Here is a 57,671-nt window from a genome sequence, read left to right on the forward strand (position 1 = left end):
AATTTTAAATGACAACTTCTCGTTTTGTGAAGATCAGCAGCCCGTTTTAATTGAAACATTTCCCGAAGGCGGAATCCTTTCCGGTGCTGGCGTTTCAGGTCTATATTTTGATCCGTCAGTTGCAGGACAGGGAACGCACACTTTAACTTACACCGTAACAGAAAACGCATGTACTGGAGAAACAGAATTCCAGGTAATTGTAGATTCTGTAATTCATCCTCAAATTTTAAATGACAACTTCTCGTTTTGTGAAGATCAGCAGCCCGTTTTAATTGAAACATTTCCCGAAGGCGGAATCCTTTCCGGAGCTGGCGTTTCAGGACTTTATTTTGATCCGTCAATTGCCGGCCCCGGAACGCACACTTTAACTTACGCGGTAACAGAAAACGAATGTACTGGAGAAACAGAATTCCAGGTAATTGTAGATTCTGTAATTCATCCTCAAATTTTGAATGACAACCTTTCGTTTTGTGAAGACCAGCAGCCCGTTTTAATCGAGGCTGTTCCCGAAGGCGGAATACTTTCAGGTGCGGGCGTTTCAGGTCTTTACTTTGATCCGTCAGTTGCAGGACAGGGAACGCACACTTTAACTTACACAGTAACAGAAAACGAATGTACTGGAGAAACAGAATTCCAGGTAATTGTAGATTCTGTAATTCATCCTCAAATTTTAAATGACAACCTTTCGTTCTGTGAAGATCAGCAAGCTGTTTTAATTGAAGCTATTCCCGAAGGTGGAATACTTTCAGGAGCAGGCATTTCTGGACTTTATTTTGATCCGTCAGTTGCAGGACAGGGAACGCACACTTTAACTTACACAGTAACAGAAAACGCCTGTACTGGAGAAACCGAATTCCAGGTAATTGTGGATTCTGTAATTCATCCTCAAATTTTAAATGATAATCTCTCGTTCTGTGAAGACCAGCAAGCTGTTTTAATTGAAGCATTTCCGGATGGTGGAATACTTTCAGGCGCTGGTGTTTCAGGGCTTTATTTTGATCCCTTGGTCGCAGGGCCGGGAACGTATTCTCTAATTTATACTCTTACAGAAAACGGCTGTATTGGAGACATTGAAATTCAGGTTGTAGTTTACGAAATAACAGAAGTTGATCTTGGTCCTGATCGGATTTTGGGAATAGAAGATTCAATATCATTTCAAATTCCGAACCTTGATTGTTCAATTCTTTGGTGCGATGGTACAACAGAGACTAATCTTACACTTCTTGCCAGCGAACTGGGTTTGGGCATTCATCCGATTTGGGTAAAAGTTTTCAATGAAAGCTCTTGTTATTCATCAGATACGATGCTGGTTACCGTAGAAAATTTAAATGCAGTTCCGGAACATGAGGATGCCGACGAAATTCTGATCTATCCAAACCCCACAAATAAAGGATTTACAGTACAATTAAATCAAAACGAATTTATTGAGGAGCTATTACTCTTTGGGGCTACCGGTGAGATGCTAATGAATAAGCAGGCTGCAACAAGCTCCTATTTCGATATTTCATTTCTATCAACAGGTGTGTATTTTATAAAACTAAAAACAAACCTGCGAACGGCACGAATATGCCTACTAAAATTATAACGAGCTATGAATTGGATTAATATTTAAACGAATAAAAAAGATTACCGGCAGCCGTCAAATCGATAATGGCTGCAGACGATAAAATCGATAATAACAAAAAATACATGTCATGAAAACACAACAATTGTTATTTAAAATTGCCATCCTGGCTATCGTTCTCATGCTTTCAACTTGTACTGATAGTCAAAAAGATGAAGATCTTACGGTTTCCGATAATACTGAAGAAGAGTCGTTAAAAAACAGTTCGCTGTTACAGATTGCTCCTTTAACTGAAACAGACAGTCTTGGACTAATTTTTATGCGGGAAGAAGAAAAGCTTGCGCGCGATGCTTACCTCGAATTATACTCGAAGTATGAGCACCAGGTTTTCAATAATATCTCGCAAAGCGAACAGACTCATACCAATGCTATTTTGAATTTATTAGAATACTACGATCTGGACGATCCGTTTATCGACGAAATCGGAGAATTTGAAGATCAATCACTGGCTACCCTTTTCGAAGAGCTGATGATATTAGGAGCTATTAACCTGGATTCAGCGCTGGTTGTAGGAGCGCTTATTGAAGAAACGGACATTGAAGACATTGCTATTCTTGTTAAGGCAAGCAGTGTTGAAAACATTATACAGGTTTATGAGAACCTGCTTAGCGGATCGGAGAATCACCTTCGGGCTTTTGTTCACGATCTGAATAAAAGAGGAATTGATTATCAACCACGAATATTACCGATCGATCAGTTTAACGATATTATAAATAACTAATCTCTGACTTTCAACGAATGAAAATCTCCTTTCTTTAAAAGCTAATTCGGAGCGTTATTCCGGATGTGTAGTTTTGAGGATGCGAACAATAGAATCCTCCCGGAATTAACTCCAACTGAAAGGAATCGGCGAACTGGACTTTTCGTATTCTGTCGATACGTGATATTCCGGTCATGTACATCGTAAATCCGATTATGGTGGCTGCTACTCCCACTGTCATCAAAGTAGCCACTGTTACGCACAATACACTTGTTCCGCCCGACGAACAATCGTCGTTTAGTGCTGCTCCGCCCAAAATCCCTATTAATCCTGCCGCGCCCCCTGTTATAGCCAAAAATTCCCCTCTTCGTTCCAGGTTAATCGCTTTTTGATAATACAGATTAAGTTCCTCTTCCGAAACCTGTTGCAGATTTTTTACAGAGTAAGTTCGTTGAGCATTGCCGGCAAATACCAGCAACATAAAAAATAATCCGGTGATTAATAACTTTTTTATAGTTGTTCATTTTTGATTTAATCAACAAGTTACAAAATAACATGCTGATATTCAACAGCAAATAAAAATACCCACCGTTAAGCAATCTTCATTCCGTTATTATTTTATTGATTGCTAACAATCAATGTATGAACTTCTTAAAAGAACCTGAATGTTAAATAAGTTTAGTGCTTCAGATAAACCCCTGTAGACTTTCGGCTAAATAAGTCCCGGCCTATACCAATGCACTCTAATTCCGGAACTTCATCCATGTAACTCAAATCACGGTTCCTACTCAATACCAATACATCTTCGTGTTTGGCCAGGTAGTTTCTTAAATCCTGCTCATTTTGAAAAACAGGAATTCTATTTGGTGAATAAAAAGCAAACGCATGGTGGAAATCTTTGTAGGCAACCACTTCCTTATGAGCACTTACAATTTTCCCATATTTTTGAACCGGTGACTGATCATCCAGAACCTGAAAAGGCTTCCAAAAAACAATAAATGTCGTTACCATAAAAGCAGCGGCAATAGCAAGCAATCCATACTCTGAAGATTTTTTTCTTAAAGCCAAGGCCGCAACTGCTCCGATAGGTAGCATTATCATAAACCAGGCAATCCAACGGACATTTTGCAACTCAGAATATTTCATGAAAAAGAATACTGCAATTGGTATTATTATGGCCAAAAACACCATTATATAAGTTTCAATCCTCGTTTTGCGATGCGATTCCGGATGATTACTGAGTACTGCAATAGTATTCCCAATCATCAAACTCAAAAAAGGATAAGCCGGCGAAGTATAATTTATCAACTTGGTTTGCGATACAGCATAAAAACCAACAACAACTAGTGTTGATAAAGCGGCCATCACCATCAACGGATTGTTTTTTCGTTGCTGCCAGGTTTCTTTAAACGCACGAATCGCAAATACAGTAAATGGGAGCAAACCTGCCAGTACGAAAATAAAAGGCATTATAAACGGTCCGTGATGCCCACTTATGCCGGAATCAAACCGATTTAAATTATGCTCGAAAAAGAATATTCGTGTCCATTCTCCACCAGTTTTTACATGCACTGCATAGTACCAGGGCAAGGCCACGGCCGCAACCAACAGAATACCCCACCATGGTTTTAGTTCCAGGATGCGTTTCCAGGTAAATGTTTTTGTAACCAGCATAAAAAGCAAAACTGTTAGTCCCGGCAACATTAAGCCAACCGGTCCTTTTGCAAAAATCCCTAATCCCAGGAAAATATACATCAAAGCAAACCACTTCCATTTACGCGAATGCCAGCCTTCATAAAAAAAGTATATGGAAAGCGTATGACAAAGAATGAGATATGGATCGGGTGTGGCCAGCCGGAACTGGATTATGAGATGCAGTGAAGCCAGCATGGTTAAAGCCGACCACCATGCAGCTTTCTCGCTCCAGTGGCGTCGTGCAATCCAGAAAGTTGCCAGTACAACCAATAAACCGCACAAAGCCGAGAAAAACCGGGCACCAGCTTCGTTTATACCTAATAAATAATACCCGGCAATCATTCCGTAATATTCCATTGCAGGTTTATCCGTCCGAAGTTCTCCGTTGAAAGTTGGAACAATCCATTCCTTATTTTGCATCATTTCGCGCGCACATTCGGCATTTCGTGCTTCTGCCCGCTGAAAAACACTTGTTCCTCCCAAAAACGAGAAAAACAACAAACCACTAAACAACAGAATCAATAAAAAATATCTCATTACTTAATTTTATACACAAAACTATGATTTCACGACTTTAAACAAGCGAATTCTTCTATTGTTTTAATAAAAATTGTATGCTTTTTTTTCACTTCAGTCAACTTTTTTAACACCAATTTTAAATTAGATCCTTTCACAAATTTATCTAATTACTTCCCGTTTTGTACAGCCCATTCTACACATCGCAAAAGGTAATTTTCGTACATTTTATTTCCTTGTGATTCCTCATTTCTGTTCGTGTAAAAATCCGTAATCCATTTATCAATGGCCGGACTCTCAAAATCAACAGCTTCAACACTGTTCAACACCCAGGTACGCTCCATCATCGTACTATTTTCATCGTTAAGAATTCGCAAGTAGATCTTTTCTGCCAGTTCTTTTTCTCCCATGTGATACAATGATTCACCGATTAAAACTGCTGTAGCAGCTGCATCTTCACCGGCCGCAGCTTTTAATGCCGGCAATGCCGGTTCCGCATTATCAATATGAATCAATAAGCCGGTAGCCCCCCAGTAACGTATTGCTGAATCCTCATGTTTAAGCAATTCAATGTAGTCTGGAATCGATTCGTTACCCGGCTGAGTTGCCAGTTCTGCAGCTGCCAATAATTCATCAAACGGACAAGCTGAAGACCGCATGTAATCATACATCGATCCATCTCCTGCCCTTTTCGTGTATTCTGTTTCTGGTATCAACGCCACATCCCTGATCTCCTTCATCCAACGAACATTCTCTTTTCGCATACGTTCCAGTACGACTTTGTAAACCGGATCATTGGCCAGATTATACAATTCGTTCGGATCGTTCTCCGTATCGTAAAGCTCTTCAACAGGTTTGGTTTGAAATGCCATACTTTGCAAATCGTTACACTTTCCGGCCAGGTAATAATCTTTCCACGATTGGGCAGAACGGGCATTAAACAAATAAGCCAGATGCTGCAGGTAAATCCTGAAAGGCATATAATTACGAATGTAACGGTACTTTTTGTCTCGCACAGCCCGGCTCATATCAATACGTTCATCCATCCGGCTGCGGGTCATATGAACATATTCAGGCTCGGGTTCAACTGCATTGCCCAGAAAAGCGTTGCCTTGCATGTAACCCGGTTTTTCGGCACCAATTATACTTAGCAAAGTTGGAGCAAGATCCACAAAACTGATATTGCGATCAACTGCATCGCCTGGTTTTTCAGCAGGAAAATAGTTTTTATACTTTTCAGGAATACGAATAATAAACGGCACCCATGTTCCGGTTTCGAAAATATAACGTTTGCTGCGCGCCAGCACTCCGCCATGATCGGAATAATAGAATACGATGGTATTATCGGCCAGTCCGCTTTCTTCCAGCTCTTTTAACAGGTCGCCAACCTGCGCGTCCATATCCTCCACTTTGTCGTAATACTGCGCCCAGTCATGTCGCATCTCTTTCGTGTCGGGATGATGCGGTGGCAAAACCACATCTTTCGGTTTGTGCCTTAATTCATCATCAGGAATAAAAGGAAAGATCTGGCTTTCGTGCGTTGTTGTTAAATTGAATATGGCAAAGAATGGTTTGCCTTCAGGACAGTTTTTCCAATGTGCCTTTCGGCTGCACTCGTCCCATATGCTGTTGTAATCGCCTGCAAAATTATAATCGGTTTTTACATTGTTGGTGCAGTAATAACCGGCTTTTCGTAACAGCTCGGGATAAGGAATAACCGACTCCGATTTCGGATAGGTGCTTCTCATTGGCTCGTTTCCGTTCGATGCGGCATAAACACCAGTAATGATAGTATTTCGTGCAGGTGCACAAACCGGACAGTTGGCATAAGCATGGGTATAACGGAATCCTTCCGATGCCAGTTTATCGAGGGTTGGCGTAGTTGCAAAGGCATCGCCGTAACACCCTAAATACGGACTGTTATCTTCGCTGGTGATCCACAAAATGTTTGGCCGGTTTTGCTGAGCACGAACTTGCATACTCAACAATAACGTAAATAATAAAACGATCCGGCTGATTCTTGACTGATTCAATTTTAGCATTTTGGTTTAGTTTTTTAGCTGATTTAGAAAGTTTAATAAACAGTATAAAATTAACGGAAATAGTAACAATAACAATCCAGACGCAGATTATAAATCGTTGCTATTGAAGGGAGGGCACTATTTCATTATGTCTGGTAATCGGTTTTATCGCGATCTTCCTCCCAATTTTCAGGATTTGAAATGATATAATTGCAAATGCGTTCAAACGATTCGTTGTTTCGGATAATCTGATCGTGATACCGCGATTGCCAGGTAAATTCAGGATTTGTTTTTCGGGCACGTGTTGTTACCCCAATTTTAAAACCACGTATTATTGATGCCAAATTTTTACGTTGCGGGCCAAATTGGTTGGCCGGCGGTGGCGTTGTTGGTAGAGACGCAATGCATTGCGTCTCTACGGTGCCATCCGCGCCGTTTCCATTGCCGCCGTCATCATCATCGGTATTATATTGATTTTTACCAATTATAATAATGGCATGAAAATGATTCGGCATAATAATGTATTCCCCCATGGTTAAATTCATATCGCGGCGCAAATCAAATGTTTTTAACCATTCGGTTTCAGCAATTTCCCCAATTGCCGATAATTGCATTTCCCCATCCATAATATCCCCAAAATAATGTTCCCGGTTTTTGGTGCAAATGGTAACAAAATAGGCCGCATTACGACCATAATCCCAATTTTGTAAACGGGCCGACGAAATGCGGTATTTATTTCTGAATTTGTCGGGCATAATTTATGAATATTGGAAAGGAACGCGATGGAATCGTGCACCCTCCGCTGGCGAGGATTTGCAATCCGCACCTCAGCCAACGGCTGAAAGTTGTTAATTTCAATTCTACCGAATTGCACACCGTCCGTAGGCTGACGGATCGGCGCGAGCGGGGGTAGTTTTTATTTAATATTTTAGTGTCCATAAATTTCCCAGTTAAAATCTAAGTTTGTTTTGCTTTTGTAAGTTTCAATTTTATCTATAATAGATTGTCTGTGAGCAACGCCACACATAAATACGGCATTACTAAATTTAGTATTCATGCAAAACGAATAAATATTACTTAGCATCGAGTTTTCATATTTATCTATATCATTATTAAATGTTTGAATTAATTCGTTATCCATTAAAATACTATTTTCGTATATACGCATTTCTTCATTTAATTTTATACTCACTTCGCTATTTAGAAAATCAAATCCTTGCATACGAGCCTGGGAATTAAAATTGTCTATCATTTTTTGAAAATGAATATTTTGACAAACAAGGTTGGACTTTTCCTCAAACGAATTGGGAAGTCCTTTTCCAAGCACAGGAACATATTCAAACTGGTGTATTCTACTGTATTTCTGAAGAGCTCTTATTTCCAGTTTTTCATGAAATACTCCATAATTCGAAAATGTATGTTGCTGATATTTCGAATAAGTATCTTCAAGAGCTTCAAGAAAAACGACTTCTGGAGTTATTTTTTCTAAGATTTCGCACAATTCATCGGCACTGCATTTCCCAATTTGCTTATGGACTGTACTTATGAATGTGATACTTTGCATTGAATGATTTTTTGAATTATCTCTTGGTTTAAATTGTGCCCAACGGTGATGCTATGAGGTCATGGGGATAAGACGAGAGTCTGACAAGTCCGACCGAAACTGAGGTTGGGACGAGATTCGACTTGTCGCCCCGAAGCTTCGGGGCGCACAAACCCAGCCATGCCTTATTCCACGTGTTGTGTGTTGGCTTTTAAATTTTGTTTCTTTAGATATCATAATATCCAACCATTATTTCAGCAACTTCTGTTCTGTCATCATAAATTTTACTAATATTCTTTGAAATAGCAGTTCCACTTTCAGTAATTGTCCATTGATTATTTTCTTTAGTCATGATGTAACTTTTGTCAATATTATATTTTCCCATAAATAACTTTGCAGACACAGTTACATCTCCAGACTTATTTTCGATTGGCTCACTAATAACCAGATAATTCTTAGTTTGGTGAGTTGCAATCCAAAACATTATTTCATCTGTATTCTTATCTGCTTGTTCTAATTGAGGATTTTCAATATCGATATCCATTTGAATGTGTGAAGTATCCCAATTTGTCGCGGGTAAATGCTGAATTTGGTTAAAAATATACTCTTCAGAATCTTTATAAAACGGATGATTTAAAGGTACTGTAAGATAAGTAAACACCCCAAATCTATTATTCAGAGTATCAAATTCTAAATTATTGTAAGAATTTGCAATCAGGATAATTTTGCCAATTGATATTGTATCATTCGTTTCTTTTATAATAAATGTTTTGGATTCAAGTGTTAATCTGTCCTTCAGTATAATATTCAATAATTCATGATTGCGTTCAATTCTGTCAGAGTCAGTTGAGCAACCTTGTAAAAGAAGAATTATAAATATTGATTTGATTATATATTTCATATCGCTTTTAAGCTTACACACAACGGGTGGTACATGTTGTCGGGGCGGATTTCGGAGAGCGTCTCAGTCCGCCAGCTGGCGGACACGTATCTGCGAAACGAGAATTGAAGCGAAGCGGAAATCGGCCTAAAGCCAATCCGCAGTTGGCGTACCACCGAACCCCGCCCTGCAATATGTACTGCGTTATGCAACGAATTTTTTAACTTGTCACTAAATAGGAAACAACAAATATTCCTATTGTAACAACAACCATAAAGATCATTGCAAACGTTTTATTTTTCTTGTCTGCGTTATTTCTTATTTCAAATTTTATTGCAATTTCATTGAACTGCCTGTCTGTTAGTCCTCTAATTATTTCCGAATTCCTTAGTTTTAATTCTGTCCTTTTATAGTAAAGAAAAAGAATTATTAAAATTGTTGTCCACCCGATGGCAAATGAAAATGGGAACGGGTAACTAGCCTGAAGGTAAATTGCCAAAGCTATTCCACCAAAAAAGATTAATACTCCTACCCAAAGAACTTTTCTTTTATGTTTTTTGAATAAGTCAATGACCATTTCCAAGTTCTTTTTATCATTAACAAGGTCATCAATACTATTGAAAAATTTAGTTTCTCTTCCTTTAATTTTTCCATTACTGAAAAAAACAATAGCTTTTTTAATTTTATGCGATGTGGTATCAAAGTGTGAAAGGTCTATCTGGAAGTCAGAGTTTTTTGTTTTTATTTTAAAATAAATTTTCTCTCCATTTATATCTTCGACTTCCACATCATCAATGGATTTCCATGGAAAAGATTTATTCTCGAATTTTAGATGAATTCCATATTTGTCAATGATAATGCCTGGTTGTCTGTTTTGTAATCTTTTAATTATTGAATAGCCAACATAACAAATTACAGCAAATGGAATTACGATAAAAAAATCAGGTTTTTTAAGTTTAAAAAAGAGCATAGTAATTGCAGCAATGGAAGAATATATTTCCAATTCTGTAATTATGGTCTTTTTGATTTCAAGTTTTTTCATTCCATTTCGGTCTTGTGACGGTCTGTTTTAATTTGTTGCCCTAACTTACTTATCTGTTCATATTTTTCAACTCTACCCACCATAAATTGCTGGATATGTTCATATTTTATGATTTTACAGATCAGAGTCATTAAGAGGGTTTTTATGATTTTTTAAAACTTTTCATACTAGTTAATAAGAACACGAAAACCGTACAATACTTCCATCTGCAGGAAATTATACCAGGTTTAGGCATACAATATTGAATCTTGTAAGTGTTATCTTCTTTTGTTATTTCAGGGCGCGTATTCAACGGGATGATTTTTTGTTTTAAAGTTAGCATTCTGTTTAACAAAAACAATACAGGAGTGACAAATTGAAAGCAAACAAAATATCCATTAAGGCCAAAGCCTTATTCCACGTTGGTTTCCGTAAGCAGATTATCGGGAAAACGCCTAACCAACTGATTACAAGAGCTCCCCGGAGCTCTATTTGAAACTTTCGTAGGACTGCGAAAGTTTCACCGACTACTAATTACTGCTTTCGTGCCGCTACAAGAGCTCCACCGAGTTCTCAAAAGTCCTTTCGTAGGGCTACGAAAGCTTCCCAGAGTCCTATTTAGTGCTTTCGCAGGCGTACGCTGCCATTAAATAGTTCTATTTACTGCTTTCGTAGAGCTGCGAAAGCCTCTCCGTGTTCTCAAAACTACTTTCGTACGGCTACAATGATACTTTTGAGGGCTATTTGGTGCTTTCGTATGGCTACAAAAGGGCCTTAGCCTACACGCCGGACGCGTTAAAACCTTACAACAGGGATATAAACCCTACAGGCAAGCCATTGTTATGCAACGCTAATCGATTAGTCATCAATTTACTGCTTATGCAAAATAACGCAAACCCTGCTGTTGTCATTTATTATCAAATCCAACTTCTCATCTACTATTTCTTAAAAAAGGACAGAAAAACTGATGTATTTTTAAACCTAATTAAGATATTAGCGTCTTATATTGTTATTAAGAACATAATTCAACATGAAACTATTAGAAAACAGATTTTTTGAAGGAGAACGCCCCTTATTTGCAGCAAAAGGTTTACACATTAAAAAAGTTGAAATCGGTATAGGAGAATCGGCCCTTAAAGAAGCAAGCAACATAATAGCTACCGCTTGTACTTTTAGCGGAAAATACCCGTTTTGGCACAATACAAACAGTATTATTGAGGACTGTTTGTTTACCCCCGGAGGCCGGGCAGCTATTTGGTACTGCAAAGACCTGCGAATGGTAAATACCCGCGTAGAAGCCCCAAAAATGTTTCGCGAAATTGACGGATTGTACCTGAAAAACGTAGAACTTACCGATGCACAGGAATGTACCTGGTGGTGCCGTAACATTGAATTTGAAGACGTAAAAGTGACCAATGGCGATTACATCTTTAAAAACAGCGAGAATATAAAAGTTGATAACCTTACACTTCAGGGAAACTATGGTTTTCAGTACGCCAAAAATGTTGAAATCCGAAACTCGCACCTTAACTCGAAAGACGCTTTCTGGAATACCGAGAATGTAACGGTTTACGATTCGGTAATTGACGGTGAATACCTGGGCTGGCATTCGAAAAACCTGCGATTGGTTAACTGTGTAATTGGTGGTACGCAGCCTTTGTGTTATGCCCAGAATCTGGTGCTTGAAAACTGTAAGATGAAAGCGGATGCCGATCTGGCATTTGAATACAGCACCTTAAAAGCCGAAATTTCAAGTCCGGTTGTCAGTGTAAAAAATCCTTCCACCGGCGAAATTATAGCACACAGCATTGGCGAAATCATCTTCGACGAACACTGTAAATGTCCCGGGGGCTGCGAAATCAAAGTTCAAAGCGAAGTAAACGTTAAAGGACTATGCTAAACAAAATCGACAAGAAATCAATACAAATCATTTTTGCCTATTTTCTTATTTATGTGGTTTGGGGTTCAACTTACTACTTCATCGGTTATGCATTAAACGACTTCCCTCCTTTCCTGCTTGGTGCAGTACGCTTTTCGATTGCCGGAGTTCTTCTGCTGGCATGGCGCTATTACAAGGGGGTGAATATATTTGAGAAAAGCCTGGTAAAAAAATCGGCAGTTAGCGGACTTGTTCTGCTGTTTATCGATATGGCGGTGATTATGCTGGCGCAAAGTTATGTAACCAGCAGCCTGGTTGCCATTATCGCGTCCTCCACTACTATCTGGATACTGCTGCTCGATTTCCCCATGTGGAAAAAGAACTTTAAAAATCCGTTTACCATCGGTGGTATCGTACTTGGTTTTCTTGGCGTTTTACTTTTATACCTGGAACAATATCTGAACGAAAATATCGCCGACATTCATAACATAGGAATCTACATCCTTATATTCGGGTGTATATCGTGGGCTTTGGGTACGCTTTACACCAAATACTTTTCGATGCGCGAAACCAGCACCGATGCATTTGCAGGAGCCGCCTGGCAAATGATATTTGCTTCCCTTATGTTTTGGATTTTCTCGACATCGCTTGGAGAAATGAAAACGATAGAAGCCAAAGAGATTTCAATCTCATCATGGGCAGCTGTTGTTTACCTCATTATTTTTGGTTCCATATTCGCCTACACCGCATATATCTGGTTGTTAAAAGTTCGTCCGGCCGCCGAGGTGGCTACTCACGCCTATGTAAATCCGGTTATTGCGATAATACTCGGCGTATCGCTGGGAAACGAACTGGTTACCGGCATACAAATTGGCGGTCTGGTTCTTATTCTTGCAAGTGTAACACTGGTGCAGCTTAACAAGCTAAGGTTAGTCAGAAAATAACTATGAGTAACATTCCTACCCCGCTTTCTTCGCGCGAACGTATTGATTACATGGACTTGCTGAGAGGAATCGCGATCTTCGGCATTCTAATCGCCAATTTAAGGTGGTTCTCGCTTTATTCACCACAAGTGAGCGGGTGGTTTACTTTCGGGGAAATCGATCGTGCAGTTCACCTGCTGCAAGGCGTTTTTATCGAAAGTAAATTTTATACCATCTTCAGTATCCTTTTTGGCTGGGGGATAGCACTTCAGATCAACCGCTCGAAAAAAGACGATGCCTCTACTGCCGCCTTCCTTCGCCGACGACTCTGGTTTATGATGCTTCTGGGCGGATTGCATATGTTTTTTATATGGGAAGGCGACATTGTATTTCTTTACGGATTGGTTGGTTTTGTATTGGTAGCACTCCGGAATTATTCCAACAGAACCCTGTTAATCACGGGTATTCTCCTGCTTCTGTCTCCCGTTTTGCTTTATTTTCTGAAGATGAATCTGCAGTGGGTAAACTACCCTTCCGACTATTTATACAGCCTTGGAGAAAAAGTGTACCAACACTTTGGCTGGATTGATCAGGATACCAGCAGAACAGGTGTTTTAAGTGAAAGTACGGCCATCATGTCAAACATTAAAATTACACTGGCTGATGCGCCTTACCGTTTTGCCTATTTATTTGCCGTTAGCCGCATTCCTAAAGTACTGGGTGCCATGTTAATTGGTTTTTATATTGGCCGAATAAATTTGTACTCTAAAATAATGAAGTACAAAAAAGTGGTATTCAGTGCAACCATTGTTGGATTGATTGTTTTTGTTCCACTCAATTACTGGCTCGAAGGTGTTCTGAAAAATGACACCGCCTATTATCAGCATCAAATCGAAGGTTTGTATTATACCGTTGCTGATTCGCTTGTGGTGTTTCCTTTGGCTTTGGTGTACATGACGGCATTGGCGTTGCTGTTCGAAAAGAAGTGGATTCAGACAATTCTGAACCCGGTGCTGGCTGTCGGTAAAACAGCTTTCAGCAATTATGTATTTCAGAGTATAATCGGAATAATTCTGTTTTATGGAGTTGGTTTTGGTCTGGCTCAGCAATTTGGCCCGCTGGCCTGGACTATTGCTGCGGTAATTATATTTGGTCTCCAAATCATCCTGAGCAATTTATGGCTGAAATATTTCCGTTTTGGACCATTGGAATGGATATGGAGAAGTTTAACTTACCGGAAAATCCAACCACTAAAACTTGCAAAGGATTATTTGAGGATGTAAATTCAAAGTAAAAAGCGAAGTAAACATTTAATTATGCAACACAATTTCGACGAAAAAATAGTACGCAGAGGCACCAATTCATACAAATGGGATTCAAAAACCAGCGACGATATTATTCCGCTGTGGGTGGCCGATATGGATTTTAAAACTGCACAACCAATAATCGATGCACTTACGAATCGTGTTCAGCACGGCATTTTTGGATACACCAAAGTACCCGATGCCTATTACAATGCGGTTATCAGCTGGTTTAAACGCCGGCACAATTTTACAATCGAAAAAGAATGGATGATCTACACAATTGGTGTGGTTCCTGCCATTTCGGCTACCATTCTGGCTCTTACCGAACCCGGTGATAAAGTAATTGTACAGGAGCCGGTTTACAATTGTTTTTTCTCGTCGATTCGAAATAACAAATGCGAAAGTTTTTCAAACGATTTGATATACAAAGACGGCAAATACACCATCGATTTCAACGATCTGGAGAAAAAGGCAGCTGATCCGAAAGCCAAAGTGATGCTTTTATGCAACCCACATAATCCGGCAGGCCGTGTTTGGACCAAGGATGAACTGGAGAAAGTTGGTGAAATTTGTTTCCGAAATAATGTAATCGTAGTTTCTGATGAAATCCATTGCGATTTGGTGCACCCGGGATATACTCATATTCCCTTCGCATCGCTGGGCCAACAGTTTTTAAAGAACTCGGTAACCTGCGTTGCTCCAAGTAAAACCTTTAACCTGGCGGGATTACAGATTGCCAATATTTTAACCTACGACGCTGAGATCCGCAAAAAGATCGATAAAGCGATCAACATTAACGAAGTTTGCGATGTGAGTCCGTTTGCAGTTGAAGGATTGATTGCCGCTTACACACACGAAGATTCGGAAAAATGGCTGGATGATTTACGAGCATACTTGTGGGACAATTACCTGTTGGTAAAAGGTTTCTTTGCAGAGAACCTCCCCCAATTCCCGATTTTACCACTTGAAGCTACTTACCTGGTTTGGATCGACACTTCGGTTTTAAACATTAAGTCGGAGAAGCTAACCGAATTGCTGATAGAAAAAGGAAAGGTTTGGCTCAACGAAGGAACGGTTTATGGCGCAGCCGGAGAAGGTTTTATGCGCCTAAACATTGCCTGTCCGCGTGATGTTTTACAGGAAGGATTGAACAGATTAAAAACGGCATTTGACCAAATTACGGTTTGAAACATTATAAGATAATTGTAAGGATCAATAATAAATTTCAAACTACTAATTACGAGGCGTTTAATCTCTATCCGGGCCTTACAAACATTATTTCAGAGTGATCGTAAAAAATATAAACTAGTAGAATTTAAGCAGAATCAATATATTTGCACCGGATTTGATAAAGTTGTTTATGCAACAAACCTCACATTTTGTTGCCGGTTGGTTAGCCAACACAAACAAACATCAATCCAACGTTCTGTATTATAAGGTAATACTATTTCTACTGGGGCTGACTGGTTTTGACAGCGGGTAGAAGAGACAGGTAAGCATGTCGGGTTTTGGTTGTTGACCCGTTAAAAATAATGATCAAAACCATAATTGGCGAAAATAATTACGCTCTTGCTGCGTAATCTAACAATTTAGATTACACTTAATTCCGAAACAAGGTTTTGGAACAAGACATCGCCCGGATGCTAATGCTTTGAAGCGGTCCGAACCGGCGGTGCAAATAAATCGAAGCTAGCATAAACGAAGCTCTGGCGTTTTTGCGAAATTAAAAGAGATAAGGTAGTAGTTGGTGGCTTTGATCCGGCTGCTATTCGAAAATTAAGTCAGAGATAAACATGTAGAAAGCTTGTAGCTTCCTCGTTTGGACGCGGGTTCGACTCCCGCCAGCTCCACTTTTTCAAATAGCAAGATCAAAAAAACAATAAAGCACTTACATTTAACATGTTAGTGCTTTATTGTACTTTATCACATTAAAGAATAAAAACAAATGTGCTTCTATTCTCGCTAAGTTATTTTATAAACGATGGGGTAACGGACAACATCAGGTAAGCCCAGTGCTGCCCAACAGAACTATCGCCGCCTTTCAGAATTTCCATCGAATCGCCAGCAAACATCGTTGAGTATCCAAGCGTAATTGAGGTGAACGGATTTACAATCCATTTAGCGGAAAGATCAAGTTCGGTACCCAAATAGTTGGATGCGTCGGGAGCAACTTCCGCTGCCGACCCAAAATAATGCAGATGCGCATCAAACACAAATTGATCTTTCGTGTACTTGTATTTCAAATAAATATCGTTTAATCCCACCGAACCGATGTGACTGCCAACATAAAAATAATCCATAAAACCATTGAATTTATGGTTGGTGCCATAAAGTGGCGTAAACGATTTATATTTCTCCGTTTCGTTGTAATCGGCTCCTGAAAGACGTTCATATCCTGCAACAAAGTTTTTATATGCCGCTTCAAACAATACGTTCAACGCACTGATCTTAGCGCCCGAAACGTGTTTCCCGGTTTGGAAATAAAGATTACCGGCCAGCTTCACCTCTTCAACAAGTGTGGTATATCTTCCACCAATGGTTTGACTGTATCGGTTTTTCTGTTCATCTGCCTGCATATACGGGACACCATTATTCAAAAGCATCAAACTCAGTGCACTATTCTCCCACCTTTTATTAAACCATATGAACTGAAGATCTTTGTAGGCATCGGGCCCGTTGTAAATGTTATTGGTAATATCGTTGTTTTCGTTATGCGCAACACCAAAATGTAGTTTAATATCGTCTTCGTATTTAAAAATGGCCATGTCGTGCGAGCGTGCCTGTTGTGCCCATCCCACGTTTCCAAAAATACGATGGTCGTCGTAAACCACTTCCTGCCGTCCGGCTTTTAACGAGAACTGAGGCGAAAATAACACCTCGGCCCATGCCTCGTGTACCGAAAGCGCAAAATCTTCGTTACCCACCAATTGCGGCTGACTCCCCCATTGCCTAACATCTTGTACTACCAGGCTGGTAATAATGTATTCGTTTTTAAACATGGCATTTAGCCGTGTACGTTGCGAGGTGATCAACGATGCTTTTTGATCTTCAACTGCCAGCGACTTGTAACCACGGCTTAATTCGGTTCGTGGTCTGTATTCTCCCGTTAGTGAAAACTGAGCTTTAGCAGCAAAAGAAACACACATAATCACTAGAACCAAAATGGTAATTCCGGAATTCTTCATAATCTTCAGGTTTAGCTTTTATTATTCCTGTAGCTTTACAACAGCATCGTAAGTTTTCTCGCGTTCTTCGGCTTCCTCCATCCATTTTGGCACGATGGTTTTCAGGAAATCCTGTTTCTCTTCGTTCAGTTTTTCCATATCCAGACCGATAAACTCCTGCGCTTTTACCTTGTTTGAAATATCAGGATATGGAATAGCCTTGTTAAATCCAAGATCGGCCAGTAAGCGCGCCAACTCAATTCTTGTTTCCTGGGCAATGGTAATACCGGTTGAAATTACACGTCCCACTTCTACAGGCGAATGGAACGATCCTCCATGGCTGGCTGCAGCGTAATCCCAGCGCCACTGCGCATGACGTATTCCCATCAGGATATCTTCCATTTGAGTTTCGTCGGCTCCAAGATCCCAGGCTTTTTTAGCCTCAACATGAGCACGAACCAACAACTCCTCCAACTTATCGCGGTTTTCGATAATTTTATCCTGGCGTTCATAAACATTCGCCAACAAAGTTCCTGCCTCCTCGCGATGACAAACCTGGCATGAGTTGGCAATATTGTTCAGTGGCGACTGCATATGATGGTCGGTAAATTTCTGACCTCCCTCGCTCTTATAAGGCATGTGGCAATCGGCACACGATACTCCGCGTTGAGCGTGTATTCCGGTTGAATGTATTTCATAGCCCGGATGTTGTGCTTTTAACATTGGTGCCTTGCTCAATGCATGTGTCCAGTCGCTGAATTCCAAATTATCGTAATATTCTTCCATGGCTTCAACACTAAAACCGTTATCCCATGGAAAAGTAAGATACTGTGCGCCTTCTACTTTTTTCTTATCAAAATAGTATTCCACATGACATTGAGCACAAACCAAACTGCGCATTTCCTGGTGACTGGCTTTTGTAACATCTTTACCCATTCGTTCAAAAGCTTCTACCAAAGCAGGACGTGTAATGGTGAGGTTCATCGTTTCATTATCATGACAATCGGCACAACCGATCGGATTTACCACCTCTGCACCTAATTCGGCCCAGGCTCCGGTGTAAAACGCAGCCACCCCCTTATCGTTCATCAGCCGCGGTACATCGGGGCTTTTACACGTCATACAGGTTGCCGGCATCGGTCCTTCTTTTGGAGTCTTTGGCGCTCCGGTGCGCAATGTATTTTGAATATCAGTTATTGAATAATAATGACCTCGCCCTTGATTATAATCCTTCGAGAAGCCATAACCGGCCCACAAAACAACCAGCCTCGGGTCTACCTCCAGCATGTCGATCATTGCATTGCCGTTATATTTACTCCGGTAGCTGGTATCAGCCGTTCCGTAATACGATTGAAACTCGCGGGGATAATTTTGCCCCCACACTTCGTTTCGTGGCTCGAACTTGCCAATTTCTGCTTTTGGAACATTAACGTACGCAGCTTCCGCTCTTCTTTCAACAATTGATGAAGCCAAAAGACCAAGAAAGAAAACCACAACAACAGTTGTTAGAAAAAATATCCACGCCAACCACGGGCGTTTCTCGGTTAGTTTTTGTTTTGCACTCATGATTCTGTTTTAATTATTTTTTATGTATTGTTTTATCCAGTTCGGAACAGGACTCTCGGGAAGTGGTACGCGCGCATTGGGCACACTCGAAATACTATTTACACGACCGTGAGGTACTTCGCGATGACACTCAACACATCGTCGGTCTTCGCGATGTGCTTTATGTGCTTCTACATTCCCAACTAATTTGGGATTTTCCAGTAGTTTCTGATGACAACGTATACAATTATTTTGTACTACTTCAGCACCTTCTTCATGAATATAGATTACCTGAGGCTCTTTTCGTAAGGTGAAAATTGTAGCGTGGCGCAAACCATCTTTTGCTTTAAAATAATATTTATTGAACACATTATTATGCGGAACATGGCAGTCGTTGCAATGGGCAACCTCACGATGAGAACTGTGTGTCCAGGTGGCGTATTGCGGTGCCATAATATGGCAGTTGGTGCAGGTCTCAGGTCGGTCGCTGAGATATGAATGTGCTTTAGAAACATAAAGCAGAAACAAAACCAGACCTGCAAATATGCTTAATACGAAAATTACAGGAAGTTGCCATTTTTTAGGCGGAAGTAGTTGTTTTAACATAGCAATTGGTTGATCGAACTTTTATGCCGTAAATATCTTTTGAATCATACATGAATTTTGTACCAAATGTTACAATTCAGATATATTCAATAAAAAATTCCGGAAAACAAAAAGCTCAGCCTGAAAACGGTTTTCAGCAATTCAGGTTCTGTTTCTCACGAACAAAACCTTATAAATAAACTGTTTTATTTTGGGGGACTTTGGCAACACCGGCAGTAAAACAATAAAAGCTTTGTTATGCTACGCGGTAATTGCAGACTTTATTGGAAAACCAACGAGATTGCAAAAACAGGTTGAGTTATACCAATCGTCAAAAGAAGAATACCCAATTCAGGGCAATACAAATTTGAAAAGAAAAACTTTCGTAAAAACACGTACAAAATCTTTACCCGATCATTTGCGTGGGCGATTTGCCAAAATGTTTCCTGAAGACGGTGCTGAAATACCCCACACTGGCAAAACCACAAAGCTCGCTTACCTCTGTAATATTATACTGCTTTGTACGCAACAAGTCGAGCGAATGATTTAAACGAACCATTTTGATAAAATCGGTAGGCGACTGATCGGTTAACGATTTTACTTTTTTGTACAGTAGCGAAGGGCTAACGTGCATAGCCGAAGCAAAGTCTTTTTTAGAGAACTGCGCATTGGCCATATTTTCGTGAATAACTTCTACCATCCGTTTCAGAAACTTATCGTTGAGTTCGTTCTCAACAATTGTCAAATCATCGCCGCCATTGATCATCTTCATCGCTTTCTCTCTGATGATCTTTCGGTTATTAACTAACGAGCGAATTCGCTGCTGCAGAATAGACACATCGAATGGTTTGGTCAGGTAATCATCAGCGCCTAATCCCAATCCTTTTAATTGTTCGGCTTTTCCGGCCAGTGCCGTTAACAAAATTACCGGCAGATGCGATGTTTCGTATGTCGATTTAATTTTCCGACACAACTCATAACCGTCCATTTCCGGCATCATAATATCCGACACAACAAGGTCGGGCGTTTGCTTTTCAATCAGTTCCCAGGCCTGAACCCCGTTTTTTGCAAGGTATACCTGAAACTGCGGCTCCATTGCCGTTTTCAAAAACTCTCTCAGGTATTCGTTATCCTCAACAATAAGCACTTTCATTTTTGATGCTTCCGGCTCTTCATCTTCATTTGGCACCACCGGACTAAACTCTTGTTTTGTTACCGGCTGTTGCAGATCTTTGTGCTGAATGCTTGCCCTTTCAACAGGCGCTTCATCGAGCTTTTTGGTTGGAATAACCACCTGAAACAATGATCCTTCGTTCAACTGACTAATACAATTTATTTTTCCGCCGTGCAGATTCACATAATTTTTCACCAGCAGTAAGCCAATTCCGGATCCAACAATTTTGGAGTTCACTACATTTTCGGCCCGGTAGTACTCTTTAAAAAGCTGGCGTTGTGCTTTTTTGCTTATTCCTATTCCAAAATCCTGCACCTCCAAAACCCATCGGTGTTCCGTACAATGTAAACTTATATTTACATCGCTATCGGGATTCGAATATTTTATGGCGTTTGAAATAAGGTTATCAACAACTTTATCGATCAGAGTTTCGTCGATAGCCGTATGAAACCTCGATAAATTTGAGATAAAATGAATCTCAATATTTTTACTGTTACCATACGACTCAAACATCACAACCCGGTTTTTAATGGCCTTCACCACATCAACCATTTGCAACGAAATACGTTCTTTTCCAATGTCTGATTTCTGAAAATCCATCAGCTGGGTTACCACATTTAACAGCTTTTGTGTTTGTTCGGTAGCCAAATGTAAATAATGGTGCCCTTTTGAAGTTAGCACAGGCTCTTTGTTCAATTCTTCAACCGGTCCTTTTATAAGTGTTAACGAGGTACGGATATCGTGCGCAGTATTGGCAAAAAAGCGAATTTTCTCCTCGGAATGTACTTTTTTAAGATTCTCGATGTAGTATACCATAATAAACACAACAAGGCTAAAAACGAATAAAATTATCAGTATCCGGAACCACCAGGTGGCCCAGTATGGTGGAATTACATGAAGTTTTATATCGCGCTCGGCAAGAAGTTGAGTATTCGAACTGTCATACATTCTTATCCTCAACGTATAATCTCCACTCGGAATATTTGAGTAGGATAGAATTTTATTGTTGGCAGGTTTTGTCCATTCGGCATCAAGGCCTTCCATTTTCCACGAGAAACGGGCTCCCGGAGATGTTACCCCAATTGGCAGCATTTCCAGACTAATAGTATTCTGAGCATATTTTAACGACAGTCTTTCAAGATCATTTAAAGGTTTTGTGAGCGATGGAGATTCGAGTTCGTGAATTGAACGCCCCGAAACAGTAAGTTCCTGCAGGAATATACTACCGTTATTCAGAACTGGTTTAATTTCGTTCGGATCGAAAATTAATGCACCGTTATTGGTTCCCATCATTAATCTTTCGCCATCAAGCACTTGAATGGCCCTCAGGTTGTACGATACATTACTTATCGCAGGCAAAGCGTTAAAGGTTAAAATCGACCGGTCGCTTTGTTTTAAACGGCAAAGTCCCTGTTCGGTGCCAATCCAGTAATAACCATCCATGTACTTAATACTCGAAACAAAGTTTGATGGCAAACCATCATCCACGGTAAAATTCTCCTGCTTGCGGGTAATAAAATCGTAACGAATTAAACCACTCCCTACTGTACAAAGCCAGGCCACATTATCTTTCAGATAAATATCGTTTACAATATACCCTTCTACAATGGTTTCGGTTCGCCCTGAATTTATATCAAATTCAACCAATCCGTTGGTATTCCCAATTAACAATTTGTTCTCCGTATAATTCAGCAACTTACCCACAGTCATATTCCAATACGACTTGTAAGTGTCAGTTTTAATATCATAACAGATTAAATCTCCACGAACGCCACCAATCCAGAATTTGCCATTTTGATCGTCAATTATTTCAAAAACAAAATTATTCCCAAACTGCCCGTCGGTTGATTCGAGACTCAGGTGTTTTAATTCTGCACCAGTTTTGTTATCGAGCAAATAAACGCCCGATGAATACGAACCGGCCCAAATACGCCCCCGGCTATCCTCTTTTAAGGTTAAAAATACCTGTGCTTGCTTTTCGTTATCGTGATAAAAGGATTTCCATTGTCCCGTAGCGTTATTTCTGAAACTGATTCCGTTATTGGTTGCAAACCAGAAATTTCCGTTACTGTCTTCCAACACGGCGTTAACATCGTTATTTACAAGCGAGTTATTATTATTTGCAATATGGTTGATTTGGGTTACAATTGGGTTTGCCATATCTAAGTACGATACTCCCCCACTGTAGGTACATACCCATACACGGTTATTCTTGTCGCGGTATATATCATAAACACCATTACCTTTTAACGACCCCATGTTGTCAACGTCCTCTTTCATTACAGCAAGAACATCATGGCTGCTTTTATCCAACTCCCAAACACCTTGCCCGTCGATACCAATTAACACCGATGATGCTGTAAAATTCTCGATTGCCAATATTGGCTGGTTGGGTATATCCTCAATAGTCGTCAGTTTTTGTTCCGCTTTACCATCAAACACAAAAAGCCCGCTTCCCATAGTTCCTATCCACCAAACATCCTGCGATTCATCGTGTAAAAAAGAGGACACAGCATACTCCTCACCAGCCGGAAATTTATAAAATGGTTTGTAAACCGACTCATGAATATTGAACAGTTTCAACTCATTGTTTTCAGCATAAATAATGTTTTCGGTATCGTACCATGTCATTGCCAAAACGTTGTTTACCGCAGTGGTTGCCTTAAGCCCATTTTCTTTGCTGAAATAATACAAGCCGGTGGTTGACGAGATCCATAAACGTTTTTCGTGATCGACAAGCATTCCCGAAACACCTAAATAGGGATTTCGAAGAACCCGCGACAAATTGATAAGCAATTCAAAACGGTCTTTAATAGAATTGTATATGAATATCTGTCCGGCATTAGTAAAAACATAGAGTACATTTTGGCTGTAGGTTAATTCGGCAGTTATCACATTTGTGCTTTCATACGGAAGCTGGTAAATTCTGATATCATCCTGAGTATATCGTATAATCCCCATTTTCGACGACACCCAGATAAAGCCATTATCGTCGCCACACACCGAATTGGTTTCACGCAAGGAAATTCCGAATTTTTCGTTGAGGCTATAAAAATGAACATTATTCTTGTTTTGAGCAATAGATAAACCTGCAATCAGCATGCAAAACAGGATTAATAGTATGTAACTTTTTATTCTCATTATTACCATCGGAAATTATTGTAAGCACAGCAATGTTATGAAAAAAGATAATTTCAAAAAAACAAAAACCTTTGCTTACCGCTAAAAAACCTTTCAGTCGGATATCCCTGTTTTACACTAAAAAGGCCTTGGTTTGTACAGCTCAAGCTCATCGGTTTCATTGATTAAACACCAATCAAATACAATAGTCTGATATACCAACTATAACATTCTTTTATCGATTATATCTTTAGTCAAAGTAACACATAACCCTCGCGTTGTTTATGCTGACAGGTTACCATTTCTCTCGTGAACATTGTATATTCGGTTACCTTTCACGAAAGCTTGTCGGTCTTTATCAATAAAATCATAGTTGTCCGGTATCGTGTTACAAGTATCATTATTCCATCACATGACAAAACTAGTTATTTAGGAGCCAGCCGTTTTTAACTTTTACACATTTGATTTATAAAAATGGATAATATTGTTCTTTTTTCTTCCAAATGATCTTTTTCACGTTTGTGGTGAAACAATTTCTTATAGTTTTGTCCACCCAAAAATGAAAATCGTCCACAACGCACCTGCCAGAATTTTATATTTTTGTTCTACATATTATTCAATCGATTCTGGAAACATCCGGTTCAACTTCCTTAACAAGGAGTTACCGCTGAATTAATATTTTTCACTAACAGGCAATAAAACATCAAAATGAAACAATTACTCTTACTATTTACAATCTCATTATTTCTCACTTTACAAGGATTTGCCCAAACTACCGAAATCGTTTATCTGTCGGGAACCGATGCCGATAATACAGTTGATTGGGATTTTTTCTGCACCGAAGGAAGAAACAGCGATACCTGGACAAAAATACCTGTACCTTCAAACTGGGAGCTTCAGGGATTTGGAACTTATAATTATGGCCACGACTGGTCCAATGAAAATAGTAAACTGGGAAAAGAGCACGGCCTTTACAAACACGAATTTGAAGTGCCGCGAAGCTGGAAAGGCAAAACCATCAATATTGTTTTTGATGGCTCGATGACCGACACCAAAGTGAAAATTAATGGTAACTCGGCTGGTGAAATGCACCAGGGAAGTTTTTACCGCTTTAAATACGATATCAGTAAATTGCTAAAATATGGGCAAAACAACCTGCTGGAGGTTGACGTTGCCAAACATTCTGCCAACGAATCGGTAAACCGTGCCGAGCGCCAGGCCGACTTCTGGATTTTCGGTGGAATTTTCCGTCCGGTTTTCCTCGAGGTGCTTCCTGAGGTACACATGAGCCGTACAGCTATCGATCCAAAAGCCGACGGTTCGTTTAATGTGCTGATCGACCTGAATGAATCAAAATCAGATTTATCAGTCACGGTTGAATTATTCGATCTAAAAGGAAATGAAATCGGTTCGCCCGTTCAGGCAGAAATAGAAAAAGGTAATAAAGAAGTCTGGGTATCGGGTAAATTTTCAACTATTAAAGCGTGGAATCCGGAATGGCCAACCTTGTACAACATGAAAATATCGCTAAAAAAAGGCAGCGATGTTTTGCATGAAGTTACCGAGCGGATCGGATTCAGAACCGTTGAATTGCGCAAACACGACGGCTTTTATGTAAACGGTGAAAAAGTGTTATTTAAAGGGGTAAACCGTCACTCATTCTGGCCCGAAACAGGCCGCTCATTGAGCGAAAGGAATCATATCATGGACATCGAACTTATGAAGGAAATGAACATGAATGCCGTTCGTAGTTCGCACTACCCTCCAGACAAACGTTTCCTCGATCTTTGCGATTCACTGGGGCTTTTTGTGCTCGACGAAGTTACCGGGTGGCAGCAAGGTTACGACACTATTGTTGGCCCAAAACTGATTAAAGAAACCATTCTGAAGGATGAAAACCACGCGAGCGTCGTGATTCTCGACCATGGAAATGAAGGGGGGTGGGATTTCAGAAACGAAAAAACGTTCTATGAATACGATATTCAGCGTCGCCCGATAATTTACCCATGGTTATTACGCAACGGTGTTGACACACACCACTACCCTGAATTTGAATACGCCATTGGACGATACACCTATGGTAACGATCCGTTTATGCCAACCGAATTCTTGCACGGATTATACGACGGTGGTCATGGTGCCGGATTGGAAGATTTTTGGAGAAACTACCAGACTTCGCCACTTCATGCCGGAGGATTTTTATGGGTTTTTGTTGATGAAGCGGTTTTGCGCACCGACAAACCGGATACCGTTTTTGATGGCGATGGAAACCACGCTCCTGATGGAATTTTGGGACCTCACCGCGAAAAAGAAGCCAGCTTTTACACCATTAAAGAAATCTGGTCGCCGGTGCAGGTGGAACCGGTAGCCATTGTTAAAAGCTGGAACGGCCGCTTGTTTTTGTCGAACAAATATATTTACACCAACCTCAATCAGTGTTCGTTTAAATGGGAAGCAGTAAAAACAGGTCTCCATCCTGAGGATGAAAAACAGGTTAGTTCGGGAACCGTTAAAAGCCCTGCTGCCAAACCGGGCGAAACTGCCCAGGTAGAAATAGAGCTGAATAACGCACTTGAAAATGCAGATTTGTTCCGTTTTACAGCTATCGGTCCGCATGGTGAAGAACTTTACACCTGGAGCTGGCCGGTTATTCAGCCGACAGACAAAGCAAAAGAATTACTGGCCGAACTTAACACCGGAGGTTCAGATATTTCAATTCAGGAAACCGAAGAGGCGGTAACCGCTTCGGTAGCCGATGTGGCCATTGAATTCAACAAAGCCGACGGAACATTATTATCAGTTAAAAACGGCAAAGGAAACGTATCGTTTACTGGCGGGCCAGTTGCAACAGGTGTTGAGCACGAAGTTACCGGAACGGAATGGAAAATGAACGACGATGGGACTTTCCAGTTTGAAATTACCACTAAAACCTATCCGCGCAAAATAACCTGGACACTTGAAAAAAGTGGTTTATTAAAATTGGTTGCCAATCCTCTTCGTGACGGAGTTTTTGATGTTGATTATGTGGGTATCTCATTTAATTATCCAGAAACCAAATGTACGGGAGTAAAGTGGATGGGACGCGGGCCTTACCGCGTATGGAAAAACCGTTTAAAAGGTAGCGAAATTGGTGTTTGGGAAAAAGAGTACAACAATACCATCACAGGCGAAAGTTTTGAGAATTTGGTTTATCCCGAATTTAAAGGCTACCACGGCAATTTGTTCTGGGCAACACTGGAAACAACCGAAAGCCCGATAACTATTATCTCGGAAACACCAAACCTGTATTTCCAGCTGTTTAAACCTGCAAAACCGAAGCACGTGGCAGGTGGTACTTTCCCGACATTCCCGGAGGGCGATATTTCGTTCTTATATGAGATTCCGGCCATTGGAACCAAGTTCTTCCAAATCGACAGATTAGGGCCAAATGCTAAAAAAGGAATGTTCTTCGAACGCCGTGGCGACGATAGTTACCCGATTAAATTGTGGTTCGATTTTAGAGCCGAGTAATAAGATTACCATATCAAGAAAATGGCTGCAGGATTTATCTTGCAGCCATTTTCTTTTGCGATTCGTTTCCTCAAAAGTGCATTTTTTAATCAGTACCAGAAGATCAAAACCAAATCAAGGCCAATATGTACTGAAAATCAAAGCCGTTAGACTATATGCTGAAGCAAAGCACCTGTATTTGTATTACATATTATATTATACCTCATAATAAATAGTATAATCCGGGATAAAAATCAAAAAACCACCACTCCTCATTCCCCTCTAAACAGCCTTTTCGACCTACATTTTCACAATTTAACAACATTTTGACACCATTAAATATTAATTACAGCTATTTGTAAAAAATTAGAATATTGTATTTTTTTGCATTTTTGTCATACATATTACAAAAATACTTTATATTTGAGGACCTTCTTTTGAAAAACAGAAGAAAATTGACAAACCTGATTACCTGAAAAACGATTAATGAAAACAACAAAACGGTATCTGGCTCTTGATGTTCTGCGCGGTTTAACCATAGTGGCAATGATCACGGTTAACAATCCCGGAAGTTGGTCATACATCTATCAACCACTAAAACACTCGGCATGGAACGGGTGTTCACCAACCGACCTTGTCTTTCCTTTTTTCCTGTTTATTGTTGGAGTTTCTATGTACTTTTCATTTTCAAAATATGGAAATACTTTAAATCAGGAATCGTTTAAACGTCTGGCGAAACGAACAATTTTAATTTTTGCCATCGGTTTGTTTCTCAATTCATTTCCGCAATGGGCCAAAGATTTCTCAAAACTGCGCATTCTCGGTGTTCTTCAGCGCATAGCAATTGTTTACGGAATTACATCATTAATAGTACTCTCTGCTAAAAAATCGTGGTTGCCCTATATTTCCGGAACCATACTTTTACTGTATTGGGGTATCCTGTTCTACTTTGGGCACGAGGCTCCTTTTAGTTTGGAAGGCAATGCAACGCTACCTTTCGACCGTACAATTCTTGGAGAAAACCATATGTATCATGGTTTTGGGATTCCGTTCGATCCTGAAGGCCTGTTAAGCACCATCCCGGCAATTGTTACAGCATTACTGGGTTATATGGCGGGTGCTCTGATCCATAAAACTGAAGAGACAAAAATCCCCCGTTGGCTTCTTCTTGGCGGGCTGGCAGGTATTGCTACAGGATTAGTTTGGGGACTGGTTTTCCCTATCAACAAACCACTTTGGACAAGCTCCTACGTGTTGTATACTGCAGGCTGGGCTTCGATTGTACTGGCAACACTCATTTGGATCATCGACATAAAATCCTACAAAAAATGGACATCCTTTTTTGTGGTTTTCGGAATGAATCCACTGTTCATTTTTGCTCTTTCGGGCTTATGGGCCAAGACCTTAACAAGGGTAATTAAATTCACGAATAGCGAGGAACAAATAACCAACGGATACAGCTGGCTTTATCATCAGGTATTTGAACCACTGGCAGGACCGCTAAACGGCTCGCTACTGTTTGCACTCACGCATGTTGCCTTTTTCTGGCTGATTGCCCGAATCCTCTACCAAAAGAAAATATTCATAAAAGTTTAAACCGTCACAAATTCTATTTTTTAACAGCATACAGAAATGATCTGGAACATAAAACAAACTGTCTTACTACTACTTATACTTTTTGCGATCCGGGGAACAGCTATGGCACAAACACAGCTCACTGAAACCGACAAAAAACATTGGGTAGATTCTGTATTTCAATCTTTATCGGCCGAGCAGCGCATAGCTCAGTTAATATGGGTAAACACCGCAGCTGATAAAAACATAGCCGGTCAGCTAAAAGTAGCTGAGCTGATTAAAGAATACAATCTCGGAGGTGTGATTTTTTTTACCGGCGATCCGATTAAACAAGCTGAACTTACCAATTTTTATCAGGCTTCGGCTCAAACGCCGCTCTTTGTAGCCATGGACGCTGAGTGGGGAGCCGGAATGCGACTTCCCGGTGTTATGCCTTTTCCGTACAATATGATGATGGGTGCCTCGCACAATCCGGAATTGATAAAACAGGCCACCACCGAAATGGCCAAACAGATGAAACGTTTGGGCGTTCAGGTTAGCCTTGGCCCCGTTGTCGATATAAATACCCAGCCACTAAATCCAATTATCGGGATGCGTTCGTTTGGCGAATCACCCAAACAAGTTGCAGCCTGTGGTATCGCTTATATGCAAGGCTTACAGGAAAATAATATCCTGGCCATTGCCAAACATTTCCCCGGACATGGAGATACACAAACTGACTCGCACCTTACTCTTCCGCTGGTTCCATATTCGCGCGAACGACTGGATTCGGTTGAACTGTATCCGTTCAAAGAACTCACTCAAAACGGTGTTGCCGGAGTGATGAGTGCCCATTTGAATGTTCCTAAAATTGATAGTACAAAAGAAATTCCATCCAGCCTGTCGACAAAAATTCTAAACGGAATTCTTCGCGACGAATGGAATTACCAGGGGCTCGTAGTTACCGATGCCATGAACATGGCCGGTGCTAAAAGTTTTGGCGCTCCTGGCGAAATTGAAGCGCTGGCGCTCAAAGCCGGTAATGATGTTATTGAATTTCCGAAAGATGTAGAACTAACCATTGCCGGAATCAAAAAAGCAATTGAATCCGGTTTGCTAACACAAGAAGAAATTGATTTTAAATGCCGGAAAGTATTGGCTGCAAAATACGATGCAGGTTTAAACAAGCTAGCTCCGGTTTCGCGTGTTAATCTCATGGAGGAATTAAACACCCCTCAGGCTGAACTGGTAAAAAGAAAACTGATTGAGGCCTCCTTAACATTTCTGGAAAACCAAAACGATATCATTCCGCTAAAAGGCCTCGACACCTTAAAAATCGCCTGCCTGACTGTTGGAGAAACAGCAGAAACTCCGTTCCAATCGATGCTATCGAAATACACAAAAACGGATAACTTTTTCCTTCCCGAACAATTCACAGAAGAGGAGTTAAATGCAGTAAAAGCAAAACTTAAGGATTATAACCTGGTAATTGCAGGCCTGCATTTGTACGAAAGCAAAACCAGACGGTCGATGCAGGTGGGCAGCCTGCAAAAGGCAAGGCCTAAACGGCCTTATGGTTTAAGCAACGAAACGGAAAATTTACTGCACTATCTGTCTAATAACAAAAAATCTATCGTTGTATTCTTTTCCAGTCCTTACGCCTTAACCGAAGTGCGTGATTTCACTCCTCCGGCCGGCCTGATCATGGCTTATCAAAAAGACTCGCTGGTGCAGGAATTAGCTGCTCAGCAAATTTTTGGTGGTATCGGTGCATCAGGTAAACTTCCAGTTACGCTTGGCAACTACTATAAAATTGGCGACGGACTAAACATCGACAAGGCTGTTCGTATGAAATACACCATTCCTGAAGAAGTTGGAATGAACAGCACACGTTTGAATCACCGTATAGATTCACTTGTTAACGATGCCATTGCAAAACGGGCAACACCGGGCTGCAGCGTTCTGGCGGCAAAAGATGGTAAAATAGTATTCCGAAAAACCTATGGTTATCACACCTACGACGAACGAATTCCGGTTTCGGAAAACGACTTGTACGACCTGGCTTCGGTAACCAAAGTAACGGGTGCACTGGCTGCCGTACTCAAACTTAGCGACGAAGGAAAAATCAATATCAACGATAAATTTTCAGATTACTGGCCCGACTGGAAAAAACGTTTGTTTCACTCGTCGGATAAAGAAGATATGGGCTGGCGTGAAATTCTGGCACATCAGGCCGGATTGATTCCCTACCTTAATTACTGGTCGGAAACAGCGAAAGACGGGCAGCTAAAAAACCGTTGGTATTCCGTTCAAAAAACAGACGATTATCAGCTGGAAGTTGCTCCGAACCTGTTTCTAAAAAACGATTTCAAGAAAAATATCTACAAGGATATCCGGAAATCGAAGTTGAATCCTCCGGGTAAATATGTTTACAGTGGGCTCTCATTTCTCCTGATTCCGCAAATCACAGAAGACCTGTCGGGACAAGCTTACACCGATTTTTTAGATGCCAATTATTACCAATCGCTAGGAGCGTACAACATTACCTACAATCCATTAAATAAATTTCCAAAAAGCCGCATTGTTCCAACAGAATACGATTCGTACTACCGAAATCAACAAATCCAGGGCACAGTACACGATGAAGCTGCTGCTGTTTTTGGTGGTGTAGCAGGTAATGCCGGGCTTTTTGCCAATGCCAACGATTTGGCAAAACTAATTCAAATGTACATGCAAATGGGTACCTACGGCGGTGAACAATATTTGAGTCCGACAACCATGAAAGAATTTACACGTGTTCAGTTTCCGGAAAATAACAATCGCCGGGGATTGGGCTTTGACAAACCTCTTCTCAACAACGATGAACTTAGCCCGGAGCAAAGTTATCCGTGTCCGGGAGCGAGCCCCGAAAGTTTCGGGCATTCCGGATTTACCGGAACATTTGTTTGGGCCGATCCTACTTATAACCTGGTTTACATCTTCCTTTGCAATCGCGTATACCCAACCCGCGAAGGAAATATGCTTGGAAAACTGAATGTTAGAACCAACATTTTACAGGTATTTTATGATGAAATGAAAAGGTAGTGACCCAATATAAACTAACGCTATTAATTAATCATACAACACACTAATGTATTGATTTACTAAATCTTGAGTTATACGCAATGAATGTGAACATTATGAGAACAAACATTAATTTAATTTAAATTCAAAATCCTTATCTATCATGAAGAAAGGCTTATTATTTATTCTTTTTCTGTGCATGGGCATTATGGTTTTTGCGCAGAAACGTCAGATTTCCGGTGTAATACGGGAAGAGTCGACAAATGAACCACTACCTGGTGTCTCGGTCCTTGAAAAAGGAACCACCAATGGTGTTGTTACTAATATTGACGGGCAGTACCAAATTACCGTCAGTGCTAACGCCACCATAAAGGTTAGTTTTATTGGTATGGAACCACAGGAGGTTGTAGTAGGTGATGCATCTACCTACAATTTCTCGCTAAAACCTTCGTCGGAAGAACTGGACGAAGTTGTTGTGGTGGGCTATGGAATCCAGAAAAAAACCAACTTAACAGGTGCCGTTGCATCGGTTAACACCAAAGAACTGGAAGCAAGACCAATACCCGATGTAGGTCGTGGTTTACAAGGTCTTACTCCGGGTTTGAACGTAGTTGTTCCAAGTGGAGAAGTTGGCTCCGACCCCATTTTGAAAATTCGTGGTCAGCTGGCATCGTTTGAAGGAGGTACCGCTCCTCTGATCTTGCTCGACAACGTTGAGATACCTTCTATCCAGCTGGTTAATCCCGACGACATTGCTTCTATTTCTGTTCTGAAAGATGCTGCTTCAGCATCGATTTACGGAGCAAAAGGTGCTTTTGGTGTAATCCTTATCACCACAAAAAAAGGAGCCTCAACCGAAAGCGTAAATATCTCTTACTCTGCAAACCTTTCGTTTCAGAACATTTCGAAAAAAATTGAAATGGGTGGAGTTGAAGCGTTGGAGTATTCAATTTTGGCAGCCGAAAGAGTTGGTGCAACAGCTACCGGTGCTTTTTGGAAAGTTACCCGCGACAGCTACGAAAGAGCAGCACAGTGGGAAGAACAATGGGGCGATGTTGTAAAACCAAACGATCCAATGCTTTACGGACGCGACTGGTATGTTGATGCCAACGGATATAAATTGGGTTTGCGTACTTATGATCCTTATGAGTATATGATCGAAGAATGGACACCAAGCCAGCAACATAACCTTTCGGTTAACGGAAAAACCGGTAAAACCGACTTTAACATTGGCTTTGGTTACCTCGACCAAAATGGTATGATGAAAACTGCCAAAGAAGATGATTTTAAACGTTACAACGGTTCGATAAAAGTTGGAACTGAAGTTAACAGCTGGTTGAAAGTTCACGGAGGATCGATTTTCTCGAAACGTGTAAAAAGATATCCTTTTGCAACAGCATCTACTACTGCCGACCCATGGTTATATCTTTACCGCTGGAGCCCGATTTATCCGTTAACAACTGAAGAGGGAGACCCGATCAGGAGCCCCGTTTCGGAAGTTGCGCAAGCTAACACTGCATTTCAGGAAACCAACTACACCAGCATGAACGGTGGTTTTGTTATTACTCCGGTTGATGACTGGAATATTAACTTCGATTATACATATGCCAACCAGGAGTATATTAACAAAAACCCTGGAACACGTTACACTGCACGTAACAGCTGGAGTTCTGCATTGCCAAAATACGATGAAAGCGGCAGCCGCATTTATGTAAATAACGCCGGCGAACAAGTAGCTTCAACTGCCGATGGTGCGATGGAGGCTTACGAACTGAACCTGCTGACATACACCGGAGTTGGTGCCAACCCCGACCGTGTTTATCGTTTTTCTCAGAACAAAAAGTGGTCAACAATTAACCTGAATACCACTTACGATCTTACTTTAGACGAAATACATAAGTTTAATTTTATGGCCGGTATGAACAGGGTAGCTTATGACGTTGCTTCAAACTGGTCGCAAAAAACGGAACTGATCGATTATAACAACCCTCAATTCGACTTGGCTACCGGTACTCAAACTGCCGGCGGAAGCGAAGCCTGGGAGTCGCAACTTGGATTTTTTGGCCGTATCAACTATAGCCTGAAAGACAAATACCTTTTGGAAGCCAACCTGCGTTACGATGGTACTTCTAAATTCCCTACGGACCTTCAGTGGCGTTGGTTCCCATCGTTCTCTGCCGGATGGCGTGTTAGCGAAGAAGAGTGGATGAAAAATTTGCAGCCGGTGCTTAGCTCGTTAAAATTGCGCGGATCGTGGGGTACAATTGGCGACCAAACTGTTAACAATTCATTGTATATTCCAACCATGTCGGGCGGATACAACAACTGGATTATTGGCGGTTCAAAACTTTATGATTTTGGAACTCCTGCCTCGGTAGCAGCTGCCATTACCTGGCAAGATATTACAACCCTTGACTTAGGTTTCGATGCACGTTTTATCGATAACAAACTGGGAGTTTCGTTCGACTGGTACCAACGCGATACCGAAAATATGATCGTTCCTCAGGAAGGACTTCCAACTACTTACGGAACATCGGCACCAAAAGGCAACTTTGGGTCATTGCGCACCAACGGATTTGAATTGCAGTTAGACTACAATCACCGTTTCCGCAATGGTGTAGGATTAAACGTAGTGGCAACAGTAGCCGATGCAAAAACAAAAATTACCAAATACGGATCGACTCAAGTTGTTGACAGCTGGTACGTAGGAAAAACTTACGGCGAGATCTGGGGTTATGAGACAGACCGTTTGTATCAGGCTGACGACTTTGTATACGAAAATGGCGAATTGGTAACAGTAACATCATCTGATAACAGAAATGTTTATCAGCTTGCTGACGAAAATGCACCAACACAAGGCTATCTGCAATCGGGTAACTTTATGTTTGGCCCCGGCGATGTGAAATTCAAAGACCTGAATGGCGATGGAGTTATCAACGATGGAAGCCGTCTTTTGGATGACCATGGTGATTTGAAAAAAATCGGTAACAGTACACCTCGCTACGAATACAGTTTCAGAATCAATACCGACTATAAAGGTTTCGACTTCTCTGTATTTCTTCAAGGTGTTGGCAAACGCGATGTTTGGGGTAACGGATTCTTCGCTATTCCCGGATTTAACGCCTCAGACGGTGCAATGCCGGAAGCAATGGCGACTGATTTCTGGAGAGAAGACCGCACTGATGCCTTCTACCCCCGCCCTTACAACATGGCCAACAGTAATACTACACTAAACATGGTAAGACAATCACGCTATTTGCTCGATATGTCGTACCTAAGAATTAAAAACATCACTTTTGGTTATACATTGCCGGCTCAACTTGTTGAAAAAGCCAGCCTGAGCAGCCTGCGTGTTTATGTATCGCTCGAAAACTTCTTCACTTTCGATAATTTGCGCGACCTGCCAATCGATCCGGAAGAAATTGCCGGTTACTCCATGTGGAACAGCAGTAACTACAACTTAAGTCGTACAGGTATTGGAACACCAACCTTTAAAAGTGCATCAATTGGTCTTCAGTTAAATTTCTAAAATCGACACAATCATGAAAAAATATAGTTTAATATTAATAACACTGGTCTTACTGGCATTTACCAGTTGCGATGATTTTCTTGACAGACCGTCGCTTACCGAAATGAATGACGAGACCTACTGGTCGTCGGAAAACAACCTTCGTTTGTTTGCCAACGGTTTTTACGAAAATTACTTTGTTGGTTATAACTCATCATGGAGTTCGTCGTACACCCCACTTCGCAGTTACTATTTCTCTGATGATTTTACTTCCCGCGGAAAGCAGGGAGGTTTTGAAACACAGGCTCCATCGTCAAGAGCGAGTACAAGCTCAACTCCCAGCATGATGACAACTTATGCCGGACCAAGCTGGAACTTTTCGTGGGTAAGAAAATCGAATCTGTTTTTGGACAGAATTGAAAATATGGATGCCGGAATTCTTACCGAAGAAGCATACAATCACTGGACTGCAGTTGCCCGTTTTTTCAGAGGTTACGAGTACAGCCGTCTTGTAAGTGTATTTGGCGATGTTCCTTATTATGGAAGCGTTGTTGCAGACACTGAACTGGATGTTTTATACAAAGACCGCGATGACCGTACCGAGGTGATGGATAAAGTTTACGAAGACTTTGAATATGTTTTGGCAAACATGAAATTGTCGGATGGCGATGCGCTATATCTTAATCGCTACACCGCTGCCGGATTTATTTCGCGCTTTATGTTGTTCGAAGGAACCTGGCAAAAATACCACCTGAATAACACGGAAAAAGCAAGCAAATATTTGCAAATGGCTGTTGATGCAGCGGCTATCGTAATGGAATCGGGTAAATACTCTTTTACCAGTGATTTCCGCTCGCTTTTCGGATCTCAGGATCTGGCCGGAAATGCCGAAGTTATTATGTACCGCCACTACGATGCTGCATTGGGTGTAACACATACTGTTGCTTCGTATTCCAATATAACTGAAGGACAAGGTACTGCAGCAAACCTTGCATTGGCAAAAGCATTTATTTGCACCGATGCAAAACCTTACCTGCTTTCGTCGGTTGAAAATGCCGACAAACTGGATATTCAAAACATGGTTGCCACCCGCGACCCACGTTTTGAAGCCACTTTCTGGGATACTCCAAAGAAAGAATCAGCCACCTTATTGTATGCCGATAAATTTATCGACAGGGTTGGCCCAACTTACTATGGTTCAGGTTATCCTCCAATGTACGGTTCAAACACCAATACCAACGATGCTCCGGTAATGCGTTTGGCAGAGGTTGTTTTAAACTGGATTGAAGCAAAAGCAGAACTGGCAACTATAGGTGGTGCAGCAGTTACACAGGCCGATATCGATGCTTCTATTAATGCTATTCGCGAACGCCCATTGGATGACGTAGCGATTGAAAAAGGTGTTACACAAACAGCGCCTCTATTGCTAAGTGCATTGCCAGATGATCCTGCCCGTGATGCAGATGTTCCTGCACTAATCTGGGAGATCAGACGCGAACGCCGTATGGAATTTGTATACGAGCACTCTCGCCTGCTCGACATCAAACGCTGGAATAAAATCGACTACATGAGGGCTTCTGAAAATCCGGATATCATGCGTGGTTTATGGATTGATTTCCAGGCAGAATTCCCTGAATGGCTGATTGCTGAAAAAGAAGGCGTTTTAAGAGTAGAAAACGAAAATGGGACAATTGTTACCTACGATGGTACAAACGCCGCTGAAATGGTGGGTTATTTTGTTCCTGAAAGTATTGCCGAACGCGACGAATTTACTGATCGTGTATATCTTGCTCCTGTAGGAAATGCACAAATCAGTGAATACACTGACAAAGGCTACACATTAAGTCAAACACCAGGATGGAACTAGAAATATAAGCCTGGAATTAATACACAAAGAGGCTGCTTTATCTTATAGCAGCCTCTTTTTTTAATCAATAAAATTATCAGAAATGAAACAGCATGTAATATCAGGTATAATTCTTCTGGCGTACATTCTTTTTACCGGATGCGGAACTACAACTCAAACTTCGCCACAAGAAGTAGTTGTTGGTGCCGAGCTCACAGATTCGTATCTACCGCTGCTCGAGAACAAAAACGTTGGCTTGGTTGTCAATCAAACCTCTGTTATTGACTCTGTCCATCTTATCGATTATCTATTTAACAAGGGGGTTGCCATAAAAGGTATTTATGCGCCTGAGCACGGCTACAAAGGCAATGTTGAACGCGGAGAGCATGTTGATGGAACAACTGATCCTGAAACAGGAATTCCGGTGTACTCGTTGTATGGCAAGTACCGCAAACCAACGCCGGAAATGCTCGAAGGTATCGACGTAATGATCTTTGATATGCAAGATGTTGGTGTTCGGTTCTTTACTTATATCAATACAATGACCAGGGTAATGGAAGCGTCGGCCGAAAATGGTATAAAAGTTATCGTTCTCGATCGTCCGAATCCACTTGGATATTATGTTGATGGACCGGTGTTAAAGCCGGGGTTTGAAAGCGGAATAGGCTTATACCCAATTCCGGTTATCCACGGAATGACGGTTGGCGAATATGCTAAAATGGTGAACAGCGAAGGCTGGCTAAAAGACGGTATTCAATGTGATTTGGAAGTGGTTAAAATGGAAAATTACACCCACGAAACCAAATACCAGCTTCCGGTACTTCCCTCGCCTAACCTGGCCGATATGAAATCGGTTTACCTGTACCCTTCCATTTGTTTGTTCGAAGGTGCCGATGTAAACGAAGGCCGGGGAACTGATACTCCTTTTCAGGTATTCGGAGCGCCCTATTACACACCAAAAGACTTTTCGTACATACCTAAATCGATACCGGTATTAGCATTGCATCCCAAGTTTGAAGGCGAAACCTGTTACGGCTACGATTTGTCGGAAACTCCAATATCTGAGCTTCAAAACATAAAACAGCTTGAAATAAAATACCTAATCGATTTTTACAATAAATCGGATGACAAAGAGAATTTTTTCACGCCGTTTTTTGATAAGCTGGCAGGAACCGACCAGTTACGAAAGCAAATTATTGCAGGACTGAGCGAAGAAGAAATTCGCGAGTCGTGGCAAGCAGATCTCGACAATTTTAAGGAAATGCGTAAAAAATACTTGTTATATTAAACGACTGAAAACAATTTTATGATGAAGAAAACACTCATACTGGCAAGCTTATTTCTTTTGTTGGTGCCCTTAGTGCAGGCGCAGCAACTGTGCTTCGCCCATATTACCGACACCCATGTTGGCGGAAGTACGGGAGCAGAAGATCTTATACGAACAGTGAACGACATTAACAGTCAGGAAGATATCAACTTTGTTATTTTATCAGGCGACGTAACCGAATTTGGTTCCGACGAAGAACTCAACGAAGCAAAATCAATCCTGTCAAAATTCAATAAACCGTGGTATGTTGTTCCAGGAAATCACGATTCAAAATGGTCGGAAAGCGGCAATAACAGTTTTGTTCGCATTTTCGGCTGCGAGGAATTTTCGTTCGAAGCCGGTGGTTACCTGTTTATCGGAACGGCCAGCGGGCCAAACATGCGAATGGCACCCGGACTGGTACCTCACGAACAAATCGTTTATCTCGATTCGGTTTTGCAAAACATGAAAGATCCTGAGCAACCCATTATTTTTGTTAACCACTACCCGCTCGACAATTCACTGTCGAACTGGTACAAAATCATCGACCGGCTAAAAACACGCAATATTCAGGCGGATTTACTGGGACACGGACACGCCAACAAATTGTTCGATTTTGAAGGAATTCCGGGTGTAATGAGCCGATCGAACCTGAGAGCAAAAGACGAAATTGGAGGATACAATATTGTTACTATCAAACAAGATACGATGTTCTACGCCGAACGCACTCCGGGACTCAAAACACATAAAGTATGGTGCAGGATACCACTGGTAAATCATCAGTTTAGTGAAAAAGAAAACGACTACCCACGCCCCGATTATTCGGGCAACCTGGATTATCCTGAAATAAGCACGGTTTGGGAGTTGCAGGATGTTAGCGATATTGGAACAGGATTAGCCAGCGAAAAAGGAATTACCGTATACGGAAATGCTGCCGGCGCCATTGTTGCATTGGATGAAAACACGGGTGAATACCTTTGGCAATTTCAAACAAACGGGAAAATCTATTCCACACCCGCCATTGCAAAAGACAAAGTGGTTTGTGCATCAACCGATAACAATATCTACTGTCTTGATTTGAAAACCGGTAAAAAAGAATGGAGTTTCGCTACCGGAAAATCGATTGTGGCCTCACCGGTAATTCACAAAAATTCGGTCTACATCGGATCGTCTGAAGGGATATTTCGGGCAATCGATCTAAAATCGGGTAAGCTAAACTGGGCCTTCAACCAAGTGAATAATTTTGTGGAAAGCAAACCATTGGTATACCAGGGCAACGTTTATTTTGGCTCGTGGGGAAATACGTTTTATGCCCTCAATGCCAAAACAGGGAAACTGGAGTGGAAACGCGAAAAATACAGTAACCGTATGTTATCGCCGGCGGCCGTTTGGCCGGTAGCTGCCAACGGTAAAATATTTATTGTAGCACCCGATCGGTACATGACCGCTCTCGATGCCAATACAGGACAAGAAATCTGGCATTCGAAAGAATACTCCTGCCGCGAATCAATCGGCATTTCGAACGACGGTCAACTGGCTTACATTAAAAATATGACCGAAGGAAATGTTGATGCTTTTTACACTTCAGCCAACGAACAAAAGCTGGCATGGGAATGCAACGCAGAGCTGGGATATGAAATTGCCCCCTCGCCGATTACTGAGGCCGGAAACCTGGTTTTTGTGCCTACAACAGAAGGAATTGTATGCGCCATTAACAAAACAACACATCAGGTAGCCTGGAAATACAAACTATCTAATGCGCTGGTAAACCACATTCTTCCAATTGATAACCAACGCGTGCTGGTTTCATTACTCGACGGAAAAATTGTGTGCTTGCAATATTGATAAGTAAAGGTTTTACAATAAAACTAAAAGAATAAATCGAATAAAAACGGCCGCTCAATGTGGTCGTTTTTTATTGGGAACTGATTTCAATTGAAGAACTTGCGGAAAAAGGCAGGAGTTAGACCAAGGTTTTACTAACTTCTTATATCAGTCCCTTATCCACCAAAACTTTCTCTATCGTCTCATGATTTTTCCAAAACCGATCTTTTATCTTTTGAAGTGTTTTTCGGTATTCCGGATTGTTTTCAATGGGTTTCAAAATCGGATCTATATCCTGGAAAACTAAAATCCAGTACTGGTAATTATCCTGTGTTGCAAAGATTTTAAGCTGTTCGATCGCCTCCTCGTATTTCCCCTCATATTCATACATTACCGCCATACTCGCACTTTTATAAATCGATTCATCGTTATCGCAATAGGTCTTATAATTATCAAGATACTTAGATGCCTGTTCCTGCAAACCCATCTTTTTATATACCCAGGCAATTTTAATATCCTCCTGCGGATAAATATTCAGTCCGTATTGGTCGCGGGCATCAACAAACTTCTCGAAATAATAAAAGGCACTGTCATAGTGTTCCTGGTAAAAATAAACTTTTGCCACTTCCTGCATAAGATCCAGCCGGGTAGTATCCTTGCGCCACTCCTTAAGCATTAATTTTTTGGTCCGCTCTGCATCGCCGTCTTTAGCGTACAAAATATAAGTTTTCACCAGCGGTGCATAATAATTCTCAGGATTGAAATCCAGCGATTTTTCGATATATGTAGCCGCCTCATCAACAAAACCATTCTGAATAAGCGCATTACTCAGGTGCAAATAGATGAAACTTTTGCCAATAGAATCGTTCGCTGCAATATCAAGCTGAATACCTTTTAGCGCATACTCGAGGTATTTCGCGGTGTTCGGAATTACACGGGCATACAAATCGGCCAGCATCTGCACCACCGCCGACGAGTTGGGGTTGTATTCAAGCGCCTTTTCAAGGTGCGGCAGTGCCAACTGATACTCCTCCATTTGCATATAATAAAGTGCCTTGGCAATAAGGCTTTCAGCGGAACGTGAGTCGTAAAGCAGCGCTTTATCAGCAAAATTGTTGATTTCCTCAGTGTATTGTTTTTCCTTTTGGTTCACATCGAGAAAGTAATACGAAATAGCCACATTGGCATAAGCCAGCGCAAACTCACCGTCCTCGTCTATTGCTTTCTCAAACAAAGAAATCGCCTTCTCCAAATTCTCCTGCGTTCGGTTATAATACAAGTTAAGTGCCTGCAAATAATAGTCGTAGGCCTCTAAATTTTCTGTCGGTATTTTCTCAATTTGTTTTAGTTCGGCAGGCGTTACAACAGCTTCAATGGCTCCGGCGATTTTTCGCGCCACTTCATTCTGAAGCGCAAATACATCGTCCACTTCACGGCTGTATTGTTCGCTCCAAATTGGCCGGTCGGTGGCCGCTTCAATCAACTGAATATTCAGCAAAACCTGGTTCCCAAAACGTTGGCCACTTCCCTCCACCAGGTAATTCACATTCAATTCTTCTGCAATTTCCGGAATAGCTTTATCGGTATCGCGATACTTTGCTACCGAAGTCCGGCTAACAACACGCAAATCGCCAATTTTCTGCAGATTGTTTAATGTCGATTCCATGAGCCCGTTAACAAAGTACAGGTTCAGCGAATCGTTGCTTTCGTTTACAAAAGGCAGTACTGCAATCGATTTCTCCAATTCAACCGGAGTCTCGTTTTTTTTGCTGAGAAGTAAAACCGATACAACAATTACGACGATAACCATCGCCCCAATTCCATACCATTTGTATTTTTTGAAACCACTTTCCTGAACATCATCGTTCTCTTCCCGTACAACTCCTTTCCGCACTTCGCCGGGAGAATACCCGTATTGTTCGCGAAAGCATTTAATGAAATACGAGGTGTTTCCAAAACCAACCTGGAACGAAATTTCGGCTACCGTTAGTGAGGTATGTTTTAGCAGTTCCAGGCCTTTTGTTACACGAACCTGACGAATAAACTGACTAGCCGAAAGCTGTGTATGTGTTTTTATTTTTCGAAGCAAACTGGAACGGCTCATATTCATGAGATCGGCCAGTTCGGAAACGCCAAATTGCTCATTCGCGATATTCTCAAGAATGATCGCTTCTGCTTTTTCGATAAAATCTGCTCCAAAAATTGATGTGTCCGACATGCTGAATTTAATTGACCCCGAAAGTAGATAAATTTATGAAAATGCAGACGTAAAAAAGCCCGCTTGCTTCAAATGTGGCATTATTGCATCATAGTTTTCATACCCGATTCAAACTTAACACTTATCGCTGCATATGGTTTAAATCAGGCGTTTGCGATTGGCTCATCTTTGTAAAAACAATTTTCAAAAACAAAAACATTAAAATTTAGAATTATGAAAACATTAAAAAGAAATTCAGTAAAAACGGTAGTAAGTTTTTCGTTCATTTTACTTTTAGTATTAACGTCGTGCGCTAATTCAGGAAGTAATAATACAGGAAACAGCACAAAAGCAAAATCGACAGTTGAGAAGCCCAAAATCGGCATGCAAGAGGCAATAATGTCGAACAACATCGAAGCCATAAAACAACACATTGAAGCTGGAAGCGATATTAATTTAAAAGACCAGATGAGTGGTTCAACACCATTAATTTCGGCGGTGTCGTTTGGCAGAAAAGAAATTACTAGAGCATTGATTGACGCCGGTGCCGATCTGAACCTGAAAAACAACGACGGATCGACTGCCCTGCATTCTGCCGCCTTTTTCTGCCACCTCGAAATTGTGCAAATGCTTATTGATGCAAAAGCCGACAAAACCTTAAAAAACAATTACGGCGCAACTGCCCGCGAATCTGTTTTGGCTCCGTTTGCCGATATGAAACCCATTTACCAAATGATGCAGCAACAATTAGGGCCACTCGGCATAACCATCGATTTAGAGGAAGTGGAAAAAAACCGCCCTGTAGTTGCCATGATGTTGCAGTAATCAGTTTAAAGTTAAATGAAAATGAAAACAGAAAGAAGATACGATATTGATTGGTTACGCGTGTTGGCAATCGGGTTATTACTGATCTACCACATTGCCATTGTATTTCAACCGTGGGCCATGTTTGTGGGCTTTATAAAAAGCACCGAAAGCCTTGAAACTTTGTGGAACCCGATGACCTTACTTAACGTTTGGCGAATTCCACTCTTGTTCTACGTATCGGGAATGGGTTTGTATTTTGCCATGCAAAAACGCAACTATGCACAGTTACTAACCGAACGTACCCTCCGGATTCTTATTCCATTGATTTTTGGAGCACTGGCCATTGCGCCTCTCCATTTTATCATTTTTCAGAAGTTCTACAATTTGCCTTTAGGTTATTACCCGCACATGGGACATTTGTGGTTCCTCGGAAACATCTTTGTTTATGTGTTGGTATTAACTCCGTTGTTTTTTTACCTGATGAAAAACAAGGAAGGTAAATTCAGAAAAGCACTGTCTGCTTTAATGAAAAATCCATTTGGACCTTTAGTGTTATCAGCATTTTTTATTGCTGAAACGCTGCTTGTAAAACCTCAAATATTTTCTGTTTACGCAGAAACATGGCATGGCTTTTTTCTTGGTTTGCTGGCCTTCTTTTTTGGTTTTCTGTTTGTATACAGCGGACAGCAATTTTGGCAAACCATATCGAAATGGAAATGGCTCTACCTTGGCTTAGCTGTGGTTTTATACGTCGTCCGCGTGCAGCTATTCGAAACCAATTCGCCGGCTTATCTCATGGCCATCGAATCAAACTGCTGGATATTTGGCATTTTCGGACTGGGTTACCAATACCTCAACAAACCAAGCGCAGCACTCAGTTATTTAAGCCAGGCTGCTTATCCTGTGTACATAATTCATATGTTTGCGTTATATGCAGGTTCACTGCTAATTTTGCCCACGCAACTGCCGCCAATGGCTAAATTTGTTGCAGTATGCGCATTTACTTTTGTTACTTGCTATGGTATTTATGAATTTATGATAAGAAGAATTGGATTTTTACGACCATTGTTTGGATTAAAACCAAAAGTCAACAAAGCAGAAAAGAAACTGTTACAGGAAGCCGTATAAGATACTTCAAACTGAATAAATTGCTAAGATGAAAAAGAAACACACAATATTAATAATACGAATAATGTTATTAACCGGAACCGCCATATCACTATTTTTTGTGCCATGGTTACTGCTCAGAATCATGCTCACTCCACTGCCTGATACCGTTCAGGAACAACTCGATAAAAGCATAAAATACGGTTTCGACGGAATAATCGTATATGTTGACGAAGCCGGGAAAGAACCTGCGTTTTATGCTGCCGGGTACAAAAACCGGGAAAACAAAATTCCGGCCGATCCACATTCATTATTCAAAATAGCCAGTATCAGCAAATTATACGACGCGGTTGCCATAACCAAACTGGTTAGCGACGGGCGTTTATCGCTGGATAAAACGCTGGCCGATTACTTTCCGGAATTGGTGGGAAGAATTGAAAATGCCGACCAAATTACACTGAGAATGATGGTGCAGCACCGAAGTGGAATTCCCAATTTAACCGATACGCCAAACTTTTGGGCAGAACCACCATCAAGCAGCCAGGAAGCACTTGAACGTGTGCTTGATTTACCGGCCGATTTTGCCCCCGATGCCAAGTATCGGTACTCGAACACCAACTATTTGTTGATTTCCATGTTGATTGAAAAAGTGACCGGAAAAGAAGTATTCCAGACGATAAAAAAAGAAATTCTGGATCCGCTTGGCCTGAAAAACACTTTTGGCTCAGTTAACCAGGAAAACATCGATGATGTGATGAGTGGATATTACGTTGGAATAGAAGAAGATATTAAAGCCGGAGACTATGGAACCAAACTAACCTCGATGGTTGCCAGTGCGGAAGATGTTGGTATTTTTCTGCGGGCATTAAACAACGGTACGGTTTTTAACAATGGCGAGCAGGAAATCTATTCCTCCATTTACGTTTACGAACATACGGGCTTAATGCCGGGATATATGAGCATTGCCAAATACCACAAAGACATTGACACGGTTGTTGTTCAATTTGTAAATACCACCGATTTTCAAGGACTACATTGGAGTATAATGGAAATTGTATACCGACGGGTAGTAAAAATTGTGAAGCACCAACACAACAAATAAAGAAGAACAAAAGGATCCAAAACTTACTTATAAACCATATTTAAAGCAGCGCCGATAATTCCGGCGTTGTTTTCCATTTCAGCAGGTACAACAGGAGTATCAACATTAATGTATTCTTCAAACTTGTCCATTTTTTTACTTACACCGCCGCCAACAATAAACAGGTTGGGATTAAACATCCTGTCGTAATAATCCAGCGCATTGTTAAAACGTTTACCCCACTCTTCCCACGACAAGTCTTTTCTTTTGCGAACCGAATCAGCCGAGTATCGTTCAATGGTTTTGCCTTTAAATTCGAGGTGGCCCAGCTCCAGGTTCGGCACCAGGTGTTTATCGATAAAAATAACGGTCCCGATTCCGGTTCCTACAGTAAGTAAAAACACCATGCCTTTTGTCTTGGCTCCGGCACCAAAATGGATCTCGGCAATTCCGGCAGCATCGGCATCGTTTACACACTCTACTTCGCAGCCTGTCTTCTCGGATAATTGTTTGTTAATTTCCTGCCCGATCCAACTGTTATCGATGTTTGCAGCGCTTAACATCACACCGTTTTTTACTACGGCAGGTACACCAACGCCAACTTTACCTTTCCAGTTAAAATGTTCAGTAAGCTCTGCCATTACCTCCGCCACAGCATCAGGAGTTGCCGGTTGCGGGGTTTCAATACGATGTCGTTCTGTAACCAGTTCTCCGGTTTTTGTATCAACAATTGCTCCTTTAATTCCCGATCCGCCAAAATCAATTCCAAGTACTTCCATTTTTTATCGTTTTTGATTTTCTAATTTACGATAATGATTTCGTTCAGTTGCAATGAATTTTAAATTAGCAAATGAGAATTACGTAATCCGGATAGAAATAAAATGCAAATTAGATGTTCTGTCCGTCCATAGGGGAACTAATCAGCACCAAATCTGTTCTCATTATAACAAACAAATTTTTAAGTGCTTAAAACAGAAATTACGAATGGCGGTATTAATTAATGGTTTAAACAAAACCTGATAAAAGAATTTAAATAATGGGAGGCATTAGAGACAAATGGAATGATGGGGATTCTTACGAATATTTTATGGGCCGATGGAGTTCATTGATGGCCCCGGAATTTTTAAATTGGTTGAATATGCCAAACAATATGAATTGGCTCGACGTTGGTTGCGGAACCGGAGCCCTGAGTAATGCAATTGAACAAAACTGCGCCCCTCATAAAACAGCTTGTGTTGATGCTTCTGAAGGATATATTGAAGAAGTAAAAAAAAGACTATCAGGGAAGTGTGACTGTAAGGTCGGAAATGTTGAAAAATTGCCCTTTTCAAATGATAATTTCGATGCAGTTGTATCAGGACTTGCATTTAATTTCTTTCCAAATCCTGATCGTGCATTAGCTGAAATGAGAAGAGTTGCAAAATCAAACAGAGTGGTTGCAGCCTACGTTTGGGATTATTCTGACAGAATGGATTTATTACGGTATTTCTGGGATGCAGCCTGTAAGGTTGATCCAAAATCACGAGATTATGATGAGGGACTGCGTTTCACCATTTGTAATACAGCAAATTTATCAAGAGAATTTAAAAGAGCTGGTTTAAAAGAGGTTGAATCCACTTTCCTTGATATTGAAACAGTTTTTATGAACTTCGAGGATTATTGGAATCCTTTTTTTAGCGGACAAGGCCCCGCACCGGGTTTCTTAATGTCACTCAGTAAAAAGTTACAAGATGAATTAAAGCAAACCATCCAACAGCGAATCAATTATGAGTCGGATGGATCGATTAAATTAACTGGAAGAGCAATAGTTGTTAAAGGATCAAATTGAAATGCCTGTGAGCATTGGCTTATATAAAAAATAAAAGCGGATTTCCGGGTGGTAACCAATAAGTGACTTCCCCAAAAATCCGCTTTCGAATTTAATGATAAATTAGCTACAGCTGATACAATTCATCAGCTCTCAACAATTCGGTTTTATGTTTTTGCAACATTTCCACACAACGCTCAACTCGTGTTGGGCGAATTACGGTTACAGCCCCTTCATCTTTCATCGAAAAGGCATACATGTATTCGATAAACACCTCTTCTTTTTGCAGAATATCCAGCAACTTGCTTAAACTGCCCGGTTTATTTGGTGTTTTGGCCAAAACAACATCAGTGGTTTTTACCGAAAACTCATTTTCTTTTAATACCGCGCATGCTTTATCCGGATGGGAAACGATCATGCGTAGAATCCCGAAATCAGAAGTATCGGCAATGGTAAACGCCGACAGATTTATTTCGGCATCGGCCAGTATTTTTGTCACTTCGTTTAATCGTCCTGACTTATTCTCTAAAAAAACAGATACTTGTTTGATGATCATGACTTTAGATTTTACGGTTATCGATTACACGTTTTGCTTTTCCTGCAGTACGCTCAATGGTTTTTGGTTCCACCAGTTTCACATCTACTGAAATCCCAAGCGTACTTTGAATATTATGCGTAATTTTCTTTTTCAGTTTTTCCAGTTCGCGTACTTCATCCGAGAAGAATTGCTCCTGCACTTCCACCATCAATTTCAGCACATCGAGCGTACCTTCGCGCTCCACAATTAGCAGGTAGTGTGGTTCAGTTTCGCTCATTTCGAGCAATACACTTTCAATTTGCGACGGGAATACATTAACTCCGCGAATAATCAACATATCATCCGAGCGGCCTTTACATTTTTCCATACGCACCAATGTACGTCCGCACTCGCATTTGTCGTAAATCAAGCGGGTAAGATCGCGCGTACGATAGCGCAATATAGGAATTCCCTCCTTGGTGATGGTTGAAAATACCAACTCTCCCACTTCGCCAGGTGCAACGGGCTGCAATGTTTCCGTATCGAGAATTTCAGGAATAAAATGATCTTCGTTTACGTGCATGCCCACCTGGTGCTCACACTCGCACGAAACTCCGGGGCCAATCACTTCACTCAATCCATAAATATCGATGGCTTTCAATTTTAATTTGGCTTCAATCTCCTTGCGCATGCTTTCGCTCCATGGCTCGGCACCAAAAATACCAACACGTAGCTTCAGCTCTTCCGGATCGATACCCATTTCCTGCATCACTTCGGCCAAAAACAAAGCATACGATGGTGTACAGGCAATTACCGACGAGCCAAAATCCTGCATCAGCTGAATTTGCTTTTGGGTATTTCCACCCGAAATAGGAATTACGGTTGCTCCAAGGTTTTCAGTACCATAGTGTAATCCTAAACCGCCAGTAAACAGACCATAACCGTATGCCACCTGCACAATGTCGTTACGTGTTACACCCGACATACACAACGAGCGGGTAACCACTTCGGCCCACATACTCAGATCGTTTCGGGTGTAACCGACAACGGTTGGTTTTCCGGTAGTTCCCGAGCTGGCGTGCACACGCACAATTTCGCTCATGGGCACGGTAAACATTCCGAAAGGGTAATTATCTCGCAGGTCGGTTTTATTGGTAAACGGCAGTTTTTTTAAATCTTCTACCGAACGCACATCGCCGGGCAGCATTCCAATTTCCTGCATTTTGGCGCGGTAGCTGGGTATATTGTGGTAAATACGCTGAACGGTTTGTTTTAGACGTTCGCTTTGAACTGCGGCCATCTCATCGCGAGAGGCGCATTCTATCTTTTCATTCCAAATCATAAAATTTAGTTGATCTTAGTAACTGTTAGGAATTTATAATTTCTAACTGCTTCTTTGGTTTTACATGTTGTTTATTGGTCTACAACCGGGCATTTCGGTAGTTGCTATTTTCCGTAAACCACTTTGTCGTCAAGAATTTTAACATGGTTGATTTCCAGACGACGAATGGCCTCCAAAACATCGGGAACTTCAAGTAGAAGAACCGCCATATTATTTTCGCCAATAAGTCGCGTATAAGCACTTTCGATGTGAATTCCGGCACGTGCGATCTTCACCAGAATCTCGTCCAAACCACCCGCTTCATCTTTCATTTCAAGCGCAATCACCTCTTTCATAGCCACAGAATTTCCGTGGTCGGTAAGAATTTTATAGGCTTCATCAGGATGGTCGACAAGCAAACTTAATACGCCCCATCCGTGCGCCATATTATTTAAAGTAAGCGTTCGAATGTTGATTCCCTTTTTTTTCAACAGCGCGGTAATCGCCTCGAAATGGGTTATTTTGTTCTCGAGAAAAACAGATATTTCAAATGCCATAATTGTAGTTTTTTAGTTTATTCAACATGGTTTCCGTAAAATTAAAGTTTATTGGGTAAACATTCACCAACGGAAATCATATTTTCAATTCGCTCAAAACCCGTACCGTTATTTTATTCCGTGTCTTCCGTCGATCTTTCTTCCCCGGGGTTTCAAACTCCTTCTGCCAGAATTTTTGTGTAATCCTTTAAAAATTATAGGTCAGCATTAACAGAATACGGTGGTTGATGGCGTTTACCGTATCTTCGAAAAGTCCGTCGGAAAAATCGAAAGTTCCGGTTCCGTAATCAGCTGAATCAATTTCATATTCTGCTACAAACCGAAGGTTTTTAAAGTTATATGCGTAATACGGTGCTATGCGCCATGCCTGTTTCATGGTTGGCATCAAACCTTTAGTTTTTGCTGCTCCATCGAAATTATACAGGGCATCTTTTGTACCAAAATTAGTTGATAAGCCGGCAAACAGGCCCAGCTGCTTTTGTATACCGTAAACCACATTCACCAAAGTAGTTGATGTGGTATAGTTGGTGTAGGTCATTCCTCCGGTTCTGTCGTCGTACGATTTTACACCGTAACCGCCAATCATCAGCATGTTCGACAAATTCTGTCCAACCAGTTCTTTTACCAAGAAGAACCATTTATCTTTTTTGTAACCCCCATAACTCATTACGGCATAACTGGTGTTCAGCTCATCGCTCTGAAATTTACCGTCTGTACCTTCAGTTACGTCAATAGGTTTTATAGCATTAAACTGGCCAGCAATTCCGAGGCTAATTCCATTGTCGTTGTAGTACAAACCGGCCACCAACTCAGGGATTCCGGCATTACGTTTTGCAAGGTTCTTGCAGTTGGTATTTGGCACATCGTAAAATCCCGGAGTGGTATACTGCTGCTCATACAGCGCTGTTAACGACAGCGTTGTTTTAGTCCCAAGTTTATAATCGAAATCGATTTGTGGTGAGCGGTTAAATGGGTTATAAGGGCTACCGGTATTTAAACCTCCTACCTGCGGATAAAAGGCACCGCTGCCATTCCATAAGGGATGCCAGGTTTGCCCGATCAGTAACGATGATTTTTCCCAATCGAGTTTTACATATGCTTTTCGCAAACGCAACACTTCGGGATACTCGCTTACAATTCCCGCAAAATCGGTTTCGAAATTTGCAGATGATTTGGCTCCTAAAATTTCAGGTCCGGTAATGTTAAAACCAAAACGGGTTGCCATGGCGGTAAAACCATGAATCCCCTGATGATTGAGATCGTTCCCTTCAGCATCCTCTCCTTTGTAAAGCGGGAAAAGGTAAAAATTGTCCTGGGCAGCGTTAAGTCCTTTGTAGGAATCGTAATAATACTCGCTTCGGATAAAACCGTAAAGTTCGATCGATGATTTTTTTGCAGTGACTTTGTTGTCGTCCTGTGCCATTATAGAAATGGAAATCAGACACAGAATAGCGGTTAATGATAAATATTTTTTCATTGCGAAAATGATTAGTTGTTTTTGTTGATTGAACAATGATTGCACACCCGAAGAAAGCGAATTAGCCCTTCGGGTAAGAACAGAAGTACTCTAATAAGAAATAATATGTTGCTGTCTTAATCACGAGCCTCAAAATTAGCAATTTTACAGGCCTGCCCAAGGTTGTATTTACAATTTGAATCTCAAAAGTGCTTATTTATTTTGATTTCAAACTACACATAAAAAAACCCGTTCGCGAACACTTGTCCGGAATGGGTTTATTATAGATGGTTATTAATTTTCTATTTGTTTGCCATTGCAAAATCCAAACCGGCCTTAAAAGCTTTCCGGTTCATTTCTACCACGGCCTCGCCTTTTCTACTGAAAATATGTGCAATTCCGGCTTCTATTTTTTCCGGTTCAATATTCAGAAAAGGAGTAGCAGCCCCCAACATCACCACATTCGATGCACGTTTGTTGCCAATTTCTGCCGCAATTTTATCTGCATCGATAGCCACAAAACGTGGTTGTTTTTCTATTTCTGCCAAAACAGCTTCCACATCCGGGTAATTCGGGATATTGATAAAAGGTGTGGTATTGGTTACCACATACCCTTCGGGCGAAAGAAACGGCAGGTAGCGCAAAGCTTCCATAGGCTCCACCGACAAAATCAAATCGGCTTTACCCAGGGGAATCAGGTCGGCAGCAATTTCGCAGTCGGAAATACGCAGATGAGATTGCACTGCCCCGCCACGCTGGCTCATTCCGTGAGTTTCGGCCTGTTTTAAAAACAAATTCTCGTTAATGGCTGCATCGCCAATTATCGATGCAATGGAAAGAATTCCCTGTCCGCCAACTCCGGCTAATATAATATCTGTCTTCATTTTTACTTATTTATTGGGGTTATCTTTCATTTTCTTTTCCTTGCGCAAACGTTTTGCCGCTGCCTGAATACACTCGCGGCGAAAAACAATTACCGACACACCGTCGTAAGCAATCTCTTCTTCAAAAGTCTGCACCATCATATCGTGGTATTTTTTCAGTGGAGTTAATACGCGAATATGATTTGGGTCAACGCCAACTCCGGTACAAATGCTTTCAATTTTTCCAAGTGCTGATGACTCCTGTCCACCGGTCATCGATACCGATTCGTTATCAGAAATAACAACCACGATATTTGCTTCATCGTTAACGGCATCAAGCAAACCTGTTATTCCCGAGTGCGTAAAAGTTGAGTCGCCAATAACAGCTACGGAAGGAATCAAACCTGCATCGGCAGCACCTTTTGCCATGGTTACCGAAGCGCCCATGTCAACACACGAGTATATACTTTTATACGGCGGTAAAGCACCCAGTGTATAACAACCGATATCGGAGAAAACGCGTCCTTTGGTATATTTATCAAGCGCCTGGTTCAGGGCTTTGTACATGTCCTGGTGGCCGCATCCCTGGCACAATGCCGGTGGACGGTTCACTACCAGTTCCGGAACATCGGCACCAAGCTGTGTTTCTTTTCCCAGTGCTTTGGCTACCAGGTCGGCATTCAGTTCGCCGTCGCGTGGCAAAGCACCACTTAATCGCCCCGAAACCTGAATATCCTTTTTAAATGCAGCCTTTATGTGCTCTTCAACAACCGGATAACCTTCTTCCAGCACCAGTACCTCTTCGCAATGTTTGGCCATTTTATCCAAATATTTTTGAGGAACCGGGTATTGCGAAAGTTTCAGTACGGTATACAGGCAGTCGTCTTTCGGATAATTTTCCTTCAGGTAATTGTATGCAATGCCGCAGGCAATAATTCCAAAGCTTTTGTCTTCGCCTTTTATGTATTCGTTGTATTTCGATTTTTTTGCCGTCTTCTCAAACAGTTCCTGTTTTTCAAGCAGCCCCTTGTATCTTCTGCGGGCAATGGCCGGCAGCAAAACAAACTGACTTGGATCAGCTGGTAAAACCACCTCTTTTTCGGGCAGTACTTCACTGCGAATCACTCCGGCACGCGAGTGTGCCAAACGAGTGGTTATACGCACCATCACCGGAACTTCCAGTTTTTCTGACAACTCAAATCCTTCGCGAACCATATCGTAAGCTTCCTGCTGGTTACTTGGCTCCAGAATCGGAATCATAGCAAACTTACCATAGAAACGCGAGTCCTGCTCGTTTTGCGACGAGTGCATCGAAGGATCGTCGGCAACCGTAACAATCAAACCGCCGTTAATACCTGTGATTGCTGAGTTGATAAATGCATCGGCAGCCACGTTAAGCCCCACATGTTTCATACAAACCATGCTACGTTTTCCGGCGTACGACATTCCTAAAGCGGCTTCGTAAGCTGTTTTTTCGTTGGCTGACCATTTGCTGCGAATACCTTTTTGAAGAGCAAGCTCATTCGCCTGAATAAACTCGGTTATTTCGGTTGAAGGAGTTCCGGGATAGGCATAAACCCCTGAAATTCCGCCATCAATGGCTCCCTGGCCGATGGCTTCAACTCCTAAGAATAGATTTTTTTGCATTTTGGTTTAATTTTCGAAGCCAACAAAAGTATTACTTTGAGGTTTTTATACAATTAGGAATGTCATGTTTTGTCTTTATAATGAATACAAATTAGGAATCGTTGATGACTTTATGTTGCAAGCGGTATGTTTTCCATTTTGTACCAATTGTTACAACACGAGTTGCAAATGTTAAACATATTTGCGCAACAAAGAACTACCGTATGGCCCGAAAAAATTGGATAAAGACCTTTAAAAAACTACATAAATGGCCGGCAATAATAATTGCCTTTATCGCTATTCTTTTTGCCGCGTCAGGAATTGTGATGAACCACCGGCAACTGTTTTCCGGTGTTGATGTTTCCAGAAACCTGCTGCCCAAAAATTACCACTACAAAAACTGGAACCTGGCAGCGGTTCGTGGTTCCATTCAATTGGAAGGTGCCAATTTGCTGTACGGAAATATCGGTGTTTGGAAGACAGATGATGATCTTCAAAAGTTTGAAGATTTTAACCAGGGATTTCCGAAAGGAATGGACAACCGGAAGATCTATTCCGTCATTCAGTTTAAGGAGGAACTTTTTGCCGGAACACACCTGGGTTTATACAAACGAAGCAAAACAGACGGCTTCTGGCAAAAACTGGAACTACCGGTGGATAAAGAACGTATTGCCGACCTGGAAATAAAAGACAATACCTTACTGGTACTTACACGGCATTATTTGCTGGAAAGTACCGACGGGCAAAATTTCGAAATGATACAATTACCCGAGCCTGTAAACTACAAACGTAAAACCGGCTTATTCAATACCTTTTGGGAATTACACAGCGGAGAGTTGTTCGGACTGGCCGGAAAACTATTTGTCGACCTGCTGGGGCTGGTAACCATTCTGCTTTCGGTTACCGGGCTGCTGCATTTTTTCTTTCCGAAATGGATAAAACGAAGGAAGAAAAAAATCGGGGTTCAATTTGGAAAAGTTGATCACCCCCTTCCCTCTCTAGTGGGTAACCGAAATCTGAAGATTTCTGAAGATGAAACGGGATCCGTTGAGAAACTGGTAAGGTTTAAAAAGCTTAACCTGAACTGGCATAACGTAGTGGGTTATGTTTTTGCGCTGTTCCTGCTCATTAATACGTTTTCGGGGATGCACCTGCGACCACCTTTATTAATTCCAATTGCCAATAAACAGGTAGGTATTATTCCGGGCACGCATCTCGACAGTCCGAATCCGTGGTTCGATAAACTGCGCCGTATCCACTGGGATGCTGCCAACCGACGTTATATATTCTCTACCGTTGATGGTTTTTTCTTTGCTGATGAGAAACTTAGCGACAAACTCATCCCTGCCCCGGTTCAGCCTCCGGTAAGTGTTATGGGTTGTAATGTACTGGAATCAATGGGCGATAACTACCTGATGGTTGGATCGTTTAGCGGTATGTTTGTTTGGAATACGAAAAACGGAATGATTGCCGACCTGTTTACCGGGAAGCCATACCAAACCCCTCAAGGAATGGTTCGCCCCATCGGCGCCAACACCGTTGCCGGGTTTGTACAATCGGGAAACAAAAGCTGGTGGTTCGACTACAGCAGAGGTGCCATCGTACTCAATGCACAAAACGAGCCGCAGCCGTTTGCAGCCATGCCAGATGAAGTACGTAAAGCTTCGTCCATGTCGTTGTGGAATGTGGCATTGGAAATACACACCGGCCGAATTTTCGAGCACCTGGTGGGTAGTTTCTATATCTTATTCGTTCCACTAGCGGGGATTTGCCTTATGCTGGTAATTATTAGCGGATTCTTCCTGTGGTGGATGGTATTTCGGAAAAAGAAAGAAAAGCGAAAAAAATAAAATTCTATATTAGCAATTAAATGAAAAGCTTCCGCTGAGGCTGATTATAAACGCACAACCGCAATCGAATGGATTATATCAATATCAACAAAAAACTTTGGAACGAAAAAACGGATATTCATTATAAATCGGATTTTTACGATGTTGAAGCATTTATAAAAGGAAAAGATTCATTAAATCCCATTGAACTTGAGCTGTTGGGAAACATAGAGGGTAAAAAGATCCTTCACCTGCAATGTCATTTTGGGCAAGATACTATTTCGCTGGCGAGGCACGGCGCAATGGCAACAGGAGTTGATTTTTCGGAAAAAGCCATTGAAAAAGCCCGGCAGCTGAACGAACAGGTCGGAACCAACGCTCAGTTCATTCAAAGCGATGTGTACAAATTGCCCGAAGTGCTTGATGAAAAATTTGATATCGTATATACCTCGTACGGTGTTATTGGCTGGCTCCCCGACATGAAAAAGTAGGCTGCAATTATCGAACATTTCCTAAAACCCGGCGGGCAACTGGTGTTTGTTGAATTTCATCCCATCGTATGGATGTTCAGCTACGATTTTAAGCGGGTGGAGTTTGACTATATGGAATCAGACGCGATTGTAGAAGAACTGGAAGGCACATACACTGATAATGATGCGCCAATTAAGGGAAAATCGGTTTGCTGGAATCATGGTTTAAGCACCGTTATCGATTCGATGATGAAAGCCGGCCTTACGCTTACCGACTTCAAAGAATACAACTACTCGCCCTACAATTGCCTCGAAAATTTAGTTGAGGTTGAAAAAGGAAAATATAAAATTAAAGGGCTTGAAAATAAGTTCCCCTTGGTGTATTCGGTTAAAGCGGTAAAAAGTTAGATTCACAATTCCTCCATGAAGAGTAAAATGAAAAAAATTCCATAAGAATTAAGCACCTGCTTTACATCACCACCTCTCCCACCGAACCATTTTCTGTGGGTTTCAGTTCAAAAACAAACTTGGGTTTTAAATCAGGCTCCGTACGGTGCGACACATAAAGAATTGCGGTTTGACTTTCTGCTGCTATTTTATTGATGAGTGCCGACAGCAGTGCCGCACTTTTATCGTCGAGTCCGGTTGATGGCTCATCGAGAATCAGCAGCGGCGGATGTTTAATCATGGCACGGGCAATCAGCACCATACGACGATGTACCTGTGAAAGATCGACAAAAGCCAAGTTACCTTTATCGGCCAGTCCCAGCACCTTTAACCATTCGTTAGCAACATGCTTTTGTATTTCGCTTGGCCGATGATACAATCCAATGGAATCGTGAAAACCGGAAATCACCATTTGCTCGGCGGTATGACGGCGTTTAAACAGTTCCATCATCGATGGCGTAAAATACCCGATTTTCTTTTTTATCTCCCAAACACTTTCACCCGTTCCTTTGCGGCGGCCAAACAATTCAATGTTCTGCCCGAAAGCTTTTGGATTATCCCCATTTATCATGGTTAAAATGGTGGTTTTCCCCGATCCGTTCGGCCCCTTTAATTGCCAGAACTCACCGGCTTTAATCGTCCAGTTGATCTTATTTAGTATTTGTCGTTCCCGGTATTTAACCGAAACATCGCTGAGTTTTATCAACTCGTTGTAGCTCAATTTTTGCTCGTGTACAGGCCCCGGAATTTCGATTGAAAAATGCATCTCCGCTTCCGGCTCATATTTTTCAAGGTATTGTTTTATTCCATCGTCGAAAACTACTTCTCCATTATCAACTCGCATGGCATGTTTAATAAACGGCAACAGATCCGATTTCCGTTTAAACACCTGTATTACGGTCATCTGGCCCCCAATATTCTCCAGTCGTGCTTTTAAGTGCTTTACTGAAGCTACATCCAGCGCATCAAAAGGATTATCCAGAATAATAAAACCGGGCTGTTTATCCATAAGATATTCAAGCAACGCCTTTTTTTGCTCTCCGCTTGACAAGGTACGTATGCTGCGGCCATAACTTTTAGTCAGTTCAAAATTATCATGCCTGAATTCTTCCTCGATAAATTTCGCCAGCGTTGTATTTGAAAACAACACTCCCCTTTTTCCTGCCAGTTGAGGGAAATGCTCCGAACACTCCCCTTTCAGAAGCTGTTTTATAAAGGTCGAATCCATCGCCAGATCATCGCCGATTAAGGCCACATGTTTATGCATACACTTGTATTTTCAATACGCCAAATTAGAAATAT

At 41.3% G+C, this 57,671-nt stretch carries 40 protein-coding genes and 1 other RNA gene; 21 read left to right on the top strand and 20 right to left on the bottom strand.

Annotated features, from left to right (window positions below):
• Nucleotides 1-1,585: T9SS type A sorting domain-containing protein (locus G4420_RS09500; RefSeq protein WP_163323419.1), on the top strand; the 1,585-nt coding region annotated here is incomplete at its 5' end.
• A 109-nt stretch (nt 1,586-1,694) separates the two neighbouring features.
• Entirely contained in the window at nt 1,695-2,345 is a 651-nt protein-coding gene (locus tag G4420_RS09505) for a DUF2202 domain-containing protein (RefSeq protein WP_163323420.1), read from the top strand.
• A 34-nt stretch (nt 2,346-2,379) separates the two neighbouring features.
• On the opposite strand, the gene G4420_RS09510 is transcribed toward G4420_RS09505, so the two are convergent.
• The 7 genes from G4420_RS09510 to G4420_RS09540 form a co-directional block, all read right to left on the bottom strand.
• Entirely contained in the window at nt 2,380-2,805 is a 426-nt protein-coding gene (locus tag G4420_RS09510) for a hypothetical protein (RefSeq protein ID WP_163323421.1), read from the bottom strand.
• A 197-nt stretch (nt 2,806-3,002) separates the two neighbouring features.
• Entirely contained in the window at nt 3,003-4,556 is a 1,554-nt protein-coding gene (locus tag G4420_RS09515) for an ArnT family glycosyltransferase (RefSeq protein ID WP_163323422.1), read from the bottom strand.
• A gap of 149 nt (nt 4,557-4,705) precedes the next feature.
• Nucleotides 4,706-6,577: a sulfatase family protein gene (locus G4420_RS09520; RefSeq protein ID WP_204273645.1), complete on the bottom strand. Its 1,872-nt coding sequence runs from the start codon at nt 6,575-6,577 to the stop codon at nt 4,706-4,708.
• A gap of 125 nt (nt 6,578-6,702) precedes the next feature.
• Nucleotides 6,703-7,311: a transposase gene (locus G4420_RS09525; protein WP_163323423.1), complete on the bottom strand. Its 609-nt coding sequence runs from the start codon at nt 7,309-7,311 to the stop codon at nt 6,703-6,705.
• A 173-nt stretch (nt 7,312-7,484) separates the two neighbouring features.
• Entirely contained in the window at nt 7,485-8,120 is a 636-nt protein-coding gene (locus G4420_RS09530; protein WP_163323424.1) for a hypothetical protein, read from the bottom strand.
• Nucleotides 8,121-8,325: 205 nt separating this feature from the next.
• Nucleotides 8,326-9,000 (bottom strand): hypothetical protein, encoded by a 675-nt coding sequence (locus G4420_RS09535; protein ID WP_163323425.1) that lies wholly within the window; start codon nt 8,998-9,000, stop codon nt 8,326-8,328.
• Between the two features lie 199 nt (nt 9,001-9,199).
• Entirely contained in the window at nt 9,200-10,021 is an 822-nt protein-coding gene (locus G4420_RS09540; protein WP_163323426.1) for a hypothetical protein, read from the bottom strand.
• A gap of 1,009 nt (nt 10,022-11,030) precedes the next feature.
• Between G4420_RS09540 and G4420_RS09545 the strand changes: the two genes are divergently transcribed.
• From G4420_RS09545 to ssrA, 5 genes are all read left to right on the top strand, one after another.
• A complete protein-coding gene (locus tag G4420_RS09545; RefSeq protein WP_163323427.1) occupies nt 11,031-11,900 on the top strand; it encodes a DUF3737 family protein in 870 nt (289 codons plus the stop codon).
• A complete protein-coding gene (locus tag G4420_RS09550) occupies nt 11,894-12,823 on the top strand; it encodes an EamA family transporter (protein WP_163323428.1) in 930 nt (309 codons plus the stop codon). Before G4420_RS09545 ends, G4420_RS09550 begins: the two co-directional genes overlap by 7 nt.
• Before the next feature lie 2 nt (nt 12,824-12,825).
• A complete protein-coding gene (locus tag G4420_RS09555) occupies nt 12,826-14,085 on the top strand; it encodes a DUF418 domain-containing protein (RefSeq protein ID WP_163323429.1) in 1,260 nt (419 codons plus the stop codon).
• Nucleotides 14,086-14,118: 33 nt separating this feature from the next.
• Nucleotides 14,119-15,294, top strand: coding sequence for a MalY/PatB family protein (locus tag G4420_RS09560; RefSeq protein WP_163323430.1), 1,176 nt, complete (start codon nt 14,119-14,121; stop codon nt 15,292-15,294).
• Between the two features lie 267 nt (nt 15,295-15,561).
• Nucleotides 15,562-15,959: a transfer-messenger RNA gene (ssrA, locus tag G4420_RS09565) on the top strand.
• Between the two features lie 114 nt (nt 15,960-16,073).
• Here ssrA and G4420_RS09570 read toward each other — a convergent pair.
• The 4 genes from G4420_RS09570 to G4420_RS09585 all read right to left on the bottom strand — a co-directional run bounded on the left by G4420_RS09570 (nt 16,074) and on the right by G4420_RS09585 (nt 23,676).
• The gene (locus G4420_RS09570; protein WP_163323431.1) at nt 16,074-17,291 is read right to left on the bottom strand and encodes an alginate export family protein; all 1,218 of its coding nucleotides are present in this window, start codon (nt 17,289-17,291) and stop codon (nt 16,074-16,076) included.
• A gap of 21 nt (nt 17,292-17,312) precedes the next feature.
• A complete protein-coding gene (gene nrfA / locus G4420_RS09575; protein ID WP_163323432.1) occupies nt 17,313-18,836 on the bottom strand; it encodes an ammonia-forming cytochrome c nitrite reductase in 1,524 nt (507 codons plus the stop codon).
• Between the two features lie 9 nt (nt 18,837-18,845).
• Nucleotides 18,846-19,421 carry a cytochrome c nitrite reductase small subunit gene (gene nrfH / locus G4420_RS09580; protein WP_163323433.1) on the bottom strand — a complete coding sequence of 192 codons (576 nt, stop codon included), beginning with the start codon at nt 19,419-19,421 and terminating at the stop codon, nt 18,846-18,848.
• Nucleotides 19,422-19,806: 385 nt separating this feature from the next.
• On the bottom strand, nt 19,807-23,676 hold the full coding sequence (locus tag G4420_RS09585) for a hybrid sensor histidine kinase/response regulator transcription factor (RefSeq protein WP_163323434.1): 3,870 nt from the start codon (nt 23,674-23,676) through the stop codon (nt 19,807-19,809).
• Between the two features lie 726 nt (nt 23,677-24,402).
• Between G4420_RS09585 and G4420_RS09590 the strand changes: the two genes are divergently transcribed.
• From G4420_RS09590 to G4420_RS09620, 7 genes are all read left to right on the top strand, one after another.
• Nucleotides 24,403-27,204, top strand: a complete 2,802-nt coding sequence (locus tag G4420_RS09590; RefSeq protein ID WP_163323435.1) for a glycoside hydrolase family 2 protein — start codon at nt 24,403-24,405, stop codon at nt 27,202-27,204.
• A gap of 465 nt (nt 27,205-27,669) precedes the next feature.
• Entirely contained in the window at nt 27,670-28,779 is a 1,110-nt protein-coding gene (locus G4420_RS09595; protein ID WP_163323436.1) for an acyltransferase family protein, read from the top strand.
• A gap of 36 nt (nt 28,780-28,815) precedes the next feature.
• Complete coding sequence (locus G4420_RS09600; RefSeq protein WP_163323437.1) at nt 28,816-31,821, top strand: glycoside hydrolase family 3 N-terminal domain-containing protein; 3,006 nt, start codon at nt 28,816-28,818, stop codon at nt 31,819-31,821.
• A gap of 142 nt (nt 31,822-31,963) precedes the next feature.
• Entirely contained in the window at nt 31,964-35,329 is a 3,366-nt protein-coding gene (locus G4420_RS09605; protein WP_163323438.1) for a SusC/RagA family TonB-linked outer membrane protein, read from the top strand.
• Nucleotides 35,330-35,342: 13 nt separating this feature from the next.
• A complete protein-coding gene (locus tag G4420_RS09610; RefSeq protein ID WP_163323439.1) occupies nt 35,343-37,175 on the top strand; it encodes a RagB/SusD family nutrient uptake outer membrane protein in 1,833 nt (610 codons plus the stop codon).
• A gap of 82 nt (nt 37,176-37,257) precedes the next feature.
• Entirely contained in the window at nt 37,258-38,442 is a 1,185-nt protein-coding gene (locus tag G4420_RS09615) for an exo-beta-N-acetylmuramidase NamZ family protein (protein WP_163323440.1), read from the top strand.
• An 18-nt stretch (nt 38,443-38,460) separates the two neighbouring features.
• A complete protein-coding gene (locus tag G4420_RS09620) occupies nt 38,461-40,305 on the top strand; it encodes an outer membrane protein assembly factor BamB family protein (RefSeq protein ID WP_204273646.1) in 1,845 nt (614 codons plus the stop codon).
• A 142-nt stretch (nt 40,306-40,447) separates the two neighbouring features.
• On the opposite strand, the gene G4420_RS09625 is transcribed toward G4420_RS09620, so the two are convergent.
• On the bottom strand, nt 40,448-42,502 hold the full coding sequence (locus G4420_RS09625) for a helix-turn-helix domain-containing protein (protein WP_163323441.1): 2,055 nt from the start codon (nt 42,500-42,502) through the stop codon (nt 40,448-40,450).
• Between the two features lie 213 nt (nt 42,503-42,715).
• Between G4420_RS09625 and G4420_RS09630 the strand changes: the two genes are divergently transcribed.
• From G4420_RS09630 to G4420_RS09640, 3 genes are read left to right on the top strand one after another with little or no spacing between them, the layout of a single operon-like run.
• Nucleotides 42,716-43,306, top strand: a complete 591-nt coding sequence (locus tag G4420_RS09630) for an ankyrin repeat domain-containing protein (RefSeq protein ID WP_163323442.1) — start codon at nt 42,716-42,718, stop codon at nt 43,304-43,306.
• Between the two features lie 21 nt (nt 43,307-43,327).
• The gene (locus G4420_RS09635; protein WP_163323443.1) at nt 43,328-44,416 is read left to right on the top strand and encodes an acyltransferase family protein; all 1,089 of its coding nucleotides are present in this window, start codon (nt 43,328-43,330) and stop codon (nt 44,414-44,416) included.
• Between the two features lie 28 nt (nt 44,417-44,444).
• Nucleotides 44,445-45,497, top strand: coding sequence for a serine hydrolase domain-containing protein (locus G4420_RS09640; RefSeq protein WP_163323444.1), 1,053 nt, complete (start codon nt 44,445-44,447; stop codon nt 45,495-45,497).
• Between the two features lie 23 nt (nt 45,498-45,520).
• Here the strand turns inward: G4420_RS09640 and ppgK are convergent, their stop codons facing one another.
• Nucleotides 45,521-46,255, bottom strand: coding sequence for a polyphosphate--glucose phosphotransferase (gene ppgK, locus G4420_RS09645; RefSeq protein WP_163323445.1), 735 nt, complete (start codon nt 46,253-46,255; stop codon nt 45,521-45,523).
• Between the two features lie 359 nt (nt 46,256-46,614).
• Here ppgK and G4420_RS09650 point away from each other — a divergent pair, with 359 nt between their 5' ends.
• Nucleotides 46,615-47,304, top strand: a complete 690-nt coding sequence (locus G4420_RS09650; RefSeq protein WP_163323446.1) for a class I SAM-dependent methyltransferase — start codon at nt 46,615-46,617, stop codon at nt 47,302-47,304.
• A gap of 106 nt (nt 47,305-47,410) precedes the next feature.
• On the opposite strand, the gene G4420_RS09655 is transcribed toward G4420_RS09650, so the two are convergent.
• The 6 genes from G4420_RS09655 to G4420_RS09680 form a co-directional block, all read right to left on the bottom strand.
• Nucleotides 47,411-47,839 (bottom strand): ACT domain-containing protein, encoded by a 429-nt coding sequence (locus tag G4420_RS09655; protein ID WP_163323447.1) that lies wholly within the window; start codon nt 47,837-47,839, stop codon nt 47,411-47,413.
• Nucleotides 47,840-47,843: 4 nt separating this feature from the next.
• Nucleotides 47,844-49,142 (bottom strand): phenylacetate--CoA ligase family protein, encoded by a 1,299-nt coding sequence (locus tag G4420_RS09660; RefSeq protein WP_163323448.1) that lies wholly within the window; start codon nt 49,140-49,142, stop codon nt 47,844-47,846.
• 104 nt (nt 49,143-49,246) lie between these two features.
• Nucleotides 49,247-49,678 (bottom strand): hypothetical protein, encoded by a 432-nt coding sequence (locus G4420_RS09665; RefSeq protein ID WP_045029533.1) that lies wholly within the window; start codon nt 49,676-49,678, stop codon nt 49,247-49,249.
• Between the two features lie 187 nt (nt 49,679-49,865).
• Entirely contained in the window at nt 49,866-51,155 is a 1,290-nt protein-coding gene (locus G4420_RS09670) for a hypothetical protein (protein WP_163323449.1), read from the bottom strand.
• A gap of 281 nt (nt 51,156-51,436) precedes the next feature.
• A complete protein-coding gene (locus G4420_RS09675; protein WP_163323450.1) occupies nt 51,437-52,018 on the bottom strand; it encodes an indolepyruvate oxidoreductase subunit beta in 582 nt (193 codons plus the stop codon).
• A 6-nt stretch (nt 52,019-52,024) separates the two neighbouring features.
• The gene (locus tag G4420_RS09680; RefSeq protein WP_163323451.1) at nt 52,025-53,644 is read right to left on the bottom strand and encodes a thiamine pyrophosphate-dependent enzyme; all 1,620 of its coding nucleotides are present in this window, start codon (nt 53,642-53,644) and stop codon (nt 52,025-52,027) included.
• Between the two features lie 203 nt (nt 53,645-53,847).
• On the opposite strand from G4420_RS09680, the gene G4420_RS09685 reads away from it, so the two are divergent.
• The 3 genes from G4420_RS09685 (at nt 53,848) to G4420_RS23240 (ending at nt 56,330) form a co-directional block, all read left to right on the top strand.
• Entirely contained in the window at nt 53,848-55,473 is a 1,626-nt protein-coding gene (locus tag G4420_RS09685; RefSeq protein ID WP_163323452.1) for a PepSY-associated TM helix domain-containing protein, read from the top strand.
• Between the two features lie 68 nt (nt 55,474-55,541).
• Nucleotides 55,542-55,943: a class I SAM-dependent methyltransferase gene (locus G4420_RS23235; RefSeq protein WP_204273647.1), complete on the top strand. Its 402-nt coding sequence runs from the start codon at nt 55,542-55,544 to the stop codon at nt 55,941-55,943.
• A gap of 42 nt (nt 55,944-55,985) precedes the next feature.
• Nucleotides 55,986-56,330: a hypothetical protein gene (locus G4420_RS23240; protein WP_204273648.1), complete on the top strand. Its 345-nt coding sequence runs from the start codon at nt 55,986-55,988 to the stop codon at nt 56,328-56,330.
• Between the two features lie 61 nt (nt 56,331-56,391).
• Here G4420_RS23240 and G4420_RS09695 read toward each other — a convergent pair whose 3' ends face one another.
• Complete coding sequence (locus G4420_RS09695) at nt 56,392-57,636, bottom strand: ATP-binding cassette domain-containing protein (protein ID WP_163323453.1); 1,245 nt, start codon at nt 57,634-57,636, stop codon at nt 56,392-56,394.
• Nucleotides 57,637-57,671 lie beyond the last annotated feature (35 nt).

Source organism: Draconibacterium mangrovi, assembly GCF_010586825.1.
Taxonomy (GTDB): domain Bacteria; phylum Bacteroidota; class Bacteroidia; order Bacteroidales; family Prolixibacteraceae; genus Draconibacterium; species Draconibacterium mangrovi.

Excerpts from the sequence above, each read along its gene's own strand:
- G4420_RS09670 (WP_163323449.1), bottom strand. The coding sequence starts at position 51,155 with ATGAAAAAATATTTATCATTAACCGCTATTCTGTGTCTGATTTCCATT.
- G4420_RS09525 (WP_163323423.1), bottom strand. The coding sequence starts at position 7,311 with ATGCCCGACAAATTCAGAAATAAATACCGCATTTCGTCGGCCCGTTTA.
- G4420_RS09625 (WP_163323441.1), bottom strand. The coding sequence starts at position 42,502 with ATGTCGGACACATCAATTTTTGGAGCAGATTTTATCGAAAAAGCAGAA.
- G4420_RS09610 (WP_163323439.1), top strand. The coding sequence starts at position 35,343 with ATGAAAAAATATAGTTTAATATTAATAACACTGGTCTTACTGGCATTT.
- G4420_RS09600 (WP_163323437.1), top strand. The coding sequence starts at position 28,816 with ATGATCTGGAACATAAAACAAACTGTCTTACTACTACTTATACTTTTT.
- G4420_RS09545 (WP_163323427.1), top strand. The coding sequence starts at position 11,031 with ATGAAACTATTAGAAAACAGATTTTTTGAAGGAGAACGCCCCTTATTT.
- G4420_RS09620 (WP_204273646.1), top strand. The coding sequence starts at position 38,461 with ATGATGAAGAAAACACTCATACTGGCAAGCTTATTTCTTTTGTTGGTG.
- G4420_RS09530 (WP_163323424.1), bottom strand. The coding sequence starts at position 8,120 with ATGCAAAGTATCACATTCATAAGTACAGTCCATAAGCAAATTGGGAAA.
- G4420_RS09590 (WP_163323435.1), top strand. The coding sequence starts at position 24,403 with ATGAAACAATTACTCTTACTATTTACAATCTCATTATTTCTCACTTTA.
- G4420_RS09695 (WP_163323453.1), bottom strand. The coding sequence starts at position 57,636 with ATGCATAAACATGTGGCCTTAATCGGCGATGATCTGGCGATGGATTCG.
- G4420_RS09535 (WP_163323425.1), bottom strand. The coding sequence starts at position 9,000 with ATGAAATATATAATCAAATCAATATTTATAATTCTTCTTTTACAAGGT.
- G4420_RS09520 (WP_204273645.1), bottom strand. The coding sequence starts at position 6,577 with ATGCTAAAATTGAATCAGTCAAGAATCAGCCGGATCGTTTTATTATTT.
- G4420_RS09675 (WP_163323450.1), bottom strand. The coding sequence starts at position 52,018 with ATGAAGACAGATATTATATTAGCCGGAGTTGGCGGACAGGGAATTCTT.
- G4420_RS23235 (WP_204273647.1), top strand. The coding sequence starts at position 55,542 with ATGGATTATATCAATATCAACAAAAAACTTTGGAACGAAAAAACGGAT.
- G4420_RS09680 (WP_163323451.1), bottom strand. The coding sequence starts at position 53,644 with ATGCAAAAAAATCTATTCTTAGGAGTTGAAGCCATCGGCCAGGGAGCC.
- G4420_RS09550 (WP_163323428.1), top strand. The coding sequence starts at position 11,894 with ATGCTAAACAAAATCGACAAGAAATCAATACAAATCATTTTTGCCTAT.
- G4420_RS09540 (WP_163323426.1), bottom strand. The coding sequence starts at position 10,021 with ATGAAAAAACTTGAAATCAAAAAGACCATAATTACAGAATTGGAAATA.
- G4420_RS09615 (WP_163323440.1), top strand. The coding sequence starts at position 37,258 with ATGAAACAGCATGTAATATCAGGTATAATTCTTCTGGCGTACATTCTT.
- G4420_RS09640 (WP_163323444.1), top strand. The coding sequence starts at position 44,445 with ATGAAAAAGAAACACACAATATTAATAATACGAATAATGTTATTAACC.
- G4420_RS09510 (WP_163323421.1), bottom strand. The coding sequence starts at position 2,805 with ATGTTGCTGGTATTTGCCGGCAATGCTCAACGAACTTACTCTGTAAAA.
- G4420_RS09585 (WP_163323434.1), bottom strand. The coding sequence starts at position 23,676 with ATGCTGATTGCAGGTTTATCTATTGCTCAAAACAAGAATAATGTTCAT.
- G4420_RS09665 (WP_045029533.1), bottom strand. The coding sequence starts at position 49,678 with ATGGCATTTGAAATATCTGTTTTTCTCGAGAACAAAATAACCCATTTC.
- G4420_RS09650 (WP_163323446.1), top strand. The coding sequence starts at position 46,615 with ATGCCAAACAATATGAATTGGCTCGACGTTGGTTGCGGAACCGGAGCC.
- G4420_RS09635 (WP_163323443.1), top strand. The coding sequence starts at position 43,328 with ATGAAAACAGAAAGAAGATACGATATTGATTGGTTACGCGTGTTGGCA.
- G4420_RS09505 (WP_163323420.1), top strand. The coding sequence starts at position 1,695 with ATGAAAACACAACAATTGTTATTTAAAATTGCCATCCTGGCTATCGTT.
- G4420_RS09685 (WP_163323452.1), top strand. The coding sequence starts at position 53,848 with ATGGCCCGAAAAAATTGGATAAAGACCTTTAAAAAACTACATAAATGG.
- G4420_RS09660 (WP_163323448.1), bottom strand. The coding sequence starts at position 49,142 with ATGATTTGGAATGAAAAGATAGAATGCGCCTCTCGCGATGAGATGGCC.
- G4420_RS09655 (WP_163323447.1), bottom strand. The coding sequence starts at position 47,839 with ATGATCATCAAACAAGTATCTGTTTTTTTAGAGAATAAGTCAGGACGA.
- G4420_RS09605 (WP_163323438.1), top strand. The coding sequence starts at position 31,964 with ATGAAGAAAGGCTTATTATTTATTCTTTTTCTGTGCATGGGCATTATG.
- G4420_RS09570 (WP_163323431.1), bottom strand. The coding sequence starts at position 17,291 with ATGAAGAATTCCGGAATTACCATTTTGGTTCTAGTGATTATGTGTGTT.
- nrfA (WP_163323432.1), bottom strand. The coding sequence starts at position 18,836 with ATGAGTGCAAAACAAAAACTAACCGAGAAACGCCCGTGGTTGGCGTGG.
- nrfH (WP_163323433.1), bottom strand. The coding sequence starts at position 19,421 with ATGTTAAAACAACTACTTCCGCCTAAAAAATGGCAACTTCCTGTAATT.
- G4420_RS09595 (WP_163323436.1), top strand. The coding sequence starts at position 27,670 with ATGAAAACAACAAAACGGTATCTGGCTCTTGATGTTCTGCGCGGTTTA.
- G4420_RS09630 (WP_163323442.1), top strand. The coding sequence starts at position 42,716 with ATGAAAACATTAAAAAGAAATTCAGTAAAAACGGTAGTAAGTTTTTCG.
- G4420_RS09555 (WP_163323429.1), top strand. The coding sequence starts at position 12,826 with ATGAGTAACATTCCTACCCCGCTTTCTTCGCGCGAACGTATTGATTAC.
- G4420_RS09560 (WP_163323430.1), top strand. The coding sequence starts at position 14,119 with ATGCAACACAATTTCGACGAAAAAATAGTACGCAGAGGCACCAATTCA.
- ppgK (WP_163323445.1), bottom strand. The coding sequence starts at position 46,255 with ATGGAAGTACTTGGAATTGATTTTGGCGGATCGGGAATTAAAGGAGCA.
- G4420_RS09515 (WP_163323422.1), bottom strand. The coding sequence starts at position 4,556 with ATGAGATATTTTTTATTGATTCTGTTGTTTAGTGGTTTGTTGTTTTTC.